The organism is Brucella cytisi, from assembly GCF_038433355.1.
In the GTDB taxonomy this organism is placed as follows: domain Bacteria; phylum Pseudomonadota; class Alphaproteobacteria; order Rhizobiales; family Rhizobiaceae; genus Brucella; species Brucella cytisi.
In genome coordinates this window covers 56,987-105,213 of record NZ_JBCAUP010000019.1, presented here as the reverse complement: position 1 = coordinate 105,213, position 48,227 = coordinate 56,987, and the positions used below count along the sequence as shown (strand labels likewise).

The following is a 48,227-nucleotide window of genomic DNA, read 5'->3' as shown; positions in this document are numbered from 1 at the left end:
GCGGCTTTGATCAATTGACGGATGGTTGCCGACTTATGGCTGCCGAGATTGTCCATGACGACAATGTCGCCTGGCTTGAGCACCGGGACCAACTGCTGCTCGACATAGGCGCGGAAACACTGGCCGTTCATCGGTCCGTCGAAGACACAGGGTGCTGTAAGCTGATCGTTTCTCAAAGCGCCCAGGAATGTCAGCGTGCGCCAGTGGCCATGCGGTGCAAATGCCCGCAGTCGCTTGCCTTTTGGACCCCAGCCTCTGATCGGCGACATGTTGGTCTTGATCCAGGTCTCATCAATGAAGACCAGCCGTTCGGGATCAAGGTGATTTTGCAGGGTCTTCCAGCGCTGTCTTTTGCGAGCGACGTCGGCACGAGCTTGCTCAAGGGCGAATAGTGTTTTTTTTGAAGCGCAGCCCTTCACTGCGAATGAATTCCCAGATCGTATTGTGCGAGACGGAAATACCCCGCTCGGTCAACGCCGCCTTCAGGCCATGGAGTGTCAGGTGTGGGTTCTCGGCGAGCCGTTGCACAATGATATCACGATGCGGTTCGAGTATCCGCTTGCGGTGGCCGCCCATCTTGCCGGGATGAACCGATCCGGTCGCACGATGGCGCTGGGACCATTTTACGACTGAAGATGCGGCAATTTCAAACCGCGTCGCCACTGAACGAACGCTTTCGCCACTCAGCACGGCGGCAATAACGCGCTCTCGAAGATCATTCGATATCGGTGCGGTCATCCAACGCTGGCCTCCATCCAGCCAGCATCAGTGAATCAGAACAAAACTGATTTGGGAAGCGCATTCGATTCAGAGAAAAACGGAAACGCTCTAGCAGGTCAGACACCGACATCCCCCAGACATACAAGGGCAAACAACTCATGAGCGCTGAGCCAACAGATCGAGCAAATCGGTCAGTCGCTCGACGCAATGCATTTTGAAGCAATCTGCTTTCCATCACACGGAGAATGACGCAGGCGAACTCTTCTCAATGGAGAAAAAAAGCCCGGCTATAGCCGGGCCTTTTTGAAAGAAAGAGAAGTAAAGCTGCTTATGCCGCTTCAACTTCATCGTCATCGAGGTCCGCTTCAGCGTCGGCTTTGCCGCGCTTCGGTCCCTTGGCGAGATTCGCTTCGATCAGACGAACAGCTTCGGTTTCCGAAAGCTTGTTCACGGCAGCGATTTCGCGCGCCATACGATCAAGGGCAGCTTCATAAAGCTGGCGTTCCGAATAAGACTGTTCCGGCTGGTTCTCAGCGCGGAAAAGATCGCGAACGACTTCCGAGATCGAGATCAGATCGCCGGAATTGATCTTTGCATCATATTCCTGGGCGCGGCGCGACCACATGGTACGCTTCACACGTGCGCGGCCCTGTACGACCTTGAGTGCACGTTCAACATAGTCGGTCTCCGACAGCTTGCGCATACCGATGGAAGCGGCTTTGGCAACCGGCACCTTCAGGCGCATCTTGTCTTTTTCGAAATCGATTACGAAAAGCTCGAGCTTGTGGCCTGCCACTTCCTGCTCTTCGATAGTGACGATCTGACCAACGCCATGAGCCGGATACACGATGGCCTCACCGGCCTTGAAACCGCCACGCGCTACTGGAGACTTTTTCTGCTGGGATGACATACGCTTCATTACTCCCTGTTGTGCCCGGCGCGACCCGCCGGTTGACACATGATGTTCGACCGCGCTCCGGAGAAATGAAGCACGGAAGTTGTTTGTCGGCTTGGAACTGAAAACGTATCTGACGGCAAATCTAGCCGACCGGGTGTACGGTGAGGGGGACGACGCCAAATCGCAATCATCTTCCCCGGTGCCATCAGCCCGGTACTAAAGATCAGCCCTTTCAGAGATTAACGCATAGCGCCACGAATTGACGTCCAGTCACCGAAATTATTGGAGCAACCTAACACAATTTCGCGAAAGAATCAACAAATTGCCAAATATGTCGTATCTGGCAATGCAACACGCCTAAAATATGGGCGCTTTCCCGTGATTTCATTCGTCTTTTGCCGATGCATTGCAGAAAAAGCAAGTGATAAATCCTGCATTCCTGTAATGTCGGACAACCTGGCAGTCTTGCCAGGCTGAACCTACATGTTCCTGGAGCGCAAAGTCTTCCGGAACGAAGACATACTTACACAATACCGTCCAGCTCGCAACAGCCCGCAAGCAGTACCTGCAATGCTGGCCGGGTATTAGTCACCGCTACCAGGCTCGGCGGAGAAATACTTCTCCAACTTGCCAGCCACGCCGTCCATTTCCTTGGCTTCCGGCAAGGCATCCTTCTTCGCGGTAATATTGGGCCATTTTGCCGCATATTCCGTATTCAATTCCAACCACTTGTCGAGGCCCGGCTCGGTGTCGGGGCTGATCGCCTCGGCAGGGCATTCCGGTTCACATACGCCACAGTCGATGCACTCGTCGGGATTGATGACGAGCATGTTTTCGCCTTCGTAGAAGCAATCGACCGGACAGACCTCGACGCAGTCCGTATATTTGCAGCGAATGCAATTATCGGTCACGACATACGTCATCGTCGAACTCCTGTTGCCGCCCGAATTCCAGAACAGGCGGCTTATCTATCCTACAGCTTTGCGCCGATACTCCGGCAAGCCGACAATCGGCTCGGGGCTTTGGAATATCTCGCCACGAAGTCACTGTGCACGGAAATGGTTGCGGGTCTCAGCCCATGCCCTTTTATGACAATGCGTGAGGTAACGATTTTATCCTGCCGTGACAAGGGTACAAACGCCGCAATGTCACGAAGTAACGCACATCTGAAACAGCATTTCGTTTGACGGCTTTTGCTTGGAAAACGCTTTCGCCAGAACGGTTTGATGCGCAATTTCCATCACCGCCGTAACGAGCCTGCGGCAACGCGTCCGTGTCAGCTTCCGCGTAAACGATCCGTCTCGCGACGTTCTTTCTTGGTCGGGCGCCCGGCTCCGCTTTCGCGCTGCGGCGCTACGGCCTCCGACGATATCGTAGAAGTGGATGCAGGTGGGGGCGTAAGATCTTCATAAAGCAGTTGGGCTTCGGGCGCCGGACCACGACGCTCTCCCGGAGCGAGTATCTTGTAAACGAGGATACGCCGGTCAAGCGTAATGGTCAGCACATCGCCAACCTTCACCTGATGAGCCGCCTGCTCGATCTTGTCACGGTTGACCCGGACCTTACCGCCGACGGCGAGTTTCGCCGCCAGCGATCTTGATTTGACCACGCGCGCGAAGAACAGCCACTTGTCGATTCGCTGTCTTGCGCCCGTTTCTGCAATCATCTTACTTCTTCATCTGCTCTTTCAGAGCAAGAAGCTTGGCGAAAGGCGAATCGGGATCGATGCGTGCAGGACGTTCCTGCTCCACACGTTTACCGCCCTGATGACCGTGTTCACGCTTCGGCTGACGCTGATTGCCACCACGGAAGTCACCCTTGGAGCCTTCGCGCTTGCCTTCGCCGTCATGACGCTTTTGCTTGTCGAAGCGCTTGCCACCGCGATCATTACGCGCCTGCTGGTCTGCACCACCTTCAGATTTGCGTGCTTCACCGCCCTGATCACGGTTCTGATGACCGCGATTCTGGTTGCCGCGATTTTGACGCTGACGGTTCTGGTCCTGATTGCGGTTGCGGCCTTCGAAACGACCCTGACGCCACAGAAGAACAGGCTTTGGCTCTTCAGCCGCCGCTTCTGCGGTTTCGCCTGCCGGTGCGGCTTCTGCAGCCACAGGAGCTTCTTCTTCCGCTTTGGCTTTGGCTTCAGTTTCCGTCTCGGCGACAACAACCGGTGCTGGCACAGGTTCAGCCGCTGGCACAGCAGGTTTCTCAGCCTCTGCGACCGGCGAAGCGCCAATTTCCTTGACTGCAGCTTCAGCCGCGAAAGCATCCAGTTCTGCAAGCTTCGCCGTGACCGCAGCGGCTTCCATAGCCTCGTGACGATAGCCGAGGCTCTTCAGGATTTCTTCCATGTCGTCGGTCGTCGCACCGAGAATCGACATCATGGCAGGCGTGACGATGAAACGTCCGCCGTCATAAGCGCCATCCGGACGCACACCGGAACCCGGACGCCAGGCAAGCGCCGGGCGAATGAGATCGGCAAGACGTTCCAGAATATCGATGCGCACAGCGCGACGGCCCAGCACACGATAGCCTGCCAGACGGTAGAACATCGGATCGAAAGCCGGATCGACCACGACCGACGTGCGACCAGCGGCCAACACATTCACGACATCGCCATAACCGGCACGTTCGCGGCCATCATTTTTGAGCGCCCAGAGCAGCGTGATGAGGCCAGCCGGAGCGGGCTTCAGCAGCATGGGCATGAAGACGTGATAGGCACCGAAACGCACGCCGAGACGACGGAGCGCCGCACGCGAATCCTGATCGAGTCCGCGCACTTCCTCTGCCACATCGCGGCGCGGGAGAATGCCGAGATTCTCGACAATCTGGAAAGCAAGACCGCGTGTCATGCCGGTCAGGGCATCAGCGGCAGCCAGATCGGTGAGCGGCTTCAGAATGGTTTCGATATGATGAGCGACGAAACGTTCAATACGCGCGGCAACCTTGTCACGCGCCGCTCCGGTAAGCTGTTCGTCGGCCAGGATCACCGCGCGCGGCTTCAGCAGGTCATCGCCCGCAACCAGCGTTGCGACCGTTGCACCAACCCAGCGCATAACGCCGTCCGAGCCCAGCGCGAAATCGCCATTCGGCGCGGCAGCAAAGCGCTCCGCGCGACGTTCGAACTCGGCGGCCAGCGCCTTTTGTGCAGCCGACTTCACCGCCTTGGCATCCGGCCCCTCGGCCTGAACGTCAGCGGTAAAACGGAATCCTTCCAGTTGCCCGACATTGTGGCCTTCGACAATCACGTCTCCGGCCGGGCTGATTTCTGCTTCAAGCATGGCATTCTCTCTCAGGCGCCTCATAAGCACGCTTGTCCTGCGGTCTACAAAGCGTTTCGTCAACCTTTCATGCAGCGCGTCGGACAATCTGTCCTCAATTTCGCGCGTCTTTTCCTGCCAGTGTGTCGGATCGGCAAGCCATCCCGGCCTGTGCGACACAAAAGTCCAGGTTCGAATTTGCGCCACTCGATGCGACAGGGTGTCAATTTCCCCCTCTGTGCTATCGGCGCGGCGCACCTGTTCGCTCATATAATCTTCATCGACGCTCCCTCGGCGGACAAGATCCTGGTAGATGGTTGCAATGATATCGGCATGCTGCGCCGGCGCGATCTTGCGATAATCGGGCAGCGCGCAGGCGTCCCACAAAAGCTCGATGCGTGCCGGTGTCTTGGCGAGCCGCACAATCTCTTCGTCTTTCGACAAATTTTCAAGCGCTTGTTGATCAACGGCAGGCAAAGCCTTGGCCAATCCTTCAATCGGTGCGGGCGTTTCCAGAGAATACCGCAGAGAATCGAGCGATGAAAAGTCGAAACGGGCCGTGCGCCACTGCAGAACTTTCACCGGATCGAAATTATGCGCTTCCACCCGTTCGACCAGTTCTTCGTCGAATGGATGCACCTGCCCGGTCACACCGAATGTGCCGTCACGCAGATGACGTCCAGCGCGCCCGGCGATCTGCCCAACTTCGGCAGGCGTCAGATCGCGGAACTGATAACCGTCGAATTTGCGGTTCTGCGCAAAGGCGACATGGTCAACATCCAGATTGAGCCCCATGCCGATGGCATCGGTCGCCACCAGAAAATCGACGTCACCCGACTGGTAAAGCTCTACCTGCGCATTGCGCGTGCGCGGACTGAGCGCGCCCATGACCACCGCAGCGCCACCGCGCTGGCGGCGGATCAGTTCAGCAATCGCATAAACCTCGTCGGCAGAAAAGGCGACAATGGCGGAACGGTTCGGCAGGCGGGTAATCTTCTTGGCCCCTGCATAGGCCAGATGCGACAGGCGCGGACGCGTTACCACATTGATGCCGCGCAAGAGCTTTTCCAAAATGCCGCGCATGGTCCCAGCGCCAAGCAGGAGCGTCTCCTGCCGTCCCCGCAAATGCAGGATGCGGTCGGTGAATATATGCCCGCGTTCCAGATCACCGGCGAGCTGCACTTCATCGATAGCCACAAAAGCCACATCAGTGCGGCGCGGCATGGCCTCGACCGTGCAGACGGAATAGCGCGCGCCGGGCGGCACGATCTTTTCCTCACCCGTGACCAGCGCGACATTGGCCGCCCCGACCCGTTCCACCACGCGGTTATAGACCTCGCGCGCCAGAAGGCGCAGCGGCAGGCCGATCATCCCGCTTCCATGCGACAGCATACGTTCGATAGCGAGATGCGTTTTGCCGGTATTGGTCGGCCCAAGCACCGCAGTCACATCGCGGCCACTCAAGGTCAGCGGCAAATCATGGGCAGGGAGTTGGTTCATGCCAATAATCGGATTCCCGGTACAAGCGCCCGTTACGGGCTGGATGCTGGTTCTTGCGATAGCACTATACGACCTGCACCGAAAGCGCTCCTGTTAAGTTTCAGTATGGACGAGTTGCCAACCTTTCGGCGACCGATCTGCAGCCGGTCAATAACTTGTCGATTAACGATTGGAACGACTCTGGAACGAATCAGCGACGAATCGCTGACTCAGAGAGCTTCGCCTTTTGTTCACGGCAACATATAGTAAGCCTAACACAAAACCCCACAATATAATGAATCGGATGTTCCGCTTTTCCTCGTTCTCCCGACGCGGAACAACACCGCCGTTAACTTTTGGCAAAACCTGTCAACAGGCTGTTCCGATTACAATACAATTCTTCAGAAAATCTTAATGATTACTGATAGTTCGTTAATGCCAAAGCAGATGGAAACTCGATTTTCGTTAACCTTCAGGCCAAAGCCGGAACGAATCGGCGACGAATCGCTGATCTGCAAGGTTTCTCCGTTTGTTCTCACCACATCTGGTAGTCCGTGATCGCAATGCGCCATAGAAAACCAGTATTAAACAGACTTTGAGCACCGTCTCATCGGTTTCGCGTTAACTTTCTGACAAGGCCACCATACCGACGCCAGCGATTTCAAGCGTCTCATTGCGGAAACAAAAAGGCGGACGGAGTCAAATCTCCGTCCGCCTCTGTTCCCGTGAAGGAGAAGGTCAGTCGCGCTCGACGCACAAGGCAACGCCCATGCCGCCGCCGATGCAAAGTGTCGCCAGACCGCGCTTGGCATCGCGGCGTTGCATTTCGTAAAGCAGCGTCGTCAGAACGCGTGCGCCTGATGCGCCGATCGGATGACCGATCGCGATTGCTCCGCCATTGACGTTGACGATATCCGGGTTGAGACCGAGATCACGCACAACAGCACAGGACTGTGCTGCAAAGGCTTCGTTGGCTTCGACCAGATCGAGATCGCCGACGCTCCAGCCTGCCTTTTCCAGCGCCTTCTTCGTTGCCGGAATCGGGCCTGTTCCCATGATCGACGGATCGACGCCAGCCGTTGCCCAGGAAACGATACGCGCAAGCGGCTTCACACCGCGCTTGGTGGCTTCATCCGTATCCATCAGCACGACAGCCGCAGCACCATCGTTAATCCCGGATGCGTTGCCTGCAGTAACCGTCCCCTCCTTGTCGAAAGCGGGCTTCAACTTGGTCAATGCCTCAATCGTCGTGCCGGGACGGATATATTCATCCGCCGAAATGACGATATCGCCCTTGCGACCCTTTACAGTGAACGGAACAATTTCATCCTCGAACCTGCCCGCATTCTGTGCCGCCTCTGCCTTCTGCTGGGAAGCAAGTGCGAACTCGTCCTGATCGGCGCGGGTCAACTGCCACTGGCTGGCGATATTCTCGGCAGTGATCCCCATATGATAGCCATGAAAGGCATCAATCAGGCCATCCTTCAGCATGGTATCTATCATCTTGAAGTCGCCCATCTTCACGCCGGACCGCAAATGCGCGCAATGCGGCGCCATGGACATGGATTCCTGACCGCCTGCCACAATGATCTTGGCATCGCCGGAAAGAATCTGCTGCATGCCAAGCGCAACCGCTCGCAAACCGGAACCGCACAGCTGGTTGATCGAGAACGCTGTCGTCTCTTTCGGGCAACCGGCATCCATCGCCGCCTGCCGCGCAGGATTCTGGCCCTCGCCTGCCGTCAACACCTGTCCGAGAATAACCTCGTCCACATCCGTCGCCGGCACTCCGGCGCGTTCCAGCGCGCCTTTGATGACCGTCGCGCCCAATTCATGTGCGGGAATATTGGCAAACGCACCGTTGAAAGCGCCCACTGCGGTACGCGCCGCGCTGGCAATGACGATGGCTTTCTGGTCGGACATTCTTTCCTCCTTGAAATGTTGCGCAACACAAAGACCAAAATTCCGGCCTTGGCAAGCTTTGCCGTGTGCCCGCAACCGTCTTCATGAAAAACGATAAAGTGTTTTTCCCATGACGAGCAGCATTGGAGTGTGCATTGCCGGTCATGATCGCTAAATTGCATTTAGCTATAAATAGGAGATATTCATGACTTCACTGACGCTCGAACAAGCCAATGGGATTATTGCTGGTGCCTTTGCCAAGGCAGCCGAGCTGAAACTGAAGCCGCTGGCTGTCTCCGTCTTTGACGCAGGCGGAAATCTGAAAGCGTTTCAGCGGCAGGACGGAACTTCGATCCTTCGTTTCGAGATCGCCTCGGGCAAGGCTTTCGGTGCACTTGCCGTCGGAACGGGCTCGCGCTGGCTGCACAATCAGGCCAAGGACCGTCCCCACTTTCTTGAAGGCCTATCGGGCGTGTCGGGCGGCAAGGTCGTGCCGGTGCCGGGCGGCGTTCTGATCAAGGATGCAGGCGGCGAAATCCTCGGTGCCGTCGGCATTTCCGGTGACACATCAGACAATGACGAAATTGCAGCCATTGCCGGTATCGAAGGCGTAGGCTTTGCATCAGACGCAGGCTGATTTTCAGCAAAAACTCGCGATCAAGGCCGCTTTATGCGGCCTTTTTTCATGCAGCTTGCAGAGAAGACCGCACAAAAGAAAACGCCGCTTCCGGAAACCGGAAACGGCGTTTTTGAAAACCATCATTCGGCTGCAATGCAGCGTCAGATTTATTCCTTAGCTTCGAGGACCTGACGGCCGCGATACATACCGCTCTTCAGATCGATATGATGCGGACGACGAAGTTCGCCCGAGTTCTTGTCCTCGACATAGGTCGGGGCCTTGAGAGCGTCAGCCGAACGGCGCATGCCACGCTTCGACGGAGACGTTTTTCGTTTTGGTACTGCCATGGATCCAGCTCCACTGATCGGTCAATAAACGTCCGGCACGGCCCCGAAGAGCCTGTCACATCGGACAAAATTCCGGAAAGTCACGTGCCTATACACGCTCTAACGGCATTTGACCAGCAGGAGTCTTATCTTTTTTTCGTATCATGCATTTATTGCACGCAAACCACATAGGGACCTGACCGTGCGGCGCGTCCGGCGACGATGCGGGCAATGCGCTGCATGTTGCGCGTCGGCTTGGCGGGGTTGCGCAAGGCCGGATTTGGCAGCGTGACGGCAAGCAGTGCGGATTGCTGCGCATTGAGTTTTGCTGCCGGGCGCTTGAAATGATGCTGGGCTGCGGCCTCGATTCCGTAAATGCCCGGTCCCCACTCGGCGATATTGAGATAGATTTCCATAATGCGCTTTTTGGACAGAATACCGTCGGCAGCCAGCGCCAGCGGAAATTCGAGCCCCTTGCGGACATAGGAGCGCCCATTCCACAGGAAGAGGTTCTTCACGGTCTGCATCGTGATCGTGGAAGCGCCGCGGCTCGGACCGCCCTCGCCCGTATCGTCCAGAACCAGCCCCAGCTGATGCCAGTCCACCCCGCCATGGCTGCAGAACTGGCCGTCCTCGGCCATCATTACCGAATTGACGAGAACCGGCGCGATATCGTCGATACTGACCCATCTACGGTCTACGCCCTGAAACAGAACATAGTCCTTGACCATCAGGGTCGAGATCGGGCGGACAAAGGGTACGGAATAGACGAAAAGCAGGAAAATCGGCAGCACGCCCAGAATCACCAGAATCTTGAGCGCGAGAGCAATCCGGGCACCCCAAACGGGATCCGCCAGATAATTGCGTCCATCTTTGCTCTTGATGATGATTTTTGCCACTGCCACCGCCTGCTACCTTCCCCCAAGCGACATAAACCATTCCTTAATAAGTTTGAACCGGATTCCATAATCCAACCGGGGAAACAAGTCGAAACACGCCGTTTCATGACGTTCAAATGAAAAAGCCTGTGCTGATCGTTGTGGCCAGTTGACCAAATCAGCGCTTTCGTCCATCCCCTTTGACATGGAAAAGCTGTCGACCGATTTCACCGCCATTCTCAACCATCGTGCCATGGAAGTAGAAATGGCACTGACGGGCCTTCTGGACCAGCGCCTCAAGACGGGAGAAATCGCCCGCCCGGAACGGCTGCTCGCCGCCATGCGGCACGGTGTCCTGAACGGTGGCAAGCGCCTCCGGCCTTTTCTCGTTGTCGAAAGTGCCGCTTTGTTCGGCAAAGGTGGCGACGCCGTTCTGCGTGTTGCTGCCGCGCTCGAATGCATTCACTGCTATTCGCTTGTCCATGACGATCTGCCAGCCATGGATGACGATGACCTGCGGCGCGGCCAGCCGACCGTGCACAAGGCATTTGATGAAGCTGCCGCCATTCTGGCCGGTGACGGCCTTCTGACCTATGCTTTCGACATCATCTCGTCGGATGAAACCGACCTCGATGCAGCAATTCGCCTGCAACTGGTTTCAGCGCTCGCCCGTGCATCCGGTCTCGGTGGCATGGTGGGCGGACAGGCTCTCGATCTGATGGCCGAAACCAGCAAGCCTGACGAAGCCGGCATCATCACGTTGCAGGCAATGAAGACTGGCGCATTGATCCGTTTCGCCTGCGAGGCCGGAGCCATAATCGCCAATGCATCCAGCGAAGACCGCGAGCGCATGGCCGAATTTGGTTCCGCTATTGGCCTTGCCTTCCAGCTGGCGGACGATCTTCTGGACGTGACCGCTGACGCCGAGGCGATGGGCAAGGCCACTGGCAAAGATGCCGCCGCCGGAAAGGCCACGCTGGTTTCACTCCACGGCATCGACTGGACCCGCAAGCAACTGTCCGGACTGGTTGCCCAGGCGGAAAGCTTGCTGGCACCCTTTGGCAAAGACGCGGATATCCTGAGGCAGGCCGCCCGCTTCATCGCCGAACGGCAGAGCTAGACCATGTCTCCCGCAAGCGGGAACCGGTTTTGCTCAGGATAATGCGTAAAAACAACGATTTAAAGATCGTCTTCACGTACCTTGACGATAACCACATCGTCAGCGGAAAGCATGCGCCCGTCCTGAGAACGCACATCAAGCGCGGCCACGTCCTCGCCTGAAACGCTGTCGACAAGACGCGAATGAGTTTCACCCGGCGCAAAGAGATGCTTTTCTCCCCATTGCCTGAGCGACACGATGACAGGCAGCAGATCGCGCCCTTTTGCCGTCAGGCGATACTCCTGATGCGCGCCGCCATTAGGATCTGGCACGGATTCCATGATTCCCTCTCCCGTCAGCTTGCGTAGACGTTCCGAGAGAATATTGCGAGCGATTCCGAGATTCTTCTGAAAGGCGCTGAAACGTGTCACGCCGTCGAAGGCTTCACGGACGATCAGCAGCGACCACCAGTCACCGATCACATCAAGCGCGCGTGCACTCGGGCAATAATCGCCTTTCATGCTTTTCTTTCGAACCATGTTAACTCCACAGATTGCAATCTGGTTGCAATATAAAACCTTTTTAGCTACAAGCAAAATGGTTTCATTTTAAAACCGTTTTGCAGGAGTCCGTCATGCAACCTTCAACCGGCGCGGCAGAAACGCGGTCCGCGAACCCTGATGCACGCCATTTGCTTTCCTCGACGACCCTTTTTCTGTTTGCGGCTGCAAGCGGACTGGCGGTAGCCAATGTCTACGTTGCTCACCCGCTGCTCGATGTGATGGCTGACGACCTCGGTCTCAAGCGATCAACAGCAGGACTCATCGTCGCCGCCAGCCAGCTCGGTTATGCAATCGGCCTGATTTTTCTCGTCCCGCTCGGTGATCTGTTCAACCGGCGCAAACTCATCATCACGCATTTCCTTCTGTCGGTCCTGTCCCTGATCTCAATTGGCTTTGCGGCCAATGCCACCGTGCTTCTGATCGCCATGGCCACTATGGGCCTGCTCGCCGTAGTCACACAGGCACTTGTCGCCTATGCGGCCAGCCTCGCAGCACCGGCGCGACGCGGTCATGTGGTTGGCATCGTAACCAGCGGCATCGTGCTCGGCATATTGCTGGCACGCGCAATAGCAGGCGCCCTCACCGACATTGGTGGCTGGCGCAGCGTCTACTTCGTTTCCGCTATTCTCACGCTTTTGATCGCGCTCCTGCTGTGGCGCTGCCTCCCCGACCAGAAACGCCAGCCGACCGGCGTCAGCTACCCGACACTCATTCTGTCGCTTGTGACGCTATTTCGCTCCGAGCCGGTACTGCGCATTCGCGCCATCATAGCCATGCTGATCTTCGCCAATATTACTACTTTGCTCGCGCCACTGGTCATGCCGCTCAGCGCACCACCCTTCGAACTGAGCCATGCGGAGATCGGTCTGTTCGGACTGGCAGGTGCTGCCGGAGCGCTTGCCGCATCGCGTGCTGGCGGTGTTGCCGACCGGGGTTATGCCCAGCGGATGACAGGCATCGCTTTGCTGCTGATGTTCGTGTCATGGGGTCTGATAGCCTTGCTGGAACATTCACTGCTCTGGCTAATCGCAGGTGTGCTGATTATCGACTTCGGCCTTCAGGCTGTCCACGTCACCAATCAGGCGATGATCTACCGTGTACGCCCAGACGCGCAGAACAGGCTCACCGCCGCCTATATGGTTTTCTATTCCATCGGCAGCGCAAGCGGTTCGGCGGTTTCAACCTGGGTCTATGCTTATGCAGGCTGGAATGGCGTTTGCCTGCTTGGCGCAGGCATCAGCCTTGTCACGCTCATCTTCTGGGCAGCAACATTAAAGGCTACTCCAGAGACCGCTACGCGCCCGGTCACCTGTACCGCTTAGTTCTGGCCAGCAGCGACTTTCTGATCGAGTCCGAAGCGGTTCTCGATGTAATCGGCAACCATTTTCTGGAAGTCCTCGGCAATAGCAGGACCGCGCAACGTCGTGACTTTCTTGCCATCAACAAAGACCGGTGCGGACGGCGTTTCGCCCGTGCCGGGAAGCGAGATGCCGATATCAGCGTGCTTCGATTCGCCTGGCCCGTTGACAATACAGCCCATCACGGCGACCGACAGCGCTTCCACGCCGGGATATTTCTCGCGCCAGACCGGCATGTTGCGACGGATATCGTCCTGAATGGTCTGGGCCAGTTCCTGGAACACGGTCGAAGTCGTGCGACCGCAACCGGGACACGCCGCAACAATCGGAATAAATTGCCGGAAACCCATGGTCTGCAGAAGCTCTTGTGACACCTGCACTTCACGGGTGCGGTCGCCGCCGGGTTCCGGGGTAAGCGAAATGCGGATTGTGTCGCCGATGCCTTGCTGCAATAGAATGCCCATTGCCGCCGACGAGGCGACAATGCCCTTGGTGCCCATGCCTGCTTCGGTGAGGCCGAGATGCAGCGCATGATTGGAACGCTGCGCCAGCATCGTATAGACGGCAATCAGGTCCTGCACCTGACTGACCTTGGCCGACAGGATGATCTTGTCGCGGCCAAGACCGATCTCTTCGGCAAGATTGGCGGAAATCAGAGCCGACTGCACAATGGCCTCGCGCATGACTTCCTGCGCGCTCAATGGCGCGCCCGCATCCTGATTACGATCCATCAGCGTGGTCAGGAGTTCCTGATCGAGTGATCCCCAGTTCACACCAATACGCACCGGCTTGTCGTAACGGATCGCCATTTCGACGATATCGGCGAACTGCTTGTCCTTCTTGTCCTTGAAACCGACATTGCCCGGATTGATGCGATATTTTGCAAGTGCTTCCGCACAGGCCGGATGATCGGCCAGCAGCTTGTGACCAATATAATGGAAGTCACCGACCAGCGGCACATCATGCCCCAAACGTTCCAGTCGTTCACGGATTTTCGGCACGGCAGCAGCCGATTCATCGCGATCCACCGTGATGCGCACGATTTCCGAACCGGCACGGTGAAGTGCAGCCACCTGCGCGACCGTGGAGTCCACATCCGCTGTGTCCGTGTTGGTCATTGACTGCACGACGACGGGCGCACTGCCGCCGACGATAACGCCACCGACACTGACGCCAACCGACTGGCGGCGAGGAAATGGATGCGAAAAATAGCTGACGGCCTCGGAAGACATTTTGCTCTGTTCTTAACTGTACCTGTTCTCAGGTGGCGCAGCGCGACGCGAATGTCAACGCCCGCGTATATTGAGGCCCGCATATATCTAGGTCTGCGTATATCCGGCTCTCGCTTTATATAATCGCTTGCCGTTGCCTTGTCGCCCTCTCATTATGTTCGCCGGGAACAAGGAGGAAATCACGCATGAATGCTGCATCTGCCTGCAAGACCGCAATCGTCACCGGATCGAATTCCGGGATCGGCCTCGGTATAGCCCATGCGCTGGCGGCGGCAGGACACAACGTCGTGATCAACTCTTTCACCGACCGTGAGGAGGATCATACCCTCGCACGCAAGCTCGGCGAAGAACATGGCGTCAGCGTGGTCTATATTGCGGCCGACATGTCGAAGGCCGACCAATGCCGCGCACTGATCGCAGAAACGGTAAAGCAGTTCAGCAGTGTGGACATTCTCGTCAACAATGCCGGTATCCAGCATGTATCTCCCGTCGAGGAGTTTCCGGCCGAACAATGGGACCGCATCATCGCGATAAACCTGACATCGGCCTTTCACACCTCGGCTGCCGCGATCCCGCATATGCGCAAGATGGGCTGGGGCCGCATTATCAATATCGCTTCAGCCCACGGCCTCGTGGCATCGCCGTTCAAGTCAGCTTATGTTGCAGCCAAACACGGCATTGTCGGCTTCACCAAAACGCTGGCGCTGGAACTTGCAACCGCAAAGATCACGGCCAATTCCATCTGTCCCGGCTATGTGCTGACGCCGCTTGTCGAAGCGCAGATACCGGACCAGATGAAGGCCTACCACATGGACCGCGAAACCGTGATCCGCGAAGTGATGCTGGGCAAGCAGCCGACGAAGGATTTCGTCACCACCGCACAGATCGGCGCCCTTGCCGCTTTCCTCGCAAGCGATGCGGCAGCGCAGATCAATGGCGCTGCCATTCCCGTCGACGGCGGGTGGACTGCAGAGTAGCGCATCCCGAAAAGTGGGAACCAGTTTTCAGATAAGATGTGCGGCATAAGAAAGCTTAATGCTTATGATCCGCGTATCGGGCCAGACTTGAAAAAGCCAGCACGACCAGCAGCAAGACCGGAAGCGCCAGAAACACCACGCCGAAGCCACTATGCTTTGCAACAAAACCGATCAGCGACGGCGCCACCAGCATGCCGGAATAACCAAGCGTCGTTGCGATGGACAGGCCGACACTCGGATTGACGCCCGGCATGTTACCAGCCATCGAGAAGGCGATCGGCACCATGTTGGAAATACCGATCCCGCAGATCGCGAAGCCGATAATCGCCGTTGCTGAGCTGTTTCCGAAACCGACGATCAGCATGCCGATGATTGCAATGATCGTGCAGGCACGAAGGGTTTTGACTGCACCGAACCGGTCGCGGACCAGATCGCCTGCAAAACGCATGATCGCCATTGAACCCGAGAAAGCTGCGAAGCCGAAGCCCGCCACCGTGACGGAGGCGCCCAGATCCTGGCGCATATGATAAGCGCCCCAATCGAGAATCGCCCCTTCCGGCACCATGGAAAACAGCGCCATGACACCGACAAGCCATGGCAGAGGATTACGCGGCAAGGTCAGCTTCTGCTTTTCGCCGCTTGGATGATGATGCTCCGTGTCCGAGATGATCGAAGGCCATGCGATAGCAATCAGGATTGCGGCCACAATCGTCGTCACCAGCGCATGAACGGTCGATCCGAATTGCGCGATAAGAAAGCCGCCTGTCGCAGCACCGATGAGGCCGCCGAGGCTCCAGAATGCATGGCAGGACGACATGATTGCCCGGCGCATTTTTTTCTCGACCGCGACCGCATTGGCGTTCATCGACACATCCATCGCAGCCATGGTCCCGCCGAAATAGAACATCACGATCACAGCTGTAACCACATTCGGCACCAGTGCGATGATGAGCAGCGCCGGGATAAAGGCGAGCGCAAAAATGCGTACCACCATGCCCGAACCGCGATGTGCTGAAAGCGCACCTGCGACCGGCATCATGGCCAGAGAACCAAGGCCGAAGACGAGGATCATCAACCCCATGCCTGCACTATCAAGTCCGAGGCGTTCGGCAAATTCCGGAATTTTCGGGGCCCAGCCGCCGAAAATATAGCCGTTCATCAGAAAGAGTAGCGCAACGGCAATCCGCTCTCTGGTTACAATCGGCGCACGCGCAGGCGCCGCATCTTCGCGTCCGGAAACCTGTTCCATCTGTCCCTCAGTTGCGGTCCGCTGCCGCACGTAAAATCTTCATATCCGATGTAGCATAGGGCGCAAGCGCTGCTTCATCCGCATCATATTCGACAGCCATGACACCGACATCGTCCAGGGGAACGACATCATGGGCGGCAACCGTACCGAGCTTGTCGCTCGTAATGGCCAGTGCCACCACCCGGCTGCGTCCGGCTATCACTCGCTTGAATTCCGCATCGTCCAGATGCAGCGCCGTTACGCCGATTTCGGCGGCAATACCGCACGCGCCCAAAACGCAAAGATCAGGCCGCAGCAGTTCCGCATCACGCAAGGCGCGCGCCCCGACGGCGGCACTCACCCGCCGGTTGATGGGACCACCAATCATGATCAGTTCAATTTCCGGCGAGCCCATAAGAATTGCGGCGATAGACGGCGTATTGGTGACGACGGTGATGGCTTCACCGCGTTCGACCAAAAGCCGCGCCAGAGCCGTATTCACCGAAGATGCATCGAGAAACACCGTCATGCCGGGTTCGACCAGTTCCGCCAGGACCGCAGCCAGGGCGGCCTTCGCTTGTGGTCGCTCGGAATCCCGTTCTGCGAGCGGAGAGGGCTCGGGCACGGCACGCAACGCGCCGCCATAGACGCGCTTGCAGAGCCCTGCCGCCGCCATCTCGCGCAGATCCCGCCGGATCGTATCCTCGGACACGCCGAAACTTTCAGCCAGTTCAGCAGCCAGTACACGACCAGACTGCTGTAGCAGTTCCTGAATGCGCGCCTGTCTTTCGTGAAGCAGAAACTCTGTCACCACCACCCTCCTTATCATGCACAATCATGCACAAATCGGCATAAACATGCATATCAGATTTTGGGAGCCCTGCAAGCGCAAACAAAAACCGTGCCTTTTGACAGGCACGGCATTAACGTTTCTGATGCTTTTAACGACTCGAAAGCGACAGTTACGGTTTGATGGGCCGCTACGCTCCCCCCCTCATCCTGAGCCTGTCGAAGGACAAGGGCAGGCGTTGTGCATTTCCCTCGCCCTTCGAGACGCCGTTTTAAACGGCTCCTCAGGATGAGGGAAAAGGAGACCTGGAACGCGATCGGAAGATCGATCCACTTTGGCTGAAGCCCATAACTGTTACGAGTAGACGACGAGCAAATCCTTGGCATCGATCTGTTCGCCGGGACGCACCAGCACTTCCGCGATAGTGCCATCGCGTTCGGCATGGATGGCGGTTTCCATCTTCATCGCCTCTATGGAAAGCAGCACATCACCCTGCGTAACCGTCTGGCCGGTCGTCACGGCAACCGTTGATACGACACCCGGCATTGGCGCACCGACTTGGCGGTCGTTGCCGGCTTCCACCTTGCGACGCACACCGCCAGAAGCGCCTTTGGCCCGGTTCGGCACCTTGATGCGGCGCGGCTGACCGTTCAGCTCGAAAAACACCGTCACCATGCCCTTCTCATCGGTTTCGCTCATCGCCTGATTGACGATCACCAGCGTCTTGCCGCGCTCCAGATCGACGAAGACTTCTTCTTCCGGCTTCAGGCCGTAGAAATAGACCGGCGTTGGCAGAACACTTGTCGGGCCATAGGTTTCCTGCGCGGATGCATAGTCGGTGAAGACCTTCGGATACATCAGCGCCGAAGCGAATTCCTGATCGGAAATCTTGCGATCAACCGTCTCCTCGAACCCTTCACGCTCGGCATTCAGATCGGCAGGTTCCAGCAGAGCGCCGGGACGCACGGTAAACGGCTCGTCGCCCTTCAGAATCTTCTTCTGCAACGCTTTAGGCCATCCTGATGGCGGCTGACCAAGATCACCGCGCATCATCGACACCACGGAATCCGGGAAAGCAATATCCTTTGCCGGGTTTTCGACATCAGCGACGGTCAAGTCCTGACTGACCATCATCAACGCCATGTCGCCCACAACCTTGGAGGATGGCGTGACCTTGACGATATCGCCGAACATGCGGTTCACATCGGCATAGGCTTGCGCCACCTCGTGCCAGCGGGTCTCAAGTCCCAGCGAACGGGCTTGCTCTTTCAGGTTGGTGAACTGACCACCCGGCATTTCATGCAGATAAACTTCTGAAGCTGGTCCCTTGAGGTCGCTTTCGAAAGCCGCATACTGGTTGCGTACGGCTTCCCAATAGAAAGAGATGCGGCGGATCGAATCCGGATCAAGAACCGGATCGCGCTCGGAACCGTGCAGTGCCTCGACAATGGAACCGAGGCAAGGCTGCGATGTGTTGCCGGAGAGAGCATCCATCGCCGCATCGACCACATCCACGCCCGCATCGATCGCGGCAAGTACGGTCGCCGCCGAAATGCCCGACGTATCATGCGTATGGAAATGGATCGGCAGATCGGTTTCCTCGCGTAACGCCTTGAACAGGGCGCGGGCCGCGGCAGGCTTCAAAAGCCCCGCCATATCCTTCACCGCAATGATATGCGCGCCAGCCTTTTCAACTTCCTTCGCCAGATTGACGTAATATTTGAGGTCATACTTGGCACGTTCCGGATTGAGAATATCACCTGTGTAACAGATCGCCGCTTCGCAGAGCTTGTTCTCCTCCAGCACCGCATCCATCGATACGCGCATGTTTTCGACCCAGTTCAGACTGTCGAAAGCGCGGAACAGATCGATGCCGCCGCGTGCTGCCTCGCGCACGAAATATTTTACGACATTATCGGGATAAGATTTGTAGCCGACGCCGTTTGCACCGCGCAAAAGCATCTGCAGAAGAAGGTTCGGCGCAGCTTCACGCACCAGTGCCAGACGCTCCCACGGGTCCTCGGTGAGGAAACGCATCGAAACGTCGAATGTCGCACCGCCCCAGCATTCCAGCGAAAACAGATTCGGCAGTGCCTGCGCATAGGAATTGGCAATGCGGGCAATGTCGTATGTGCGCATGCGCGTCGCCAGAAGCGACTGATGGCCGTCACGCATGGTCGTATCGGTAATCAGCGCACGCTTTTCGTTGCGCACCCATTCCGCGAACTTCTTCGGTCCAAGCTGGTCCAGACGTTGCTTGGTGCCATCAACGACCGGCTTATCACCGAACCACGGCACGCGCGGCTTGGCGGCATCCTTAGCCGGCTTTGCGCGCCCCTTGGTTTCTGGATGGCCATTGACCGTCACGTCGGCGATATAGGTCAGAAGTTTGGTGGCACGATCCTGCCGCTTGACCTGCTCGAACAGTTCCGGCGTCGTGTCGATGAAGCGCGTCGTGTAGTCGTTTGCCTGAAACTTCGGATGATTGATGATCGCTTCGAGGAAGGTAAGATTCGTCGCCACGCCACGGATGCGGAATTCGCGCAAGGCGCGGTCCATCCGGCGGATGGCTTCCAGAGGCGTTGCGCCTGAAGCAGTCACCTTGACCAGCAGCGGATCGTAGTAGCGGGTGATGAACGCACCCGAATAGGCTGTACCGCCATCCAGACGGATGCCGAAACCCGATGCCGAGCGATAAGCCTGAATGCGTCCATAATCAGGAATGAAGTTCTGTTCCGGATCTTCCGTGGTGATACGGCACTGAAGCGCATGGCCATTGAGGCGAATGTCCTCCTGGCGCGGCACACCCGATTCCGGTGTGCCGATGGCAAAGCCTTCGAGAATATGAATCTGCGCCTTGACGATATCGATGCCGGTCACCTGTTCGGTCACCGTGTGCTCGACCTGAATGCGCGGGTTGACCTCGATGAAATAGAACTTGCCGCTATCGGCATCCATCAGGAATTCGACAGTACCCGCGCCGATATAATCGGTGGCATGGGCAATCTTCAGACCATAGCCTGCCAGTTCCTGTCGCTGCGCGTCATCGAGATAAGGTGCCGGTGCGCGCTCCACGACCTTCTGGTTGCGGCGCTGGATCGAGCAGTCACGCTCGAAAAGATGAACCGCATTGCCATGGGTATCGCCCAATATCTGCACTTCGACATGGCGCGCGCGTTCAATCAGCTTTTCGAGATAAACCTCATCCTTGCCGAATGCGGCCTTGGCCTCGCGCTTGGCTTCCGTCACTTCACGAGCAAGATCAGCCTCGGCGCGGATAGCACGCATGCCGCGACCGCCACCGCCCCAGCTTGCCTTCAGCATCAGCGGATAGCCGATTTCTGCCGCAAGTTTCTTCACTTCCTCAATATCGTCGGGAAGCGGGTCGGTGGCTGGAACCACCGGCACGCCGATTTCAATGGCGAGATTGCGGGCCGCAACCTTGTTGCCGAGGCGGCGCATGGTCTCAGGCTTCGGGCCGATGAAGATGATGCCGTTTTCTGCGCAGGCTTCGGCGAATTCCGGGCTTTCGGACAAAAGGCCATAGCCGGGGTGGATCGCATCGGCGCCCGAAACCTTGGCGACGCGGATAATCTCATCGATAGAAAGATAGCTTTCAATCGGACCAAGATCTCGATCCAGATGCGGACCGCGACCGACCTGATAACTTTCATCGGCTTTGAAGCGATGCAGGGAAAGTTTGTCTTCCTCAGCCCATATGGCCACCGTTTTGAGCCCCAGCTCATTGGCGGCGCGGAATACGCGGATTGCGATTTCAGATCGGTTGGCGACCAGAATTTTCCGGATAGGCTTTTGGGCGAAAGACAAGGCAGATCTCCCTAACTGCAATGACAAAGGCGCCATTGCTTAACCTGCAATAGACACAAGCGCAAACAAACTGTGCAACAGGGAGATAAAAACAAAATGCCCGACTAAATGCCGGGCAGATTGATGAATTTTGTAGCACTTTATGCTAATATATCAGGCACAAGAGCGGTTCCTATTATGAAGCAATCATCAGAACCGCTCTAAGCATCTGTGTTCTCGCATTATCCAATGCAAAACCGCTTCGCACTTTTGCTGGAAATGCTCCATTACTTCTGGAAGTAATTATACTTGCCGTCTTCACCCTTGCGCCATTCGAACATGACGTAAGGCGAAAGGCTCGGATCGCCCTTGGCGTCGAACGAGATTTCGCCGAGCACCGTTTTGAACGGACCCTTTTCCTTCATCGCGGTTGCAACTTCCTGCGGATCGTTGCTTGCGGCAGCATTGGCGGCATTGACCAGCGACTGCACACCGGCATAGGCATAGAAGGTATAGGCTTCAGGCTCAAAACCCTTGTCACGGAAAGCCTTGATGAGTTCCGCATTCGACTTGTCGTCGCGCGGATCGGGACCGAAAGTGTTCATGACACCACCCACAGCATCACCGGCAATCGAAGCAAGTTCGTTGGACACGATGCCATCGCCCGAAATGAACTGTGCCTTGAGGCCCTGATCATCCATCTGACGGATGAGCAGACCCGCTTCCGGATGCATGCCGCCCCAGTAAACAGAAGTAATGCCAGCAGCCTTCATCTTGGAGATGAGCGCGGAGAAGTCCTTGTCGCCCTGGTTTACACCTTCGTAGAGCGTTTCCTTCATGCCGTTGTCGTTGAGCGACTTCTTGGTTTCGTCGGCAAGGCCCTGACCGTAAGGGGTCTTGTCGTGAAGGATTGCGACTTTGCCGTCCTTGTAATTGTCGGCGATATATTTGCCGGCAACGATGCCCTGCTGGTCATCGCGACGGCAGGTGCGGAACGTGTTCCAAAGTTCGCGCTCGGTGAAGGTCGGGTTGGTGGTGCCGGGCGCGATCATCAGTACGCCGTTTTCAGCATAGATGTCCGACGTCGGAATGCTGACGCCGGAATTGAAGTGACCGATAACGAACTGAACACCATCACCCACAAACTTGTTTGCAACCGAAATGCCCTGCTTCGGATCGGCAGCGTCGTCGCCATAGACGATGGTGATCTGCTCGCCGTTCATGCCGCCCTTGGCATTGGCTTCTGCGACAGCCGCTTCGACACCGCGCTTGATCTGCTCGCCGAAAGCTGCCTGGCTGCCGGTCAACGGTGCGCCGACGCCGAGCTGGATGTCGGCAAAGGACACGCCACCCATCGCAACCAGTGCCGAAAGGCAGACGCCGCAGAATAAGGATTTCTTCATTTCAGTTGCTCCCACTAAGCGCATCCCGAAAGGTATGAAACGATTTTCGAGACACACGTCAAAATTGGTATTCAGAGCGGCAGTCTGACAGGATCAGATGACCGCCATTTTTTGCAGGCATGAACAGCAACACCAGAGGCGTTGCATAAACCTGATATTCGAATGGGAGACTGCATCAGCGCCAGAAACGCAATTCGGGCTTGAAACTGCCCGCGCTGAAACTGGTCCTCCCACCAGAACGCGAGACTGGATATAGAGATTCGCCCTATATTCAGCCGTCAAGCTAGATACAATCACGTTCAATACCGAAGTAAAGTAATGATTTAGTCTATATCTTGCTTTTTCCGCATGACTTTATGCGGACCGACGCCATCGAAACGGAAATGCCCGGCTTGAAGCCGGGCATTTCCATTCATCGGGAAAGAATGTAAGCGAAACTTACTGCTGAATGTAAGTATATTTCCCGTCAGCTCCCTTTTCCCACTTGTACATGACATAGCCTGGAAGCTTCGGATCGCCCTTTTCGTCATAGGACAGGTCGCCAAGCACGGTCTTGAACGGACCCTTTTCCTTAAGCGCCTTGGCAACTTCCTGTGGGTCGTTACTTCCGGCAGCCTTCGCAGCCCCAGCCAGAGACTGAACGGCAGCGTAAGAGTAAAGCGTGTAGGCTTCCGGTTCGAAGCCAGCATCGCGGAACTTCTTCACCAGATCGGCATTGTTCGGGTTATTGCGCGGGTCTGGGCCGAACGTATTCAGCGTACCGGCAACCGCATCGCCTGCGATGGAGGCCAGCTCGTTGGAAACGATACCGTCGCCAGAGATGAATTGGACCTTCAGCCCCTGATCGGCAAGCTGACGGATAATCAGACCGGCTTCAGCGTGCAGACCACCCCAATAAAGGACCGTAACGCCCTGCTGCTTCAACTTGGCGATCAGAGCCGAGAAATCCTTCTCGCCAACATTCACGCCTTCATAGACGGCTTCCTTGACGCCAAGCTCGTTGAGCTTCTTCTTGGTTTCATCGGCAAGGCCCTGACCATAAGGGGTCTTGTCGTGAATGACGGCAATTTTCCCGTCTTTGAAATTGTCGAAAATATACTGACCGGCCACGATGCCCTGCTGATCGTCGCGACCGCAGGTACGGAACGTGTTCCAGAGCTGACGCTCTGTATAGACCGGGTTGGTCGCAGCAGGCGAGATTTCGAGAATGCCGTTTTCGGCATAAACGTCCGAAGCCGGGATCGAAACGCCCGAATTGAAGTGACCGATAACGTATTTCACGCCATCAGCTGCGAACTTGTTGGCAACCGAGATACCCTGCTTCGGATCCGATACGTCATCGCCGAGAGTGATCGCGATTTTTTCGCCGTTGATGCCGCCCGCATCGTTGATTTCCTTGATGGCCGCTTCTGCGCCCTTCTGGATCTGCGCACCGTAAACGGCATTTGGGCCCGTCAGCGGCGCACCAATACCGACAAGAACATCAGCCCAAGCCGAGCCCCCGAAAGCCATAACTGCTGCAAGAGCAACGCCTGAGAAAAGTGACTTCTTCATTGTTGGAACTCCCATCATTGTATTTACCCCGAAACGATGTTTTGCATCGCCTTATTTTCTTGCTGAATACTCAGCAATATCTACGCTGAATCTTATTACTGTCAACGTGATCTTACAAAAAAGCTTCGCCGCATGACGGCGAAGCTTTAAAATTATTTTGCCTTCCAGCTGAGAGGCGAAGCTTTTTCATAAAGCCAGCTATATTGCCGCACCATCTGCTTGGTGCGGGTGAAACGAAAGCCGACCGTACCTATGATCATCAGGACGATCGTATCCACCAGATAATAGTGGAACGAAAGAAGCGTTCCCTCAAACAGTGCGAAATGGATGAAGCGCACCGCAGCTCCCAGCGGGATCAGATAAAGCAGAAGCTGCGGATAGGTGCGCCACGTCGAAGCACAGGCACGTCCCGTCATCCAGGCGGCCCAGCCGCCCAGCAGACAGGTGATGAGGAAAAACAACCAGAATGACGATTCTTCGTAGAGAATACCCTGCATCTTATCCTCCTAGTGCCTTCCGCCTTCGAGATAGGCGGCGCGGACTTCCGGATCGGCCAGCAATTCGCGGCCAGCGCCGCTCATGGTGATCGAGCCGTTGACCATCACATAGCCACGGTCTGCGAGCTTGAGAGCACCGAATGCGTTCTGCTCAACGAGGAACACCGTCAGCCCCTGCGTGCGGTTCAGTTCCTTGATCGCTTCGAAAATCTGCTTCACGATCAGCGGTGCCAGACCGAGCGACGGTTCATCCAGAAGCAAGAGCTTCGGACGCGCCATCAGCGCGCGGGCAATGGCCAGCATCTGCTGTTCGCCGCCCGAAAGCGTGCCGCCACGCTGGTTGATGCGCTCCTTCAGGCGCGGAAACAGGTCGAACATCAGCTTCACGTCTTCTTCGAAGTGCTGCTGATGATCGAGACTTGCGCCCATCTGGAGATTTTCAAGAACCGTCATGCGCGGGAAGATGCGACGGCCTTCCGGAGACTGCGCAATGCGCAGCTTGGCAATCTCATGCGGCGGCATGGATGTAATATCCTTGCCGTTGAAGAGAATGCGACCGGTACGCGCCTTCGGCGAGCCGAAGATCGTCATCATAAGTGTCGACTTGCCGGCACCGTTAGCGCCAATCAGCGCGACGATCTCGCCCTCATCGACGGTAAGGTCAATGCCCTTGAGGGCACAAATATTGCCGTAATAGGTCTCGACCTTCTCGACGGCCAGAAGCGGTTGCTTTTTCTGCATGGTTTCAGCCTGCATCATTCGCCTCCCTTCTTGGGCTTGGCCGCGGTTTTAGTCGGTGCTTTTGTCGGCGCTTTAGCGCGTTTCGCACCACCGCTTTTGGCAGCCTTTACGGGAGCAGTCTTATGGCTCGTCGGAACATCACCCTGTTCAACGCGCTCGGAGAACTCTGTCGCCTGACCGGCGGCAAGTTGTTTGGCCTGCCCGACCCAGTCTTCGCGCGCGATGCGCCCGTCGAATTCCAGATAGGTTTCAGCTTCCACGATATCCGCTTCGGTCCAGGCGGCAATCTGATCGAAATGATAGATCCCGTGTTCGTGAAGCTTCTTTTCGTTGACCGCGCCGATGCCCTTGATGAGGGTCAGGTTATCGGCCTTGCCACCACGTGCCTCCGCCAGACCACCGGCGAGAGAAACGCGTCCGGACGGCACTTCGCCCGTCTCTTCGGCAATTTCTTCCTCGATGGCTTCCTCGGCGAGTTGTGCCGCCACGAAGTCCGCCGCATCACCGGTGCCCGGCTTGTCCGCCTCTTCGATAAGCTCGGCAATCTCTTCGTCATCGACGCCAAGATAAGCGGCAATAACGCGCGGATCATTCTTGACTGCTTCTGGAGCACCGTCAGAAATCTTGGTGCCGTATTCCAGCACGATCACATGATCGGAGATTTCCATGACCACCGACATGTCGTGCTCAATCAGCAGGATTGACGTCCCGGTTTCCTTGCGGATATCGAGCAGGAGCTTGTTGAGCTCTGCCGATTCACGCGGATTGAGACCGGCGGCCGGTTCATCGAGGCAAAGAATTTCCGGCTCGGTGCACATGGCGCGGGCGATTTCCAGACGGCGCTGATCGCCATAAGGCAGATCGCCTGCCGGATCGTCCGCACGATCGATCAGGTTGATTTTCTCCAGCCAGTGACGCGCCTTTTCAATCGCACCCTTCGCCGCTGACTTGTAGCCAGGCAAACCGAGAAGACCGAGGATCGTGAAGCCCGACGAACGCATCAGCGTGTTGTGCTGCGCGACCAACAGGTTCTCCAGAACAGTGAGGCCCGAGAACAGGCGAATGTTCTGGAAGGTACGCGCCACCTTGGCCTGCTTGGTGATCTGGAAGTCGGGTAGGCGTTCCAGCAGGAACTTGTCGCCCGTCTTCCGGTTCATCGTCAGCATGCCACCCGTCGGCTTGTAGAAGCCGGTGATGCAGTTGAAGACCGTGGTCTTACCTGCACCGTTCGGGCCGATGATCGCCGTGATATCCCCACGCTTCACATCGAAGCTCAGATCGTTGATGGCGACGAGACCGCCAAAGCGCATCGAAAGATGCTCGACCTGAAGGATCGTGTCTTTTTCAGTGTTGCCCAATTCGGTTTTATCAGGCGCAGTACCAGACATAGTGCTTATCTCCGCCATCAGCCGTGCCCTTCCTTGGTAAAGGCACCCGACACCATCTTCTTCTCATGCAGGAAGGCACTGGGTTCTCGACTTCCGACGAAACCGCGTGGCTTCCAGACCATGACCACGACCATGGCAAGGCCGAAGATGAGCATGCGGTAGAGTTCCGGCGTGAAATCTGGGCCGAAAATCGCTTTCAGGAAGCTCATTTCACGCAGGATTTCAGTGCCACCGATCATGACGATCGCAGCAATGGCGATACCAACCAGAGAGCCCATGCCGCCCAAAACGACGATGGCGAGAATGACGGCGGATTCGAGAAACACGAAGGATTCCGGGCTGACGAAGCCCTGGCGTGCTGCAAAGAAGGAACCGGCAAAACCACCGAACATCGCGCCCGTGGCAAAGGCCGTGAGCTTGGTCGTGGTGGTGTTGATACCGAGCGAGCGGCAGGCGATTTCATCTTCACGCAGTGCTTCCCAAGCACGGCCAACCGGCATGCGGCGCAGACGGATGGTGACCCAGGCCGTCAGCAGCGCCAGCAGAAGGATGACGTAATAGAGGAAGAACTTGTAATGCGCCGCCGAGAAGGTGAGGCCGAAATGAGCGGCGAAACCGTCCTTGCTGGCATTAAAAGGCAGGCCGAAGAAGGTTGCCTTGGCAATACCGGAAACGCCGAAAGTGCCGCGGGTTACATCTGTCCAGTTGATGAGCACCAGACGGATGATTTCACCGAAGGCAAGCGTCACGATGGCAAGATAGTCACCGCGCAGACGCAAGACCGGAAAGCCCAGAATGACACCCCATGTTGCAGCAAGAATACCGGCAATCGGCAGCAGCATCCAGAAGGAGAGGCCAAAATAGGCCGACAGCAGCGCATAGGAATAGGCGCCGACTGCATAGAAGGCGACGTAACCCAGATCGAGAAGACCGGCGAGGCCCACCACGATGTTGAGGCCCCAGGCCAGCATCACATAGATGAGGATCTGAACGCCGAAATTATCGACCCATTTGAGCGATCCCTGCCAGCCCAGAAAGGTGACAATCAGGACGGGGTAGACAAAAAGGAAGGCAACACCGAGGCGCGAGAAGTTGCGGCGCACGAAAGACGGGCTTTCGTCGACCGCAGCGGTCGGCTGCTTGCTCTTGGCAAGCTTGCGCGCCTCCAGCGTTGGCTGAAGGAAGGCAACAAACAGGAAACGACCAACCGCAGCGAGCGCGACCATGACGGCCAGTGTGCCCCAGCGCTGAACGAGCACCAGTTCGTTGTTGATGTTCTGATCGGTCTTGAAACCGATGATGAGGCAGAAGAGACCCAGAGCCAGAAGACCTGCGAAGAACCCTTCACGAATGGCCCGGCCAAAAAGGGAATCCGGGCGTGAACTCGACTGTGCAGCCATGATTAAACCTTTTCGACTTCAGGACGGCCAAGAATGCCGGACGGCATGAAGATCAGCACGATGGCGAGGATCGAAAACGCGGCAACGTCCTTGTAGTCGATCGAGAAATACGCCGACCACAATGCCTCGATGAGACCGATGAGCAAGCCACCGACCACAGCACCCGGAAGCGATCCGATACCGCCCAGAACTGCCGCCGTGAACGCCTTCACGCCGGGGATGAACCCGTCGGCAAAGGAAATCACACCATAGAAGGAGAGGTAGAGCGTACCAGCCACCGCCGCGAGCATCGCACCCATCACGAAGGTGAGCGAAATGACCCGATCGACATTGATGCCGAGAAGCGCTGCCATTTTGCGATCCTGCTCACAGGCACGCTGCGCGCGACCAAGCGAGGTGCGATTGACGATATACCAGAAGATCGTCAGCAGCACGGCTGTCACCACAATGACCACAATCTGCTTCAGTGAGATCGTCACGTTGGTTCCCATGATATTGTAGGAACCGTTCAGCAGCTGAGGCACCGGCTTGTTACGCGGACCCTGCGTTACCTGTACGAAGTTGGACAAGGCAATCGACATGCCGATAGCCGTGATCAACGGTGCGAGGCGAAACGAACCACGCAGCGGCCGGTAGGCCACGCGTTCGATCGTCCAGCTCCACAAACCCGTCAGCAACATGGCGACGATCATCATCAGAAGAAGCATCAGCGCGATCGGCAATGCTCCAATGAAGGTTGTGACCATGAGAAAAACAATCAGCGCCATGAAGGCGCCGAGCATGAAGACATCGCCATGAGCAAAGTTGATCATGCCGATAATGCCATAGACCATCGTGTAGCCGATGGCGATCAGGCCATAGATCGAGCCGAGCGCGAGCCCGTTGATCACCTGCTGGAAGAAATATTCCATCGAGAAGCCACCCATTTTACCGCCCGGGATTTTATTGACGCATCTTTATTTCGTGCGCCTTCATTTTATTCCCGGCTCTTTACACCTAACGGCTGTATAGAGGAATGCAACCCCCTTTTGCCTCAGACAAAAGACTAAGGGCATCATCCCTCCACAAACTAGTTATGTCCCCTACTAAACGTCCTGTATATGTTTTTTTCTCCTACCCAGGACGCCTTATTCCATACTTTCTACATGGCCGAAAAGCCAAAAAATTGGGGGCCAGCATTAAAATTACCGACCGTACCCACTTTACGCGACCGTAAACCCATGTGCAAAGGGATCACGGTCGTCGATGAAGATCGTATTATATCCCGTCATGCGTGCCCAGCCCGCAATTGAAGGAATAATCGCCGGCAATGTGCGGTCCTGGCCTACAACTTCGGTAGCACGTTCCACACGGCCATGGAAAAGCGATCCGATGATGGATTCATGCACGAACTCATCGCCGGGCTTCAGCTTGCCCTTGGCAGCCAGTTGCGCCATGCGCGCAGACGTACCCGTTCCGCATGGCGAACGGTCGATTGCCTTGTCGCCGTAGAAGACCGCATTGCGGGCATGCGCTTCCGGATGTTTCGGCTTCCCAGTCCACAGAATATGGCTCAGACGGTTGATATCCGGCAGCAGCGGATGCTGGAACTTGTACTTCTCATTTAACCGCTCACGCAGGATCGGACTCCAGGCAATCAGCTGCAGCGCGGAATAATCTTCCATATCGGTGTAATTTTCTTGCGGCTCGACGATAGCGTAGAAATTGCCGCCATAAGCCACATCGACCCTGAGGTTGCCAAGGTCCGGGCATTCGACCTCAAGTCCTTCAGCATAAAGGAAAGCCGGAACATTGGTGAGACGAACGCGCTCGACATACTGGCCGTTCTGCTCATATTCGATCGCCACCAGACCGGCAGGCGTATCGAGATTGAGCTTGCCCGGCGTCTTCGGCGTCACCAGCCCCTGCTCTATCGCCATCGTCACGGTTCCGATCGTGCCGTGACCGCACATCGGCAGGCAGCCGGACGTTTCGATGAACAGCACCGCAACATCGCAATCGGGGCGTGTCGGCGGATAGAGGATGGAACCGGACATCATGTCATGACCGCGCGGCTCGAACATCAGGCCAGTGCGAATCCAATCGTACTCGCGCAGAAAATGCGTGCGCTTTTCCATCATGGTCGAACCTTCAAGGTTCGGCCCGCCGCCAGCCACCAGACGCACGGGGTTGCCGCATGTATGTCCGTCGACGCAAAAGAAGGAATGTCTTGCCATGATGGTCAGTTCCGAAAACGTTGTGGCTTGAAAGGTTCAATGTCGATTGCAGGCGCGGCCCCTGTGATGAGGTCACGGATAAGCCGCCCGGTCGCAGCCGACTGTGTGAGGCCAAGATGGCCGTGGCCGAAGCCGTAATAGATATTCTCGCCTGCCGAAGCCCTGCCGATAACCGGCACGGAATCCGGCATCGATGGCCGATAACCCATCCATTGCCGCCCGCCCTCGGTGCGCAACCCCGGCAGGAACATGGACGCTTTCTTTAGCATGGCTTCGGATCGTGCGAAATTGGGCGGCAGGTCAAGCCCGCCGAACTCCACCGCGCCGCCGACACGCAGGCCGGTTTCCATCGGCGTGACGACAAAACCGTGACCGGGGAACGTCAGCTGGCGCTTCACATCGAAACTGCCAGCCGGCAATGTGGTATTATAGCCGCGCTCGGTGTCGAGCGGCACTGCATCGCCAAACCCCTTGGCGAGATCGCGTGACCAAGCACCGGCCATCAGGACAAGATGTGCTGCCCCGATTTCAGTCCCATCTTCCAGACGAACGCTCGCGCCGCCATTGCCGGGTCTTGCATTCATGACCCTAGCCTGAAGGAAGCGCGCGCCCTTGCTTTCTGCATAAGCCCAGATCGCCTTGCCGAACAGTTTCGGATCGCTGACATTTTTCCAGCCGGGTACGAAAGTACCTGCAACGAAACGCGGGCTCAGGCCAGGCTGCAACTCGGCAAGCCGGTCGCCGCGGACATGCTCGTAGGCAATTCCGGCCTGTTCGCGAACATCCCAGCCCGGCTGAGAGGCTGCAAGCTCGGCTTCGCTTTCATAAAGCTCCAGATTGCCGTTCTCGCGCAGCCTGTCACGCAGCCCTGCCCTGTCGATCAGCGTCATCATCTCGCTGCCGGCAAGACGCATGATATCGGCCTGCGCAACCGCAGTTTTCGCCAGCGCATCCGCGCTACTCGCGCGCCAGAACCGGTAAAGCCACGGTACCATCTTGGGGAAATAGGAAGGACGGATCGTAAAAGGCCCGAGCGGGTCCATCAGCCAACCCGGCACCTTGCGCATGACGCCCTTGGACGCCAGCGGCATAATGTCGGAAAAAGCGAGCGCCGCCGCATTGCCTGAACTGGTTTCCTCGCAAATGCCGGTTCTGTCGATGACCAGAACCCGACGCCCCGCCTCGGCAAGCAAGGCGGCAGTGGCAACGCCAACAATACCGCCACCGATTATGAGAATATCCTGCTGACCCTGCGGATCAGATTTCATCTTGTGCGGCTCCCAACCGATTCATTCTCACCTGTAGCCCTGCCAAAGAACCGGACAATCTCGACGCTTCGGGCAATTGGCATCCAGTATGTTCAATGCCAGCCATCCGGCTCTGTCCATCGATTTTTTGGAATGACACTGTGCTGAGAGCTTGTCATCGCTTGAAAATGCCACAAAGGCAGATTTAGGGAACGACCAGCTCAAATCACAATATATTGATATATCAGAGATATATCTGTAAGATTGCACTATGTCAATCGTCGTAACCACAGGGCATGGACCGGCATGGAAGAAACGAATGTTCGAGACAGGCTGACGCGGAGCCCGGCAAACATGCCGCAGGCGACCATGGACAGCTGGGGTAGCGAAAGCCTCGCCGAGCAGGCTTATCGCATTCTGGAACGTTCCATCGTCACGCTGGAACTGGAACCCGGCACTGTCGTCAACGAGCGCACGCTGATCGAACTTACCGGCATGGGCCGCACGCCCATGCGCGAGGCCATTCAACGGCTCGCCTGGGAAGGCCTCGTGGAAGTGCGCCCGCGTTCCGGTATCGCCATCGCAGCCATCGACCCGAAGGATTTCATCAAGGTGCTGGACGCACGTGAAGGTGTTGAGCGCGTTCTGGCGCGTGATGCCGCACGCTTCGGCAGCCCTCGCGACTATGAACGGCTTGAAGCTGCTGCTGCCGCCATGCGGCAGGCGATCCCGGACGAGGATGTGGCGCTGTTTCTCGATGCCGACAAGGCATTCGACATTGTTCTGGGTGCGGCAGCGAGCAATCCCTATGCCGCGCGCATTGCAGCGCCTCTGCAAACCCACAGCCGTCGTTTCTGGTTCCGTCTTCGCCCGTCGACCGGCATTGCGGGCTCGGCCAATGCGCATGCGACACTGATCGAGGCGATCATCTCCCGCCAACCGGAGCGGGCCAGCGATACGGCCACCGAATTGATGGGCTATCTGCGCACCCTTGCGCCGTGATTCGCGACGCTGGACATCCAACAGCGGTCAACGTGCCCGCAAGGATCACCGCGACCGCTCATTAGCCCGAACACCTGTCGCTGCAATAGGGTTGGTACTGAAGATCGGGCCGTCATCCGTATTCACGCCATTCAAGGCGTTAGCATAGGCGTGGCGTGTTCCACGCTACATATATTTTACCTGTAACGAAACAATAGAAAGAACGGCGCAGAGGCCTATCGCTGCATGCGATGAATGTTGCATCTCAACCACTCCGTCCGGGGTTCTAGGATTAATTTCGGGCCAGTGGATTGAATTTGATGTTTGATACCCGTCCAATATGAATCCCGTTTCAAACGTCAAATTCGAAAAATCCACTAGATTCATAAAATTACTGGTGGTCCTTTGCTTCCGGCATTTGGTCAGCGCGCATATCCGAAGGATGTAAATGTCGGAAACAGACCCCTAGTGGACTGTTCGCTGCGACCGAAAAAAGGCGCGGTACGTCCAATTTCAAGACGTCCCTTCACGAAGCCGTGATTCCAAAAAATAAAAGCCGAAGCGTGAACTTCGGCTTTTGGATATCGTAAAGAATGACGAACCCGTTCAGTGGGTCTTGTTCATCGAATCCGACATTTTGCGAAGTACGTTGAGCGCAATGCTCAGCTCTTCATCGCTCACGCCCTCTAGAAGGTCTTCGCGAACGTCACCAGCAAGCTTCACGACCTGTTCAGCCAGAATCTTACCTTCTGCCGTCATCACCACCCGCTTCGCGCGACGGTCGCCCTGAACCGTCTGACGTTCAATGAACGACTGCCGCTCCAGACCATCGAGCAGGCGCACCATGGTCGCGTTCTCGATCTCCAGCGCTTCAGCCAGTTCCTTCTGGTAAAGGCCTTCCTGTTCCACCAAGGCAAGCAGGGTGCGCGCTCTGGCCAGCGTCAGGCCACGCTCTTTCACACGCGCGTCGAAGACCGTACGAAGCCTGCGATTAACCTTCGCCATGGCATCAATCATTTCAGCTTTGAGATCTGCCGTATCCATGCCAATCGCCTTATATATTAGTAAACTAATGATTATGGATTTGGATAAATCGCTGGCGAACTATTTTCAAGCAAACTTCCTGAACTCACGCAAGCGTGATGGGATTTGGCGTCAATATGACAGTTCTGCAAACAAATTCACTGCGGAGCGGGTGATCTGAAAAAGAAAAAGCGGGCCGAAGCCCGCTTTCCCAAAAAACGATAAACTGCCGCCAATCAGGCTGGCATGATCGTTCCCTGCAGCGTCATCAGCTGATGCAGGAAGATTTCCGCCTTGGTGCGGTGTTCGTTCGACGAAGCATCGTCCAGAGCCTGGCGGGCATGATCGATACGGCGCTGAATATCCGCTGGATCGATATCGTCCACATGAGTCGCCGATTCGGCCAGAACGGTGCAGCCCTGCGGAGTAATATCGGCGAAACCGCCAAAGACTACGTAGGAGTCGGACTTGCCGTCGGTAAGCTTCACCGAAACGACACCCGGCATGATCGTCGTCATCAGCGGCGAATGACCGGCGAGAGCCGTCAGATAGCCTTCGCTACCCGGAATGACGACTTCCGTCACCTGCGCGGAAAGCAGGAGCCGTTCAGGCGACACGAGTTCGAATTGGAAAGCTTGAGCCATGGTTCTCACTTGAATTCAAAAGCATGAGCCGAAAACGGTTTCCGGAAAAGATCATGCTTAAACAAAATGATTGGCTTTCACGGCGGGCCTTGCGGCCCACCGGGAAATTCAATTCATCAAGCAGCTTCAGCTGCCAGCTTCTTCGCCTTTTCGATCGCTTCTTCAATCGAGCCGACCATGTAGAAAGCCGGTTCTGGAAGATGATCGTATTCACCTGCGCAAAGGCCCTTGAAGCCCTTGATGGTGTCGGCGAGGTCAACCAGCTTGCCTGGCGAACCAGTGAACACTTCAGCAACGAAGAACGGCTGCGACAGGAAGCGTTCGATCTTACGAGCGCGCGCAACGGTCAGCTTGTCGTCTTCCGACAGTTCGTCCATGCCGAGGATGGCGATGATGTCCTGCAGCGACTTGTAGCGCTGAAGGATCGACTGAACCTGACGCGCAACAGCATAGTGTTCTTCACCAACGATCATCGGATCGAGCATACGCGACGTGGATTCGAGAGGATCCACAGCCGGATAAATACCCTTTTCAGCGATCGAACGGTTCAGCGTCGTGGTCGCGTCCAAGTGAGCGAACGACGTTGCTGGCGCAGGGTCGGTCAAATCGTCGGCAGGAACGTAAATTGCCTGAACCGAAGTAATCGAGCCCTTGGTCGTCGTGGTGATGCGTTCCTGCATCGCGCCCATGTCGGTTGCCAGCGTCGGCTGATAACCCACAGCGGAAGGAATACGACCGAGAAGAGCCGAAAGTTCCGAACCAGCCTGCGTGAAGCGGAAGATGTTGTCCACGAAGAACAGAACGTCCTGGCCCTGGTCACGGAAGTTTTCAGCAACCGTCAGACCCGACAGGGCAACGCGAGCGCGCGCACCCGGAGGCTCGTTCATCTGACCGTAAACGAGTGCGGCCTTGGAGCCTTCACCGCCACCGAGCTTGTTAACGCCCGATTCGATCATTTCGTGGTAAAGGTCGTTACCTTCACGAGTACGTTCACCAACGCCTGCGAATACCGAGTAACCGCCGTGCGCCTTGGCGACGTTGTTGATCAGTTCCATGATGAGAACGGTCTTGCCAACGCCAGCGCCGCCGAACAGACCAATCTTGCCGCCCTTGGCGTAAGGAGCGAGAAGGTCAACGACCTTGATGCCCGTTACCAGGATTTCAGCTTCGGTCGACTGTTCGATATACTCAGGAGCTTCCTGATGGATCGCGCGACGGGCAGTGGTCTTGATCGGACCAGCTTCGTCAACCGGCTCACCAATGACGTTCATGATGCGGCCGAGCGTTTCTTCACCAACCGGAACCATGATCGGGTTGCCGGTGTCACGCACTTCGTGACCGCGAACCAGACCTTCGGTCGAGTCCATGGCGATGGTGCGAACGGTGTTTTCGCCCAGATGCTGTGCAACTTCAAGAACCAGACGGCTGCCGAGATTGTCGGTTTCCAGAGCGTTGAGGATCAGCGGAAGCTGACCGTCTTCGAACTGTACGTCGACAACAGCGCCGATGACCTGAGTGATCTTGCCTACTGCGCCGGTCGTTGCAGCCTTGGGTGCTGCATCAGACTTGGCGGCTGCCGCCTTCGCTGGAGCCTTTTTGGCTGGAGCTTTCGCCGCTGCTGGCTTCGCTTCGGCCGCGGCGGTAGTTTTCGGGGTCGCTGCTTTTGCCATCGATCCTTTTACCTTCCGATTAGAGCGCTTCCGCGCCCGAAATGATTTCGATCAGTTCCTTGGTGATCTGAGCCTGACGCTGACGGTTATACGTGATCGACAACTTGTTGATCATGTCACCGGCGTTACGCGTCGCATTGTCCATCGCGCTCATCTTCGCGCCCATTTCGCCCGCCACATTTTCCAGCAGAGCGCGGAAAATCTGGACCGAAATATTGCGTGGGATCAGCGTCGACAGGATCGCCGCAGGATCAGGTTCGTACTCATAAATCGCATCGCCTGCAGTGTCCGCCTGCGCAACATCGCCAGCCGAAGCCGGAATGATCTGCTGCGCGGTTGGAATCTGTGCAATCACCGATTTGAATTCGGAATAGAACAGGGTGCAGACATCAAATTCGCCTTGTTCGAACAGCTCGATCACCTTGTGGCCAATCTGGTCGGCATGCACAAAAGCGAGCTGCTTGACTTCACGCAAATTGACGTGGTCGATAATCAGAGAGGCAAACTCGCGACGCAGAATATCTGCGCCCTTCTTGCCGACCGTGATGATCTTGACCGTCTTGCCTTCAGCAAGGAGCTTGCGGGCATGATCGCGCGCCAGACGCGCGATCTGCGAGTTGAAACCGCCGCAAAGGCCACGTTCTGCGGTGCAGACGACGAGCAGATGCACGTCGTCCTTGCCCGTACCGGCCATCAGGGCCGGCGCATCTTCGCCGGTTACGTTCTGCGCGATATTTGCGAGAACGGCACCCATGCGCTGCGAATAAGGCCTTGCGGCTTCCGCGGCTTCCTGGGCACGGCGCAGCTTCGCCGCGGCGACCATCTGCATCGCCTTGGTGATTTTCTGCGTCGCCTTGACCGAGGCGATACGGTTTCTCAGATCCTTTAGTGAAGGCATCCGTTCATCCCGTCACAAAATTCAAGCGAAAGACTTGGCGAACGCGTCGACCGCTGCCTTGAGCTTTGCTTTGATGTTGTCGGTGAGCGCCTTTTCGTCGCGGATCGCATCCAGCACATCCTTATGCTCGGTGCGCAGCGAAGAAAGAAGACCTGCTTCGAACTTGCCAACCTGGTTGACGGCGATCTTGTCGAGATAGCCATTCACGCCGGCGAAAATCACGGCAACCTGTTCTTCCGTCTTGAGCGGCGAGAACTGCGGCTGCTTGAGAAGCTCGGTCAGACGTGCGCCGCGGTTCAGCAAACGCTGGGTCGAGGCATCGAGATCGGAACCGAACTGTGCGAAGGCGGCCATTTCACGATACTGGGCGAGCTCGCCCTTGATCGAACCGGCAACCTGTTTCATGGCCTTGACCTGCGCCGAAGAACCAACGCGCGAAACCGACAGACCGACGTTAACAGCCGGACGGATACCCTGGTAGAACAGGTTGGTTTCGAGGAAGATCTGGCCGTCGGTGATCGAGATCACGTTGGTCGGAATGAAGGCGGAAACGTCGTTGCCCTGCGTTTCAATGACCGGCAGAGCCGTCAGCGAGCCAGCGCCGTTTTCGTCGTTAAGCTTTGCAGCGCGTTCGAGAAGACGGGAGTGCAGATAGAAAACGTCGCCCGGATAAGCTTCGCGGCCCGGAGGACGGCGGAGCAGAAGCGACATCTGACGGTAAGCGACAGCCTGCTTGGACAGATCGTCGTAGCCGATCAGGGCGTGCATCGAGTTATCGCGGAAATATTCGCCCATGGCGCAGCCCGCAAACGGAGCGAGATACTGCATCGGAGCCGGATCGGAAGCGGTAGCCGCGATAACGATCGAATATTCCAGAGCGCCGCGTTCTTCGAGAACCTTGACGAACTGAGCAACGGTCGAACGCTTCTGGCCGATAGCAACGTAAACGCAATAAAGCTTTTCGCTGTCCGGGCCGTTGTCGTGAATCGGCTTCTGGTTCAGGAAGGTGTCGAGAATGATGGCGGTCTTGCCGGTCTGACGGTCACCGATGACCAGCTCGCGCTGGCCGCGACCAACCGGAATCAGAGCGTCAACAGCCTTGAGGCCGGTCGACATTGGCTCATGAACCGACTTGCGCGGAATGATGCCCGGCGCCTTCACGTCGACGCGGCGACGCTCGGTAGCAACGATTGGGCCCTTGCCATCGATCGGGTTGCCGAGAGCATCGACAACGCGGCCCAGCAGGCCGGGACCGACTGGAACGTCAACGATTGCGCCGGTACGCTTGACGATGTCGCCTTCCTTGATGTCACGGTCGGCACCGAAGATAACGACGCCGACATTGTCGCTTTCAAGGTTCAGCGCCATGCCGCGAATGCCACCAGGGAATTCGACCATTTCACCGGCCTGAACATTGTCCAGACCATAGACGCGGGCGATACCGTCGCCAACGGAAAGAACCTGACCGACTTCGGAGACCTCAGCCTCCTTGCCGAAGTTCTTGATTTGCTCTTTCAGGATAGCGGAAATTTCCGCGGCGCGGATGTCCATCAGCCGACCTCTTTCAGTGCAAGCTTGAGAGAAGAAAGTTTAGTGCGAAGGGACGTGTCGATCTGACGCGAACCCATCTTGACGATAAGACCGCCGAGGATCGACGGATCGACGGTGACATTGATCGTCACGTCCTTGCCGGCCACGCCCTTCAGCGTTGCCTTCAATTCGTTCTGCTGCGCAGCGCTCAGTTCGTGCGCGGAGATGACATCGGCGGAAATTTCACCGCGATGTTCAGCAGCAATAATGCGGAAAGCAGCGATGATGCCCGGCAGGGCGAAGAGACGACGGTTCCGCGCGACAACGCGCAGGAAATTTCCGACCAGACCCTTGATGCCCGCCTTGTCGGCGAGAGCACCGATGGCGTGAAGCTGATCTTCCGAGGAAAATACCGGACTGGAGATCAGTCGCTTGAGGTCTTCGCTTCCGCTCAGAAGCGCCTCGAAACGGTCAAGATCTTTTTCCACAGCCGCAACGGATTTCGCATCAAGCGCAAGCTCGAAAAGAGATCCGGCGTAACGCTGTGCGACACCTGAAATGAGCGAAGACGTTTCAGCCACGAACAACCTGCTCTCTACGTTGAAACCATCCTTTTGGGGCCCAATCTTGTTCAGGACGCCAAACCGATGATTTTATTGAGTGTTTCCGGAAAACCACTGACGCGCGAGCACGTCAACACCGAAATGTGATTGCCGTCTAGCATAGACGAACAGGACTCGCAACACGCGAATCCGGCACTTTTGTGTAAGATTTGCCGCCTTTCGCGGTCAAAAAAGTCGCATCCACCGCAGCGACGCTATCTTCCCTTGCGCAGCCTGCACGTCAGAAGTGCCGAACAGAGCTCTTTCCGATCAGGAAATGAAGCCGAAAGCGTAGAGCAGCGGACCTGCTGCAAGCACGAACTCCACCAGCGCTGCGAGACCGCCATAGAAGCGTCCGCCGCTCGGTCCCCCCTTGCGCCCACCCGCATCCGACATCATCGAAATGAAGCGTCCGAACAGCGCAAATCCCCAGACGGAACCCAGCACAACCCAGAGGAATGGCTGCGCGAAAACGAGGCATCCGATCCCCACGCCGAGATAGGGTCCAGCGAGCGTCGCGCGGATGGAACCGTAACCTTCGGGACGGCCATTGATCGGCTGGAGCCGTAACAGCTTCATCGTTATGCCGGGCGCAAAAAGCATGACAAGACCAGCAAGCGCCGTCACGGTGGCAGAGCCCCAGGCAAGCCATTCTCCGGTGGTGGTGGGAAGATAGAATTCCATCGCGATCGCCCTCAATCTGAACATTACACGGCTATAAACCAGTTTTGCGTAAACGAAAACTGATCGCGCCATCTGAACACAACCGGCATTCAGGCATATCCGAGCGATTCCAACAAAATTACCAAGCCATTCAGGGGCATGGAACGAACCATCAGCGCGGCAGAGAACCGCGCATCGCAATGATCCGAGCCAGAACCGACCGGATGAAAAGGATGGCTATCGCACCGATCACCCAAATGACCTAAAGCGCCGGAACAAGCAAACTATGCAGCAATCCGATCCCGGAACCTGCTACCTGATCGAGCTTGAACACATCCAGCAGCGCCGTCGCTTCTTTGCCGATCAAGCTTTTTCCAGTCTCGGCCAAAGCCGGTCCATTGCCACCGATCCAGACAATCACGGCATCCGAGATGTAGTAGGCAAACCACATCAACAATGTCCAGACTACCAGTCCGACAAGGGCAACCAGCCAGAAACCGGGGCCATTATTCGCTGAAGGTCGCGTTCGATGAGCAGGGGTAGAACCTTTGAGACCAGTCTGCATCCTCTAGCCACTAGAGAAGCAAGCCATCTTTTTTACGCCTGCTTCGATAGCAATACGGCCCTACAAGAAGCTTTGCGGATCAATATCCACCTGAACCCTTATCGAGCCTTTTTCCTTCGGCCCGGCGGCGAGCAAGACGCGGATAAATCCTTGAATGTCGGCGCGTTTGGTCCCGTGCACCAGAATGCGGAAACGGTGTCTTCCCCGCACGAGCGCAAGCGGTGCCTCAGCAGGCCCGAGCACGGAGATCTCCGGGGATGAGGGCGCCGCACGGCGAAGCGCACGCGCATGATTTTCGGCATCGGGCCGGTTGTCCGCGGAGATAATCAACGCGGCGAGCCGCCCGAAAGGCGGCAAAGTACTGCGTTCGCGCTCCTCAATTTCACGGGCGTAGAATGCGTCTGCGTCGCTGCTGACGATTGCCCGCATCACCGGATGATCCGGCTGGTAGGTCTGGATCAGTCCGAGGCTCTTGCGACCAGTTCGACCGGCACGTCCGGTCACCTGATTGAGAAGCTGGAAGGTGCGCTCAGCCGCGCGGGGATCGCCATTGGCAAGCCCCAGATCGGCGTCCACGACACCCACCAATGTCATGTTGGGAAAGTTGTGCCCCTTGGCAACAAGCTGCGTGCCGATCACGATATCCGCCTCGCCTTTTGCGATAGCATCGAGTTCTAGCCGCAGCCGCTTAACGCCGCCTGCCATATCAGACGAAAGAACTATGATTCGCGCTTCGCTGAACGTTGCCGCCACTTCTTCCGCAATGCGCTCCACACCCGGACCGCAGGCGACCAGATGATCCAGCGTGCCGCATTCGGGACAAGCCTCCGGCACCGGCTCATGATAGCCGCACTGATGACACATCAGCTGCCCGCGAAAACGATGTTCCACGAGCCAGCTTGAACATTGCGGACATTGGAAGCGGTGGCCGCAGACCCGGCACAGGGTCAAAGGCGCGTAACCGCGCCGGTTGAGGAACAAAAGCGCCTGCTCTCCGCGTTCCACCGTCTTGCCGACAGCTTCGGTCAGTGCGAGCGACAAAAACCGGCCCGGCGGTGGCGGAGAACGCCGCATGTCGATGGTCTTCAGATCGGGCAGCGCGGCTTCCGCATAACGACCATAAAGCTTGATTCGCTTGTAGCGCCCCTGCTCCGCATTGACCTGACTCTCGACGGATGGCGTGGCCGATGCCAGCACCACCGGAAAGCCGCTGATATGGCCGCGCACCACCGCCATGTCGCGCGCATTGTAGAAGACCCGGTCTTCCTGTTTGTAAGCCGGATCATGTTCTTCATCGACAACGATCAGCCCCAGTTCCTTGAAGGGCAGAAAGAGCGCCGACCGCGCCCCTGCCACCACCCGCACCGTACCCTCGGCAATCTGCCGCCAGACGCGCTCCCGGGTGCGGGGGGCAAGGTCGGAATGCCATTCGGCAGGCTTTGCCCCAAAACGATCGTGGAACCGGTCGAGAAACTGTTGTGTCAGCGCGATCTCAGGCAGGAGAATCAGCACCTGCTTGCCTTGCTCGATCGCCTTGGCAACGGCTTCGAAATAAACCTCGGTCTTGCCCGATCCGGTCACGCCATCGAGCAGTGAAACCGAAAAACAATCGGCTTCGACAGCTTCCGACAGCATTTCAGCCGCCGCCTGCTGGTCTTCCGAAAGCGTGGCCCGTGCATAGTCGATATCGGGTTTTGCCACCACGGCTGGCGGCGGCAGCATGACTTCCTCGAAAACACCTTGCGTCTTCAACCCTTCCACGACCGTCATGGAGACACCCGCCGCATGGGCAAGGCCGGATCTGGTCCATGCAAGCCCGTCGCGGGCAAGCTCCATCACCCGCGACCTCGCTTCGGTCATACGCTCCGGTTCACCGCCGGAATAGCGAAGACCCGGCACCGATGGTTCGGGATCAAATGCAGCTGGCACACGCAGGACCATGCGCGCCACCATGCCTGGCGGCGAAAGCGTGTAGTCAGCTGCCCAGCGCATGAAGCGCAGCATGTCGGCTCCCACCGGCGGGCAGTCGAAAACTTCGGAAATCGCCCGCAACTTTCTGGCGTCAACGGCGTCGGTTTCCCCCTCACAGACGATCCCCGCCACCTCACGAGGTCCGAGCGGCACGCGCACGATCGATCCGGGCTGGACGTTCATCCCTTCCGGAACCATATATGAATAAGGCCGCTCCGCGGGCATGGGCACGAGCACGGGAACGACCCGTGGTGCGAGTTCCGGAAACAGACCAGAAATGGGGTTTGCAATATCGTGCGAATCTTTCGACATGATCGCGTGACCTTGGCGCGGCTTTGCGCTAAAGAAAAGCCACCTTCCGGGAATTAAATGGTTTTAAATTCCTCAAATCCACCCGCGCTCATTATGGAGGAACGCTGTTATGAAGTTTTTCGTGGACACTGCGGACGTCAAGGAAATCCGCGAGCTCAACGACCTTGGGCTGGTCGATGGCGTGACCACCAACCCGTCCCTCATCCTGAAGTCGGGTCGTGACATTATCGAAGTGACCAAGGAAATCTGCAACATCGTCAAGGGCCCGGTTTCTGCCGAGGTTGCCGCGACCGAATATGAGCAGATGATGAAGGAAGCAGCCGTCATTGCCAAGATCGCTGACAATATCTGCATCAAGCTACCTGTAACCCTCGACGGACTGAAAGCCTGTAAGGCTCTGTCTTCTGATGGTCACAAGGTCAACATGACGCTCTGCTTCTCGGCCAATCAGGCACTTCTGGCAGCCAAGGCCGGCGCGACCTTCATTTCGCCGTTCATTGGCCGTCTCGACGATACCGGCATCAACGGCATGGAGCTGATTGCCGAAATCCGCACGATTTACGACAATTACGATTACCGCACCGAAATTCTTGCCGCTTCGGTTCGCACCGTCAATCATGTCAAGGAAGCAGCTCTCATCGGCGCCGATGTCGTGACCGCGCCTCCGGCAACGCTCAAGGCACTGGTCAAGCATCCGCTGACCGACAAGGGCCTCGAAACCTTCCTTGCTGATTGGGCGAAGACCGGTCAGAAGATCGCCTGATCGACGATTTTCAGAGACATGAAAAGGCGGGCCATCGGCTCGCCTTTTTTATTCCAGTACCGTTTCCCCGTCCTGCTTGCTCACCCGGATCGGTCTTGCGCCGCAATGTTCGGCAATCGCGCTGGCGAGCGCGGCTGAATGAGTCACCACCCATATCTGGCTGCGTTCAGATGCCTGCGCGATCATGCGGGCAAGTGACGGGATCATATCGGGATGCAGGCTCGTCTCCGGCTCATTGAGCGCGATCAGTGGCGGCAGGCGATAGGAGAGCAATGCACCCGCCAGAGCCAGCAGGCGAACCTGTCCATCGGACAGTTCTCCGGGGCGAAACGTTCGCGGCGGGAAAGCCGGGAAATTCAGGCCAAAAGTCGCCGTTTCTTCCGGATAGGGAATGACCAGCTTGGCCCCCCCCAGCGCGTCGGCAACCAGACGATCAAGGTCGACCGTATCCTGCCGGATATGGGCAAGCGTGGCAAAGACGGAGGCAAGATTGCCACCGTCCTCGTCCAGCATCGCAGCGGTTGCGGCTATGGACGGCTGACGCACTGGCGCATCACGGTCGCTTCGAAAACCGTGGTAAAAGCGCCAGCCACGTATCTGCGCGGAAAGATCGCCTATCTCTGGATAATGACCGGATTGCCCAAGCACTGCCAACCCGCTTTCCGAAGTCAGCAGGCGTGCCGGGTGCTCCATGCGCCGCCCTTTCCCGTCCAGCGCGAAAACCGCAGGTCCGCGCCGATCCATCAGATCCACGGGGCGACGACCGGTATCGAGATTGAGCTGTTCTTCCTTGATCTGCGGCTCGAAGGGAAAGGCGCCGGAAACCGGCGGCGGCAGACCTGCCTCGACACGATAGGAAAGACGCGAGGCGAGCCGCTCGTCTTCAAAATCCGCTTCCAGAATGATGCGCGCCGATTCGTGCTTACGGCGATTGCCGCTCCACATGGCCGATTGCATCCCGCCTTCGCGTACCACTTCAGTAGAGAGATTGCCCTCCGCCGCCGCCTTCACCAGTTGCAACGCCCGATAGAGGTTAGATTTTCCGGCACCGTTCTCGCCAACGAAAACCGTCACCTGTCCGAGATCAAACCGGACGGAACGCAGCGACCGATAGCCTTTGGCAGAAAACGAAACGAGACGCATGGTTTGATCGGGCCCCTGCAAATGAAAAGGCGGTGTGAAACACACACCGCCTTTATAGCCTCCTGTCAATTTGAGACTAGAGCATTTCCAGTTTAAATTTAATCGTTGGAAATACTCTATCTTTTTGTTTTTACGCATTATCCTACGCAAAACCGCTTCGCACTTTTGCTGGAAATTCTCCAGCTTATTCCCACTTCATCTCGCCCTTGATGACCTTTGCACCGAGTTCCAGACTGCTTTCACCGCCAAGATCAGGATAACGCTTCTTCATTGCTGCGATCAGTTCGCTGCTATCCTTGGCTTTCGCCGCTTCCTCGTCGAAGGCCGCGATATAATCACGGGTGAATTTGACCGCCGAAACATCCGTCGCCGAACCGGGCTTCATATGCGCCGGAACAACCACTTCAGGATTGCGTGCAGCAATCGTATCGAGATTTCTGATCCAGGCCTCACGCTGGGCAAGATCGGGCGTATCGGCAAGCCAGATATGCTCGCCTGCCGTTATCAGAACACCGCCAAACACCGCCTTCAATGAAGGCACCCAGAGATAACGCCTGTTCGTCATGCCTTCGGCGGGAACGATTTCAATCTCATTGCCCTCAAGCTCCAGCGCCTTCACATCGGAAGCTTCGGGAATAACGACATCCGACAGTTTCTGCGGGCCATTGTCCTTGAGTTGCGGACCCCAGACCTTCAGTTTCGCCTCGATATTGCCCTTGATCGCATCGACAGTTTCAGGGGCTGCGATGATGCGCGCATCAGGAAAGGCGGCCTTGATCGGGCCAAGGCTGAAATAATAATCCGGATCGCTCTGGCTCACATAGATCATGGTCAGCTTCTTGCCCGTTTCCTTGATCTTCTCGGCAACCGCCTTGCCGTCCGAAAGCGTGAAGCCGCCATCGAGCAGGATGGCTTCCTTGTCTCCGGTCAGAAGGACAGGCGTACGATTGAAGCCATTCTCATCCGCTTGGAAGTATTGCCATTGCAACGGCGCTGTCTTTTCCTGTGCCATCGCAGGACCGGCAACCGCCAGCCCCGCCAAAATCGCGAGACTGCCCATCGTCGTGGAAAACCGCTTCATCCAACTACTCCTGTAAAAACTGGTTTGAACCAGCGGACGCATCATGCGCCCGCAGAAGCATTCAGGTTGCCAATCACTTCATGAAAAACAAGAAGACACATAAATGTTGGCAAGGCACAGCAATGTTACCCTTCTGAATTTACTGCAATTTTTCTAGTATCTAAAACAAAAAAAAGCGGCACCTTGCGGCACCGCTTTTCGATGTCAGGTCGAAGCCCGATCAGAGCTTCGACAATTTCTGCGCCAGAGCGAGGAACACCTGTTCGGCAAGTTCTTCGGCAGCGCGCTTGCGCGCATCGCGTTCAGCGCGAAGGTTTGCGAACTCCTGACGCGGACGGTCGAAGGAAGCGCCAACCGTGCGGGTGCCTGCGGCAAGCGGCTTGCCGTCCTTGTCACGCAACACGAAGTTCGACGTTGCCTTGACGATACCAGCCGATGGACGGCCTGTACGGTCGGTCTGATCGCCAATATCCACACTCACCGCGGAGATCGTATTGCTGCTCAGGCCAAGACCAAGCCGATAGGTCGGGTTGGCCGGTTCACCGGCACCACCGCCAAGCAGGAAGATCAGGCGATTGCGGACCTGCTGCTGAAACACATCGCCGGCCGGATCGATGGCCACCGAAGCAAGCTTGGTGCGCATGTCCGGCGTCACGCTGCCGCCTATGGTTCCACCGGCCCCAGCGCCGGAAGAGTAAAGCGGCTGCACGGTGCATCCAGCCATCAGAACCGCGGCCCCGAGTGCGAAAAACGCAACCCGGAAGGCTTTGATTGCGGAGAAAAAGCGGTCAGGCAACGACATTGACGATCCTTTGCGGCACCACGATAACCTTCTTCGGCGAGCTCCCGTTGAGCGCAGCCTTGACGAAGTCAAGTTCGAGCACCGCCTGCTGGATGCTAGCTTGATCAGCGTCGCGGGCGATTGTCAAATCCCCACGCTTCTTGCCGTTGATCTGCACCGGCATAACGATCTCGTTTTCCACCACCATTGCCGGATCGAATTCCGGCCAGGCACTGCGGGCAACCAGCGTTTCACGACCGGCAATCTTGCCGCCAAGTACGGCCAGGCACTGTTCAGCCAGATGCGGCATCATCGGCGCCAGCATCAGGATGAGCTTTTCGGTGACGTCACGGACGGCACTCTTCAACTCGTCATCCGCATTGCCAGAAGCCACCTGCTGCAGGGATGCAGCAGCCGTGTTGACCAGCTCATAAAGACGGGCAACGCCACGGTTGAAGGCGAGCTTCTCGATATCGTCACCGACAGCCTTGACCGCCTTGTGCGCAGCCTTGGAGACGACAAGGGCTTCACCCTGCGTCCCGGTCTTGGGCGCAACGTCCTTCAGATGTTCGGCAGCTTCCGCCACCAGACGCCAGACGCGCTGCACAAAACGATGGGCGCCTTCGGCACCGGCTTCCGTCCAGATCACGTCACGCTCGGGTGGCGAATCAGACAGCATGAACCAGCGCGCCGTATCAGCACCGTAGGAAGCAATAATGTCATCCGGATCAACAACATTCTTCTTCGACTTCGACATCTTCTCGATGGAACCGATTTCCACCGGCTCACCGGACGAGAGCAAGGTCGCGCTGCGCTTGCCGTCGGTTTCCTCGATGCGAATGTCGGCAGGTGCCACCCACTGGCCGTTGGCCTTGTAGGTTTCGTGCACCACCATGCCCTGCGTAAACAGGCCCTTGAACGGCTCGTCGATGCCGACGTGACCGGCCACCTTCATCGCGCGGGTGAAGAAACGCGAATAGAGCAAATGCAGGATCGCGTGTTCGATACCGCCGATATACTGATCGACCGGCAGCCAGTGATCGGCGACCTTGCGGTCGGTCGGTTCGTTTTCCCATGGTGCCGTAAAGCGCGCATAGTACCAGGACGAATCGACGAACGTGTCCATCGTATCGGTTTCACGACGCGCATCGGCACCGCATTTCGGACATTTTACATGGCGCCATGTTGCATGACGGTCGAGCGGATTGCCCGGACGGTCGAACTCGACATCGTCCGGCAGCTTGACCGGCAAATCGGCGCGCAGCACCGGATTGACGCCACAGCTTTCGCAATGGATCATCGGGATCGGGCAACCCCAATAGCGCTGGCGCGAAATGCCCCAGTCGCGCAGACGGAACTGCACCTTGCGGCTTGCCTGCGGGCTGTTGCCGAGACTGGTCTGTTCCAGACGATTCGCCACCTCATTGAAGGCCGCTTCCGGCGTCATGCCGTCGAGGAAGCGTGAGTTGATCATCACGCCATCGTCGGTATAGGCCGTTTCGCCGATGCTGAAGCCTGCCGCATCCTCGCCCTTTGGCAGAACGACAGGTGTAACCTTCAATTTGTACTTGTTGGCGAAATCCAGGTCGCGCTGATCATGCGCCGGACAGCCGAATACCGCGCCCGTGCCATATTCCATCAGGACGAAATTGGCGACATAGACCGGCAGTTCCCAGTTCTCGTCGAACGGGTGCCGGACTTTCACGCCCGTGTCGAAGCCCTTCTTCTCAGCCGTTTCCAGCGCCGCCAGCGACGTGCCGTGCTGATGGCATTCCTCGATGAAGCCGGTGAGCGAAGCATTGTCGTCGGCCAGTTTCTTCGCCAGCGGATGATCTGCGGAGATCGCCACGAAAGCCGCACCGAACAGCGTGTCCGGACGGGTCGTATAGACCTCGATTTCCGAGAAACCGGCAGGCGCGGTATTGCCGTCCAGCGCGAAGCGGACCTGCAGGCCTTCCGACTTGCCGATCCAGTTGCGCTGCATCAGGCGAACCTTTTCCGGCCACTGGTCGAGCGTA

40 protein-coding genes and 1 pseudogene (1 of these 41 cut by a window edge) are annotated in these 48,227 nt (G+C 57.0%); 6 read left to right on the top strand and 35 right to left on the bottom strand.

What is annotated here, in order from left to right; genetic code table 11:
* The 6 genes and pseudogenes from AAE521_RS18135 to AAE521_RS18110 all read right to left on the bottom strand — a co-directional run.
* Positions 1-738, bottom strand: a pseudogene (locus tag AAE521_RS18135) (IS630 family transposase); the annotation flags it as partial.
* Between the two features lie 310 nt (positions 739-1,048).
* On the bottom strand, positions 1,049-1,630 hold the full coding sequence (locus AAE521_RS18130; RefSeq protein WP_006471273.1) for a CarD family transcriptional regulator: 582 nt from the start codon (positions 1,628-1,630) through the stop codon (positions 1,049-1,051).
* 572 nt (positions 1,631-2,202) lie between these two features.
* Positions 2,203-2,541, bottom strand: coding sequence for a ferredoxin FdxA (gene fdxA, locus AAE521_RS18125; RefSeq protein WP_006467781.1), 339 nt, complete (start codon positions 2,539-2,541; stop codon positions 2,203-2,205).
* 353 nt (positions 2,542-2,894) lie between these two features.
* Positions 2,895-3,284, bottom strand: coding sequence for an RNA-binding S4 domain-containing protein (locus tag AAE521_RS18120; protein WP_036587736.1), 390 nt, complete (start codon positions 3,282-3,284; stop codon positions 2,895-2,897).
* Position 3,285: 1 nt separating this feature from the next.
* Positions 3,286-6,378, bottom strand: a complete 3,093-nt coding sequence (locus tag AAE521_RS18115) for a helicase-related protein (RefSeq protein ID WP_342062085.1) — start codon at positions 6,376-6,378, stop codon at positions 3,286-3,288.
* Positions 6,379-7,095: 717 nt separating this feature from the next.
* Positions 7,096-8,280, bottom strand: a complete 1,185-nt coding sequence (locus AAE521_RS18110; protein ID WP_071633431.1) for an acetyl-CoA C-acetyltransferase — start codon at positions 8,278-8,280, stop codon at positions 7,096-7,098.
* Between the two features lie 184 nt (positions 8,281-8,464).
* On the opposite strand from AAE521_RS18110, the gene AAE521_RS18105 reads away from it, so the two are divergent.
* Positions 8,465-8,896, top strand: a complete 432-nt coding sequence (locus AAE521_RS18105; protein ID WP_071633432.1) for a GlcG/HbpS family heme-binding protein — start codon at positions 8,465-8,467, stop codon at positions 8,894-8,896.
* A gap of 149 nt (positions 8,897-9,045) precedes the next feature.
* Here AAE521_RS18105 and rpmF read toward each other — a convergent pair whose 3' ends face one another.
* Together rpmF and AAE521_RS18095 are read right to left on the bottom strand one after the other, a co-directional pair.
* Positions 9,046-9,225 carry a 50S ribosomal protein L32 gene (gene rpmF / locus AAE521_RS18100; RefSeq protein ID WP_006467787.1) on the bottom strand — a complete coding sequence of 60 codons (180 nt, stop codon included), beginning with the start codon at positions 9,223-9,225 and terminating at the stop codon, positions 9,046-9,048.
* A 149-nt stretch (positions 9,226-9,374) separates the two neighbouring features.
* Positions 9,375-10,103: a biosynthetic peptidoglycan transglycosylase gene (locus tag AAE521_RS18095; protein WP_342062084.1), complete on the bottom strand. Its 729-nt coding sequence runs from the start codon at positions 10,101-10,103 to the stop codon at positions 9,375-9,377.
* Between the two features lie 184 nt (positions 10,104-10,287).
* Here AAE521_RS18095 and AAE521_RS18090 point away from each other — a divergent pair, with 184 nt between their 5' ends.
* Positions 10,288-11,202, top strand: coding sequence for a polyprenyl synthetase family protein (locus AAE521_RS18090; protein ID WP_071633460.1), 915 nt, complete (start codon positions 10,288-10,290; stop codon positions 11,200-11,202).
* Positions 11,203-11,261: 59 nt separating this feature from the next.
* On the opposite strand, the gene AAE521_RS18085 is transcribed toward AAE521_RS18090, so the two are convergent.
* Positions 11,262-11,720 carry a winged helix-turn-helix transcriptional regulator gene (locus AAE521_RS18085; RefSeq protein ID WP_036587731.1) on the bottom strand — a complete coding sequence of 153 codons (459 nt, stop codon included), beginning with the start codon at positions 11,718-11,720 and terminating at the stop codon, positions 11,262-11,264.
* Between the two features lie 95 nt (positions 11,721-11,815).
* On the opposite strand from AAE521_RS18085, the gene AAE521_RS18080 reads away from it, so the two are divergent.
* Entirely contained in the window at positions 11,816-13,066 is a 1,251-nt protein-coding gene (locus AAE521_RS18080; RefSeq protein WP_071633434.1) for an MFS transporter, read from the top strand.
* Here AAE521_RS18080 and ispG read toward each other — a convergent pair.
* Positions 13,063-14,334 (bottom strand): flavodoxin-dependent (E)-4-hydroxy-3-methylbut-2-enyl-diphosphate synthase, encoded by a 1,272-nt coding sequence (gene ispG, locus AAE521_RS18075; protein ID WP_071633435.1) that lies wholly within the window; start codon positions 14,332-14,334, stop codon positions 13,063-13,065. The genes AAE521_RS18080 and ispG overlap by 4 nt on opposite strands.
* 185 nt (positions 14,335-14,519) lie before the next feature.
* Between ispG and AAE521_RS18070 the strand changes: the two genes are divergently transcribed.
* On the top strand, positions 14,520-15,311 hold the full coding sequence (locus AAE521_RS18070) for a 3-hydroxybutyrate dehydrogenase (RefSeq protein ID WP_071633436.1): 792 nt from the start codon (positions 14,520-14,522) through the stop codon (positions 15,309-15,311).
* 55 nt (positions 15,312-15,366) lie between these two features.
* Here AAE521_RS18070 and AAE521_RS18065 read toward each other — a convergent pair whose 3' ends face one another.
* The 12 genes from AAE521_RS18065 to AAE521_RS18010 all read right to left on the bottom strand — a co-directional run bounded on the left by AAE521_RS18065 (position 15,367) and on the right by AAE521_RS18010 (position 31,603).
* A complete protein-coding gene (locus AAE521_RS18065; protein WP_071633437.1) occupies positions 15,367-16,560 on the bottom strand; it encodes an MFS transporter in 1,194 nt (397 codons plus the stop codon).
* A 7-nt stretch (positions 16,561-16,567) separates the two neighbouring features.
* Positions 16,568-17,353, bottom strand: a complete 786-nt coding sequence (locus AAE521_RS18060) for a DeoR/GlpR family DNA-binding transcription regulator (protein WP_342062083.1) — start codon at positions 17,351-17,353, stop codon at positions 16,568-16,570.
* Between the two features lie 330 nt (positions 17,354-17,683).
* Positions 17,684-21,157 carry a pyruvate carboxylase gene (gene pyc, locus AAE521_RS18055; RefSeq protein ID WP_342062082.1) on the bottom strand — a complete coding sequence of 1,158 codons (3,474 nt, stop codon included), beginning with the start codon at positions 21,155-21,157 and terminating at the stop codon, positions 17,684-17,686.
* Between the two features lie 266 nt (positions 21,158-21,423).
* Positions 21,424-22,539: a branched-chain amino acid ABC transporter substrate-binding protein gene (locus AAE521_RS18050; RefSeq protein ID WP_342062081.1), complete on the bottom strand. Its 1,116-nt coding sequence runs from the start codon at positions 22,537-22,539 to the stop codon at positions 21,424-21,426.
* Positions 22,540-22,977: 438 nt separating this feature from the next.
* The gene (locus AAE521_RS18045; RefSeq protein ID WP_010661453.1) at positions 22,978-24,093 is read right to left on the bottom strand and encodes a branched-chain amino acid ABC transporter substrate-binding protein; all 1,116 of its coding nucleotides are present in this window, start codon (positions 24,091-24,093) and stop codon (positions 22,978-22,980) included.
* Positions 24,094-24,245: 152 nt separating this feature from the next.
* Positions 24,246-24,590, bottom strand: coding sequence for a DUF6867 family protein (locus tag AAE521_RS18040; protein WP_010661454.1), 345 nt, complete (start codon positions 24,588-24,590; stop codon positions 24,246-24,248).
* 9 nt (positions 24,591-24,599) lie between these two features.
* Entirely contained in the window at positions 24,600-25,346 is a 747-nt protein-coding gene (locus tag AAE521_RS18035; protein ID WP_029376283.1) for an ABC transporter ATP-binding protein, read from the bottom strand.
* Positions 25,346-26,737 (bottom strand): ATP-binding cassette domain-containing protein, encoded by a 1,392-nt coding sequence (locus AAE521_RS18030; RefSeq protein ID WP_374865082.1) that lies wholly within the window; start codon positions 26,735-26,737, stop codon positions 25,346-25,348. Before AAE521_RS18030 ends, AAE521_RS18035 begins: the two co-directional genes overlap by 1 nt.
* On the bottom strand, positions 26,737-28,119 hold the full coding sequence (gene livM / locus AAE521_RS18025; protein ID WP_125300883.1) for a high-affinity branched-chain amino acid ABC transporter permease LivM: 1,383 nt from the start codon (positions 28,117-28,119) through the stop codon (positions 26,737-26,739). The genes AAE521_RS18030 and livM overlap by 1 nt, the downstream gene beginning before the upstream one ends.
* Before the next feature lie 2 nt (positions 28,120-28,121).
* Positions 28,122-29,030: a branched-chain amino acid ABC transporter permease gene (locus AAE521_RS18020; RefSeq protein WP_342062087.1), complete on the bottom strand. Its 909-nt coding sequence runs from the start codon at positions 29,028-29,030 to the stop codon at positions 28,122-28,124.
* 291 nt (positions 29,031-29,321) lie between these two features.
* The gene (locus AAE521_RS18015; protein WP_071633445.1) at positions 29,322-30,335 is read right to left on the bottom strand and encodes a 4-hydroxyproline epimerase; all 1,014 of its coding nucleotides are present in this window, start codon (positions 30,333-30,335) and stop codon (positions 29,322-29,324) included.
* A gap of 5 nt (positions 30,336-30,340) precedes the next feature.
* Entirely contained in the window at positions 30,341-31,603 is a 1,263-nt protein-coding gene (locus tag AAE521_RS18010; RefSeq protein WP_071633446.1) for an NAD(P)/FAD-dependent oxidoreductase, read from the bottom strand.
* A 333-nt stretch (positions 31,604-31,936) separates the two neighbouring features.
* On the opposite strand from AAE521_RS18010, the gene AAE521_RS18005 reads away from it, so the two are divergent.
* Positions 31,937-32,584, top strand: coding sequence for a GntR family transcriptional regulator (locus AAE521_RS18005; RefSeq protein WP_235817705.1), 648 nt, complete (start codon positions 31,937-31,939; stop codon positions 32,582-32,584).
* A gap of 585 nt (positions 32,585-33,169) precedes the next feature.
* Here the strand turns inward: AAE521_RS18005 and AAE521_RS18000 are convergent.
* The 9 genes from AAE521_RS18000 to AAE521_RS17960 form a co-directional block, all read right to left on the bottom strand.
* On the bottom strand, positions 33,170-33,607 hold the full coding sequence (locus tag AAE521_RS18000; RefSeq protein ID WP_342062079.1) for a MarR family winged helix-turn-helix transcriptional regulator: 438 nt from the start codon (positions 33,605-33,607) through the stop codon (positions 33,170-33,172).
* Between the two features lie 215 nt (positions 33,608-33,822).
* On the bottom strand, positions 33,823-34,230 hold the full coding sequence (locus AAE521_RS17995) for a F0F1 ATP synthase subunit epsilon (RefSeq protein WP_071633448.1): 408 nt from the start codon (positions 34,228-34,230) through the stop codon (positions 33,823-33,825).
* A gap of 116 nt (positions 34,231-34,346) precedes the next feature.
* Complete coding sequence (atpD, locus tag AAE521_RS17990; RefSeq protein ID WP_061347970.1) at positions 34,347-35,900, bottom strand: F0F1 ATP synthase subunit beta; 1,554 nt, start codon at positions 35,898-35,900, stop codon at positions 34,347-34,349.
* Positions 35,901-35,919: 19 nt separating this feature from the next.
* On the bottom strand, positions 35,920-36,798 hold the full coding sequence (locus AAE521_RS17985) for a F0F1 ATP synthase subunit gamma (RefSeq protein WP_061347969.1): 879 nt from the start codon (positions 36,796-36,798) through the stop codon (positions 35,920-35,922).
* A 21-nt stretch (positions 36,799-36,819) separates the two neighbouring features.
* On the bottom strand, positions 36,820-38,349 hold the full coding sequence (atpA, locus tag AAE521_RS17980) for a F0F1 ATP synthase subunit alpha (RefSeq protein WP_012091259.1): 1,530 nt from the start codon (positions 38,347-38,349) through the stop codon (positions 36,820-36,822).
* The gene (locus tag AAE521_RS17975) at positions 38,349-38,909 is read right to left on the bottom strand and encodes a F0F1 ATP synthase subunit delta (protein WP_010661468.1); all 561 of its coding nucleotides are present in this window, start codon (positions 38,907-38,909) and stop codon (positions 38,349-38,351) included. The genes atpA and AAE521_RS17975 overlap by 1 nt, the downstream gene beginning before the upstream one ends.
* Before the next feature lie 291 nt (positions 38,910-39,200).
* The gene (locus AAE521_RS17970) at positions 39,201-39,614 is read right to left on the bottom strand and encodes an AGROH133_08824 family phage infection protein (RefSeq protein WP_342062078.1); all 414 of its coding nucleotides are present in this window, start codon (positions 39,612-39,614) and stop codon (positions 39,201-39,203) included.
* 241 nt (positions 39,615-39,855) lie between these two features.
* Positions 39,856-40,158: a hypothetical protein gene (locus tag AAE521_RS17965; RefSeq protein ID WP_342062077.1), complete on the bottom strand. Its 303-nt coding sequence runs from the start codon at positions 40,156-40,158 to the stop codon at positions 39,856-39,858.
* A 60-nt stretch (positions 40,159-40,218) separates the two neighbouring features.
* Positions 40,219-42,441 (bottom strand): primosomal protein N', encoded by a 2,223-nt coding sequence (locus tag AAE521_RS17960; RefSeq protein WP_342062076.1) that lies wholly within the window; start codon positions 42,439-42,441, stop codon positions 40,219-40,221.
* A gap of 109 nt (positions 42,442-42,550) precedes the next feature.
* Between AAE521_RS17960 and fsa the strand changes: the two genes are divergently transcribed.
* Positions 42,551-43,204 carry a fructose-6-phosphate aldolase gene (fsa, locus tag AAE521_RS17955; RefSeq protein WP_010661472.1) on the top strand — a complete coding sequence of 218 codons (654 nt, stop codon included), beginning with the start codon at positions 42,551-42,553 and terminating at the stop codon, positions 43,202-43,204.
* Between the two features lie 48 nt (positions 43,205-43,252).
* Here the strand turns inward: fsa and AAE521_RS17950 are convergent, their stop codons facing one another.
* From AAE521_RS17950 to leuS, 4 genes are all read right to left on the bottom strand, one after another.
* Positions 43,253-44,347 (bottom strand): AAA family ATPase, encoded by a 1,095-nt coding sequence (locus AAE521_RS17950; protein ID WP_342062075.1) that lies wholly within the window; start codon positions 44,345-44,347, stop codon positions 43,253-43,255.
* Positions 44,348-44,531: 184 nt separating this feature from the next.
* The gene (locus tag AAE521_RS17945; protein WP_342062074.1) at positions 44,532-45,428 is read right to left on the bottom strand and encodes an MBL fold metallo-hydrolase; all 897 of its coding nucleotides are present in this window, start codon (positions 45,426-45,428) and stop codon (positions 44,532-44,534) included.
* A gap of 220 nt (positions 45,429-45,648) precedes the next feature.
* Positions 45,649-46,230: an LPS assembly lipoprotein LptE gene (gene lptE / locus AAE521_RS17940; protein ID WP_010661475.1), complete on the bottom strand. Its 582-nt coding sequence runs from the start codon at positions 46,228-46,230 to the stop codon at positions 45,649-45,651.
* On the bottom strand, positions 46,217-48,227 hold the 3' portion of the coding sequence (gene leuS, locus AAE521_RS17935) for a leucine--tRNA ligase (protein WP_342062073.1). The gene runs 623 nt beyond the window's last position; only the last 2,011 of its 2,634 coding nucleotides appear in the window; the start codon falls outside the window, past its right edge — the gene reads right to left on this strand; its stop codon occupies positions 46,217-46,219. The genes lptE and leuS overlap by 14 nt, the downstream gene beginning before the upstream one ends.

Coding starts and splice junctions, on each gene's coding strand:
- AAE521_RS18130 (WP_006471273.1), bottom strand. CDS start 1,630: ATGTCATCCCAGCAGAAAAAGTCTCCAGTAGCGCGTGGCGGTTTCAAG.
- fdxA (WP_006467781.1), bottom strand. CDS start 2,541: ATGACGTATGTCGTGACCGATAATTGCATTCGCTGCAAATATACGGAC.
- AAE521_RS18120 (WP_036587736.1), bottom strand. CDS start 3,284: ATGATTGCAGAAACGGGCGCAAGACAGCGAATCGACAAGTGGCTGTTC.
- AAE521_RS18115 (WP_342062085.1), bottom strand. CDS start 6,378: ATGAACCAACTCCCTGCCCATGATTTGCCGCTGACCTTGAGTGGCCGC.
- AAE521_RS18110 (WP_071633431.1), bottom strand. CDS start 8,280: ATGTCCGACCAGAAAGCCATCGTCATTGCCAGCGCGGCGCGTACCGCA.
- AAE521_RS18105 (WP_071633432.1), top strand. CDS start 8,465: ATGACTTCACTGACGCTCGAACAAGCCAATGGGATTATTGCTGGTGCC.
- rpmF (WP_006467787.1), bottom strand. CDS start 9,225: ATGGCAGTACCAAAACGAAAAACGTCTCCGTCGAAGCGTGGCATGCGC.
- AAE521_RS18090 (WP_071633460.1), top strand. CDS start 10,288: ATGGAAAAGCTGTCGACCGATTTCACCGCCATTCTCAACCATCGTGCC.
- AAE521_RS18085 (WP_036587731.1), bottom strand. CDS start 11,720: ATGGTTCGAAAGAAAAGCATGAAAGGCGATTATTGCCCGAGTGCACGC.
- AAE521_RS18080 (WP_071633434.1), top strand. CDS start 11,816: ATGCAACCTTCAACCGGCGCGGCAGAAACGCGGTCCGCGAACCCTGAT.
- ispG (WP_071633435.1), bottom strand. CDS start 14,334: ATGTCTTCCGAGGCCGTCAGCTATTTTTCGCATCCATTTCCTCGCCGC.
- AAE521_RS18070 (WP_071633436.1), top strand. CDS start 14,520: ATGAATGCTGCATCTGCCTGCAAGACCGCAATCGTCACCGGATCGAAT.
- AAE521_RS18065 (WP_071633437.1), bottom strand. CDS start 16,560: ATGGAACAGGTTTCCGGACGCGAAGATGCGGCGCCTGCGCGTGCGCCG.
- AAE521_RS18050 (WP_342062081.1), bottom strand. CDS start 22,539: ATGAAGAAATCCTTATTCTGCGGCGTCTGCCTTTCGGCACTGGTTGCG.
- AAE521_RS18045 (WP_010661453.1), bottom strand. CDS start 24,093: ATGAAGAAGTCACTTTTCTCAGGCGTTGCTCTTGCAGCAGTTATGGCT.
- AAE521_RS18040 (WP_010661454.1), bottom strand. CDS start 24,590: ATGCAGGGTATTCTCTACGAAGAATCGTCATTCTGGTTGTTTTTCCTC.
- AAE521_RS18035 (WP_029376283.1), bottom strand. CDS start 25,346: ATGCAGGCTGAAACCATGCAGAAAAAGCAACCGCTTCTGGCCGTCGAG.
- AAE521_RS18030 (WP_374865082.1), bottom strand. CDS start 26,737: ATGGCGGAGATAAGCACTATGTCTGGTACTGCGCCTGATAAAACCGAA.
- livM (WP_125300883.1), bottom strand. CDS start 28,119: ATGGCTGCACAGTCGAGTTCACGCCCGGATTCCCTTTTTGGCCGGGCC.
- AAE521_RS18020 (WP_342062087.1), bottom strand. CDS start 29,030: ATGGAATATTTCTTCCAGCAGGTGATCAACGGGCTCGCGCTCGGCTCG.
- AAE521_RS18015 (WP_071633445.1), bottom strand. CDS start 30,335: ATGGCAAGACATTCCTTCTTTTGCGTCGACGGACATACATGCGGCAAC.
- AAE521_RS18010 (WP_071633446.1), bottom strand. CDS start 31,603: ATGAAATCTGATCCGCAGGGTCAGCAGGATATTCTCATAATCGGTGGC.
- AAE521_RS18005 (WP_235817705.1), top strand. CDS start 31,937: ATGCCGCAGGCGACCATGGACAGCTGGGGTAGCGAAAGCCTCGCCGAG.
- AAE521_RS18000 (WP_342062079.1), bottom strand. CDS start 33,607: ATGGATACGGCAGATCTCAAAGCTGAAATGATTGATGCCATGGCGAAG.
- AAE521_RS17995 (WP_071633448.1), bottom strand. CDS start 34,230: ATGGCTCAAGCTTTCCAATTCGAACTCGTGTCGCCTGAACGGCTCCTG.
- atpD (WP_061347970.1), bottom strand. CDS start 35,900: ATGGCAAAAGCAGCGACCCCGAAAACTACCGCCGCGGCCGAAGCGAAG.
- AAE521_RS17985 (WP_061347969.1), bottom strand. CDS start 36,798: ATGCCTTCACTAAAGGATCTGAGAAACCGTATCGCCTCGGTCAAGGCG.
- atpA (WP_012091259.1), bottom strand. CDS start 38,349: ATGGACATCCGCGCCGCGGAAATTTCCGCTATCCTGAAAGAGCAAATC.
- AAE521_RS17970 (WP_342062078.1), bottom strand. CDS start 39,614: ATGGAATTCTATCTTCCCACCACCACCGGAGAATGGCTTGCCTGGGGC.
- AAE521_RS17965 (WP_342062077.1), bottom strand. CDS start 40,158: ATGCAGACTGGTCTCAAAGGTTCTACCCCTGCTCATCGAACGCGACCT.
- AAE521_RS17960 (WP_342062076.1), bottom strand. CDS start 42,441: ATGTCGAAAGATTCGCACGATATTGCAAACCCCATTTCTGGTCTGTTT.
- fsa (WP_010661472.1), top strand. CDS start 42,551: ATGAAGTTTTTCGTGGACACTGCGGACGTCAAGGAAATCCGCGAGCTC.
- AAE521_RS17950 (WP_342062075.1), bottom strand. CDS start 44,347: ATGCGTCTCGTTTCGTTTTCTGCCAAAGGCTATCGGTCGCTGCGTTCC.
- AAE521_RS17945 (WP_342062074.1), bottom strand. CDS start 45,428: ATGAAGCGGTTTTCCACGACGATGGGCAGTCTCGCGATTTTGGCGGGG.
- lptE (WP_010661475.1), bottom strand. CDS start 46,230: ATGTCGTTGCCTGACCGCTTTTTCTCCGCAATCAAAGCCTTCCGGGTT.